The organism is Cupriavidus sp. 01L43 (genome assembly GCF_056399925.1).
In genome coordinates this window covers 169,728-226,222 of the sequence record NZ_JBFTSH010000005.1, presented here as the reverse complement: position 1 = coordinate 226,222, position 56,495 = coordinate 169,728, and the positions used below count along the sequence as shown (strand labels likewise).

Genomic DNA, 56,495 nt, shown 5'->3' with positions numbered 1-56,495 from the left:
AATGGCCCGGTATCCCGGTTGGCAATGAAGAAGGCGAAATCATCTCCAGGGCACTCGGCGACAAGAAGGCGATCCTGTTGTCACACCACGGCCTTCTGGTTGCTGGTGCGTCGGTGGAAGAAGCTTGCGTGCTGGGTGTGATGTTTGAACGCGCCGCGCGCCTGCAGCTCCTGGCAATGGCCGCAGGCGAGATTCAGCCGATTCCGCCAGAACTGGGTCGTGAAGCGCAACGCTGGGTGAGTACCCAGAAGCGGTTCGAAGCGACGTTCGCCTACTATTCCCGCCGCGCCCGTCGCGAACTGCCGGCGGATTGAAGCGGAGGCGCGGCCGTTCAACGTTTCGTCGGATCGTCGGCGGTTTCCGGGGCGGCTGGAGAAACGCCACCGTCACGCCGTCCGGACCCCGTGCGCAAACGGTGGCTGTGCTTTTGCATTCCATCGTTCAAGGGCAAAGACAGTCGTATATCGTGAGTAACGGCGCAGGCAAGAGGTGCATACTCTGCCGTACATCGTCAAACGAGGGACCGAACAATGGCGAAATACCTGATCTCCTTTCCTGCAAGGGCGATGGCAGTCCCCGCCGAGGATTTGGCCGCCGTGGGCGAAGCTGCGCGCGAGGTCATACGCGAGGCGAAGGCCGCAGGCGTGTACGTGTTCGGTGGTGGTATCAACGATAATGTCGCACCACTCATGGTCGCTTCAGACGGCGCGGTCACAAACGAAACCTATCCCCAGACAGAGGAGTTCGACGGCGGCTTCTGTGTCCTGGAGCTTCCATCGCGCGAAGCCGCCATCCAGTGGGCCGCTAAGATCGCCAAAGCTTGCCGCTGCTCGCAGGAACTCCGCGAGTTTGGGTATGACCCGGAGAGCTGACGGGCAAGGCCCGTACCCACGGGGTTCGCCAGGGCAGTCAACCTCCATCGATTCTTGATAGAACAGTAGAGTGATTGATGATTACAGGACACGTCTTTATTGCCACCAGCCTTGATGGCTTTATCGCCCGTCCCGATGGCGATATCGGTTGGCTTCTGGAGCGGGACGACCCCACGGAAGACCATGGCTACGCGAGCTTCATCGCCGACAAGGATGCGATCGTGATGGGCCGGGGGAGCTATGAAAAGGTCCTCACCATGGGGAATGGGCTTACGACAGACCGGTGCTGGTGCTATCCCGTCAGTTGGCCGGCACGCCGGTGCCGGAAGCGTTGCAGGGGAAGGTGCGCTTCTCGAACTGCACGCCCTCGGACGCGATGGCGCAACTCGCGAGCGAAGGCGTGCGCCGCGTCTATGTCGACGGCGGCCAGGTGGTCCAGTCGTTCCTGCGCGACAGTTTGATCGCTGACATGGTGGTGACTACGGTCCCGGTGCTGATCGGGACCGGCATACCGTTGTTCGGCGCCCTGCCGCAAGACGTAAGTCTGGCGCTCGAGTCAAGCCGGCACTTTCCATCCGGCCTGGTGCAGTCGACCTATCGCGTATTGCGCTGATTACCGGGAGCGGCCCGGCAGTCAAGCCGCCATCGCGCGGCGCTCCTCGTCGTCCAGCAGCGGGCCGTCGAGCGTCACGCGGGAATGGTCTGTGCGGAATTTCTGGATGACCGGCTTCAGTTCTTCCTTGACGTGCGCCTCGCTGTAGCCGTTGAACAGGTGCCCGATCAGGCCGCGGCGCAGGTCCGAGGTGCCCATGATGTAGTCCGCGATCGGGAACGTCAGGTTCATGTTGTACTTCATCATGATGCCCATGTTGTGATGGGCCGTATGGTGGCGCCGGATGGTGTTGACGAACGGCATGTTGCGCACGAACCAGTTGTCATGTACATGGCAGCAGTAGTGGAACGTCTCGTAGATCAGGTACTGCGCCACCATCGTGATGAAGACGAAGTAGCCGGCGTTGGCGTTGAAGATCAGGGACGCCAGATAGCCCAGCCCGCCGCCACCCACGCCGAGCGTCGCCAGTACGCGCCACGGGAAGAACACGATGCGGAACTCGCGCGTGGTATCGATCGTGGCTTCCTGGTCGGTGAAGTACTGGTGATGCTGACGCGTGTGGCGCTCGTAGATGGCGCGCAGCGCGAACACGTCGATCCGGCGGTGCATGACGTAGCGGTGCATGAACCATTCGACGAAATTCCCGGCCAGGAACACCGGCAGGATCAATGCCCATTCCCATGTGACGCCGTGCAGGTGCTGGATGGCCCAGTACAGCGCGGCGATGCCCACGCCGTAGATCACGGTGATGTGCAGCAACCCGTTGTAAAGCGGGCTGATGTCGGCCTTGTACTGCTCCCTGAACTGGCGTTGGCGTTCAGTCATCATGATTGCATCTCCGGTAAAGTCCGCCGCACTAACATATCAGTTGGATATAAAAAGGCGGCGATCCAAAAAATGCCCCTGTCGCACAGGGGCGCTGTCAGGGCGCGGCTCGCGGGCCGCGCGGCGAAATCGTTATTGAGAGACTTCCTCCAGTGCCCTGCCGCGTGTTTCGACGCCCAGCATCAGCACCATCGCGGCTGCCACGGCGAAGGACAGCGCTCCCAGCGTGAACACCCCGCCCTGCCCGGTCACCGGCAGCAGCACGCCAACCAGATAGGGGCCCGCCAGCGAACCGATTCGGCCGATCGACGAGGCGAAGCCCGAGCCGGTGGCGCGAGAGCGCGTGGGATAGAGTTCCGGGGTGTAGGCGTAGAGCACTGACCACATGCCGAACAGGAAGAACTGCATGCACAGCCCGGCGGCAATGAGCTGCTCCACCGGCACCTTGTGCACCGCCGCCTGGCCATAGGCATACGCGGCGACGGCGCTGCCGAGCAGCATCAGCGCGCAGGTTGGCTTGCGGCCCCATTTCTCGAGCAGCCATGCCGAGAACATGAACCCGGGAATGCCCGCCAGCGAGATGTAGACCGTGTAGAGCACGGACTTGGTCACCGCATAGCCGGCCTGCTGGAGCAACGCCCCGAGCCAGGTGGTCAGCCCGTAGTAGCCGAGCAGCGCGAAGAACCAGACCGACCAGAGCATGATCGTGCGGCGCGCGTAGGGGCCTGACCAGAGTTCCATGAAGCGCGCCTTCCGGTTTGTCGGCTGCGGGCTCCGGTAGGTCGCCGCGACCGGCGGCAAGGCGTGGCCCCAGGCACGTTCCACACGCTGTTCGATGCCTGCCATCACGGCGTCGGCTTCGCGCTTGCGGCCCACATCTTCGAGCCAGCGCGGCGATTCGGGCACCATCCGACGCACCACGAATACAAATACGGCCGGCACGGCCAGTGCGATGAAGATCCCGCGCCAGCCGATCATCGGCAGCAGGAAGTACGTCATCGCGCCGGCGGCGATGAAGCCGATCGGCCAGAACCCTTCCAGGATGGCAACGTACTTGCCCCGGCTCTTGGCCGGCACGATTTCGGACACCATCGACAGGCCGATCGGGAACTCCATGCCCATGCCGAAGCCAAGCAGGACGCGGTAGAGCATCAACGTCGTCACGTTGTCCGCCAGCCCGCACATCAGGCTGCCCACGCCCCAGAAGATCATGCTGACCTGGAACACGGGCTTGCGGCCGAAGCGATCCGCCAGCAGGCCGGCGATGGCCGCGCCCAGGAACATGCCCAGGAAGCTTGAGCTGGCGAGCATGCCGGCCTGCGCGGCGGTCAGGCCGAACTCGGCCTTGATCGAACCGAGCACGAACGTCATGAGGCCGAGGTCCATCGAATCGAAAAACCACGCGGTGGCGATGATGCCGAACAACGAGCGCTGGTAGCCCGTCATTGGCAATCGTTCCAGCCGCGCCGCTACGCCGGCCTCCAGCCTGAGGGCGCCTGCTGACATATCCATGGTTGTCTCCTGTGTAGGTGAATCGCGCTCTTTGCCGGCGCGCTTTCGTAATATATTAGTTGGACATCGCTGATGTTCAAGTTATGGTTTACGGCATGCCGTGCGAAGCGGCAACGTTCGGTCCATCGGAAATGTCGTGCTATGCCGCGCGGCGCGGTGCCATGTGCGGGGCTTCGGCAGAGAGATCGCCGTGCCAGGCATGCTGGACGATGGCGGCATAGCGCGCCGGCACGTCCGGCACGGGAAACGCCTTGGCGAGGCGCGTCACGCCAAGGGCGTCCTTCACCAGCGCCGCCAGGTCGTCTTGCGCGATGCCGCACTGCTGCAGGGTTGTGGGGATGCCCAGATCACGGACCAGATCGCGCACCAGGACGGGGAGGCGCGCCACGGCCGAATCGGGGTCGGTGTCTTCGATCCCAAACAGCCGGGCCACGGCAAGCATCTCGTCACTGCGCACGTCGCGCAGGGCGTCGAGCACGTAAGGCAGCATCACTGCATTGGTCGTGCCGTGCGAGCGATGCGTCAGCCCGGCGACGGCATAGGCAATGCCATGCACCGCGTTCAGGCCGGCACTGCCATATGACAACGCGGCATAGAGGCTCGCTTGGCTCATGCCTATGCGCGCTTCGGTGTCGTCGCCGCGCTGGTAGCTGCGCAACAGATACCGGCTGCACAGCCGGATCGATTCATGCGCGAACAACATCGTCAGGGCATTGCGGCCGCTGTAGCCGGGGTCAGCGTCCCCGCCCCGGTCGAAACGGGCGGAGTCGAGCGTCAGGTATGACTCGACCGCGTGCGTCAGCGCATCGATGCCCGCATCGGCCGTGACGCGCGGCGGGCAGGTGTAGGTGAACTCGGGATCGATCAATGCCACGGCGGGCCTCAGCCGGTTGTCCATGACGGCAACTTTGGTGGCGTTCTCCGGATCGACGAGGATCGCCCCGGGCGTGGCCTCGGAGCCCGTGCCGGCCGTGGTGGGCAGCGCAATCATCGGCAGGATGGGGGTGGCGCTGTCGATCGTGCCAATGAAATCCCGCACCGGGTTGCCGGCGGGGAGCGTCAGGCACAGCGCCTTGGCCAGATCGATATTGCTGCCGCCGCCGATGGCGATGACGTGATCGACAGGCACGCCGTCGAGCTGCGCGCGGAGGGCTGCCGTAGCGGTGTCGCAGAGCGTGGTCGTGGGATCCGGCAGCCCGCCGTCATAGACCAGCAGTTCCACGCCGTGCGCGCGTGCGGCAGCGACGAGTTCATCGACCCATGGCGTGGCAGAGGTGAAGAACGTATCCGTGACCAGCAGGCCACGGCGATAGCCGAGCCGCTGCAGCAGCGCCGGCAACTGCGCACGGCTGCCGGCGCCCATGATCAGGCGCGCTGGTGCGCAGAAATAGATCAGGTCCTCCACTCTCATGCTGTCTCCTGTGGGTATGTTCTGTGTCCCTGCGCTGCCGGCGGCATGGGCCATTGCTGGCGCAGATACGCGGCGATGTCGTCGGTCCGCTCGGTCAGCACGCTGTGGCCGGCGCCCTGCAGGACGTGCAACTCGGCGCGTGGGATTCCGTCGGCCAGCATCGCGCCGTGACTGAGCGGGCAGTCGGCGTCCTCGCTGCCATGGATAACAAGCGCCGGGCACGCGATGTGGGCCAACTCGCCACGCTGATCCGTCCGCCGGATGGCGTTCCAGGTCCACGCCACGGTGCGATGGTCGGCTGCCTCGCGCAGCCCGAGCCGTTGCTCGCGTGCCGCGATGGCTGCCAGCAGCGCATCCGGTGACGATGGGGTGAACCACGCCACTGCGTCGAGGTGCGGCGTGCCCGAGACCAGCAGCAGTTCGGTGGGCAACGGCCAGGCGGTCATCGTGCGCGCCTGTGCCAGATACGCCAGCGCCACCGAGACCCCCATGCTCCATCCAGCCAGCACGAACGGCCCGTCGACATGGGTGTCAATCGCCCGGCTCAACACGCGGGCGTAGGCGTCCAGCGAGCAGTCGCGCTCGCTGATGGGCGAACTTGCCCGCCCTCGCCCGGGCAGGTTCGGCAGGATGAACGTGCACTGGTCGGCCAACTGGTGTGCCAGCGGCAGCCAGGCGCCCCGCGTGCCCTGAATGCCATGTACGGCGACCACGGTAATCGGCCCCTTCCCCACGACAACGACATCCTCGTTCGCCACGCCGCCTCCGGTACACATCTAATATATTAGTAGGATAGTAGCAGAAAGCCGGCGGGAAGCAAGGGCGAAATCCACCGTGTACAGAAGATGCGTACGACTCATATACAATGGGTTTTCCGTGCATCCTGACCTCGGCCATGACCTCAAAACCCGCCACGCGCGCCCGTTCCGCGCCAGTACAAGAGCCTGAAGAGACCCCAGGCCAGCGCGGCAAGCTGACCGACATGGCGTACGAGCAGGTGGAAGAAGCGATCGTGACGATGAAGCTGGCGCCGGGCAGCTCGGTGTCGGAGTTGCAGCTCAGCGAGATGACGGGAATCGGCCGCACGCCGATCCGGGAGGCGATCCAGCGCCTGGCGCGCGAACACCTGATCATGGTGCTGCCGCAGCGCGGCCTGCTGATCGCGCCAATGGACGTGGCCAAGCAGCTTCGCCTGCTGGAGGCGCGCCGCGAAGTGGAACGACTGATCTGCCGCTGCGCCGCACGCCGCGCCACGGCCGAGCAGCGCGATCACTTCAAGCGCCTGGCGAAGGAATTCGAGCAGTCAACCCGTAGTGGCGACGACGTCGCCTTTGTGCGCGCGGACCGGGAGTTCAACGAACTATGTCTGGTTGCCGCCCGTAACGAGTTTGCCGAAGGGTCGATGCGGCTGATGCACGGTTTGTCGCGCCGCTTCTGGTATCTCCACTACAAGGAGGCGGCGGACCTGCCAACGATGTCGAAGCTGCACGCCACCGTGGCCTCGGCGATTGCGCGCGGCGATGTCGATGGCGCCGGCGAGGCGCTCGATGCGCTGCTGGACAACATCGAGGAATTTACGCGCGCGACGGTGCTGGGGGACCATCGATAGCGCCCCCCGTAGCGAAAGCCTGACTCAGAACGGTGCCGTCATCAGCCCGTAGAGCGTCCGCACGCCGTTGACATAATTCCCGAGACGAAGATTCTCGTTCGCGGCATGCTGGTTGTTATCGGCGTTGACGAGCGGGACGATCACGAACGGCACTTTCAGTACATTCACGATTTCCGCCGTCGGCACGGTGCCACCCATCATGCGGATGCGGACGGGCTCCGGGCTCGTGCCGAAGGTGCCGGTGATGCCTTGGTACGCCCATTTCGCGACCGGAGAGTCCATCGGCGAGCCCGCCGCATCCGCCCCTTCGCTCTGGTAGGAGAAGCTCGCCAGCTTGTCGTAGCGCGCGCGTTCCTCGTCGGTCGGCGTGCCCTTCACAAGGTGGTAGCCCTGCTTGACGATGTACTGCTCGATCAGCTTGCCGAGGTACGCGGCATCGGAGTCCGGCGTGGTACGCAGATCCAGTTCGGCCTCGGCCTTGTCCGGCACGATATTGGCGACCTTGTCACCGACTGCGGCGGCGGCCATGCCGCGCACATTCAGCGACGGGTATTGCAGCGCCTCCTGATAATTGGCGCCGACTTTCTCCGCTTGGGCGATGCCAATACGGGTCTTCAGCGCCTTCTCGTCGTCAGGCACGGCAGCCATGATCTTGCGCTCGGCATCGCCGAGACGGACCTTGGCGTAATAGCCCGGAATGGTGACGCGACCGCTCTCGTCCTTCATCGAACCCAGCAGGCTCGCGAGCCGAAGCGCCGGGTTCGGCGCGTAGTTGCCGTAGTGACCGCTGTGCAATGGCGCCTTCGGACCGAACACGGTGATCTTCGCCTTCGCCGCCCCGCGGTTGCCGAAGATCAGTGTGGGGCGATTGGTAGCGTGCATGGGCCCGTCGTGGATGATCATGCCGTCGCAGGCGAGCAGGTCGCGATGGGCCTGCATCACCTTGCCGATGGAGGGCGAACCCTTCTCCTCTTCGCTGTCCAGGATCACCTTGATATTGACAGCGGGCTGCGTGCCGGCCGCCTTCATCGCGTCGATGGCCGCCAGCAGCATCATGATCGGCCCCTTGTCGTCGGACGAGGACCGGCCGAAGACGCGCCACTCCGGGTCCACCGCCCCCGAGAACAGGTTGGCGACGTCGATCTCCTCCCAATCGCCATTGGCACCCTTCTTCTTCAGCACAGGATTCCACGGACTCTTCTGGGCCCATTGGGAAGGGATGACCGGCTGGCCGTCCAGGTGCATATAGAACAGGACGGTCTTGCGCGACGCCTGCTTGCCCGGATACTCGGCGAACAACATCGGCTTGCCGTCATTGTCCAGCGGCTGGGTCGTGAAGCCACGCTTGCGGAATGCCTGCTCGAGCCAGGCCACGTTGCGCCGGATATCTTCGGGCGCCACCGAATCATTGGGGATGTTCAGCAGATCCAGATACTCGCGGTAGCTCGCCTGCGCCTGCTGCTGCGCGGCTTCGGGTGCCAGGGTGGCCGCGTGTGCTGTGAGATTGGACAGGCTGGACAGGCTGATGGCAGCCGCGCAGAGAGTGAGGCGGAGGGTCAGGCAGGGGGCGAAGGCGTTTCTCATCTTGTCCTTTTGGATTTTTTTGAGGAGGGGTACCGTACTGCTTGGCTTGGATTCTACGCCGTAGCCCCCTAGGCCGCCGCCGTCATCTTGAAGATGCCCTGCGCGTTCCCGGCGTCAAACCCGAGGTCCACCTTGCGGCGGGCCTCGGCTTCGTCCTCGAAGCTGTCCCGCGTGATGAACTCATAGAACGAGCCCGGCACCTGGCGCCTCACCGTCTCGCCGTCGGCGCCCACGAACTCGCGCGTCACCGGGTCGGCGCGGAAGGCGGTTTGCTTGACGCGGCCGCTGCCGGAGACCTCGACCTTTTCCTTCATCGGGCGGCCCAGGGCCTTCTGGGCGTCCGCCAGGGCGAAGACGTCGGCCACGCGGTCGGTGGCGTGGTTGAAGGCGTTGCCTTCGGTGGAGATCCACGCCATTTCGGCCGATTCCTGGAGCAGGGTCTCGTAGTCTTCCAGACGCGGCGCCGGGTGCTGGCGGGCGAAGCAGCGGGCTAGCAGGGCGACCAGTTCGGCACCATCCGCCACGGCCAGCAGGCCGTCGCGTTCGAGTTGCCATAGCAGCGTCTGGGCGCGCGGGGTCAGCGGATCGATGGAGGCTTCGGTCACGCGGGTCACGGCGGCGCGGAAGGCGTCGCTGTAGCGCTCGCGCTCCGGGTGGAACTCGCTCAGGAAGAACTGGGCGATCTGCTCGGGGGCGTCGGCATGGGCGTACGAGCGGCCGGTCATGCCGATGCGGTCGAGCGGATAGGTGCCGTTCAGCACGTAGCCGAGTGGGCGCAGGATGCGCGTGAAGGCAGCCTCGCCCTCGGGCAGCGCGCCGCTCGCCCACTTCACCGTGCGCAGCGCGCCGTGGTCGAAGGTGACCTTGCCGCCGGCCCGGGCCACGTCGTCCGTGTAGGCGCGGCCGGTGGGCACGCGGTCCAGGATGTCGCCGAACAGCACGACGTTGAGCGCCTGGGCGATCTCGGCGCGCGTGGCGCGGCCCTCGATATCGGCCGGAAGGCCTTCGGGCATGGTGACCAGGGTCAGCAGGTGGGCGGCGCGGGCCGCGCCCAGGTTGGCATTGAGCAGCTTGGCGATGTTCGAATTCATGGGGACGTGGTCACGGTGGGGTTGCGCCGCAGCATAGCGGCAGCGCCGGGCGGGTCACAAGCGACGAATGCTCACAACGTTGTGCGCCGCGCGCACGATGTCCGCGTCGCTATACTCTCCCCCTGCCGCCCCACCCTGCCCCCGCCCGCCATGAGAAAGGACATCCCCAACCTGAACGCGCTGCTCGCGTTCGAGGCCGCCGCCCGGCTGGGCAGCTTCACCCGTGCCGCCGACGAACTCGCGCTCACCCAGAGCGCCGTCGGCCGGCAGGTGGCGCTGCTCGAGCAGCGGCTCGGCGTGGCGCTGTTCACCCGGGTGCGGCGCCGGCTGGAGCTGACCGAAACCGGGCGGGAGTACGCGGCGCGCGTGCGGCGCCATCTGGACCATATCGAACGGGACACCCAGGAGATCAGCGCCGGCCGCACCCAGGGCTACACGCTGGAATTGGCCGTGGTGCCGACCTTCGCCACCCAATGGCTGATTCCCCGCCTGCCCGACTTCGCCCGGCTGCACCCCGAGATCACGGTCAACCTGAGCGCCCGCTCGCAGCCCTTCTCGTTTCAGGATTGCGCCTACGACGCGGCGATCTACTTCGGCGACCAGTTCTGGCCGGGCACGCGCGGCGGGGTGATTTTCCGGGAAGGCGGCATGGTGCCGGTGTGCAGCCCCGCCTTCCGGGCCGCGCACGCGCTGGCCGATGCCGAGGGCTTCGCCCACTACCGCCATCTGCACCTGAGCACGCGCCCGCAGGCGTGGCGCGACTGGTACGCCGTGCAGGGCTGGGACTACAGCGTGGCGGCGGCGCGCGGGCCGCGCTATGAGCTGTTTACGATGATGACGGCCGCCGCGGCGGCCGGGCTGGGCATCGGGCTGGCGCCGCGCCTGCTGATCGAGCGCGAACTGGAGACCGGCCAGCTGGTGATTCCGGTGGAACGGGTGCTCGACGTGAGCCAGGGCTACTACTTCGCCTATCCGGAGGACGGCCCCCACGCGCCCGCGCTGGATGCCTTCCGCGACTGGGTGCTGGGCCTCTCGCCGGACGCGGCGCGCGAGCCCTGAACCGTCCTGACCGCCCGGACCCGGCTACGGCTAACCCAGTCGGCTGGCCAGCGCGGCCAGCGCGGTGTCGAAGCCGCGCAGCAGGGCCGTGGTCGGCTTGTCGGCAGGCTGGCGCCGGGCAAGGGCCCGGGCCACGCTGGCGGCGATGCCGGCGCGCTGGGCCCCTATATATATTAGGCAGCGCGCCCGGGCATCCGCCCCATTGGCGGCCAGCACGGCCAGTACGGGGGCCAGCGACAGCGTGCGCTGGCCGTCCGGCGGGATCGCGGCGAGGTCGCCGCGCGGACCCAGCAATTCCGGCAGCAACAGGCGAAACACCGCGTCGCCCCAGTCGCGCTTGTCCTCGGCCTCGGCGTCACGGCGGCGGGCCAGCGCGGCGCGATAGCCGGCATCCACCACCTCACGCGCCTGCACCAGCGGGCGGGACGCCCCCACAGTGATGCAATCAGCACCCAGATACTGCGCGCCACCGGGCTGCTTGGCGGCCAGTGCCACCTGTTGCAGGCCGTCGGGCACCCAGGCGTCGAGCGGGACCATCGCGCAGGTGGCGGGCCGGTCGGCGTGGATCGCGCAGCGGTTGTCGTCGGCCAGCGCCGGGCAGCGGCCAGCCGAGGGATAGTCGATGGCCTGCGTCATCAGGACCAGATATTCCCCGCCGGGCAGCGCATGGCCCTGCCGGCGGGCGATGGCGTGGAACTGCGCGACGTCTTCCTCCCCCACCTCCACCACCCGTCCCGCCACGGCATGGCGCGTGCCGGCCACCGGCGGGCGGATGCGCCGCAGCGCCAGCGCGCCGATAAAGCGGTCCGCGTGGCGGAACAGCTCCGGCAGGCTCATCAGCGGCGGCGAGTTGCAACACTTGCCGCAGGCCGTGCAGTCGAACGACAGCGTGGCGCCCTCTACCATGGCCGGCGCACGGAATCGTTGAATCGGGCCAGGATGAAGGTCTTGACCGCCGGGGCGTGGAGCGCGGCCACCGTGGCCCCGGCCCACCCCGCGCCGCAATCCGCAGCGCGCACGGCCAGCACATTGGCCCAGGGCACGCGGGCGTCTTCCATGCCGATGGCGTCGCGCGCCGGGGCGAGGTTGGCGCTGGCCGCCGTCGCATAGGGCATGGCCACCAGCGCGCTCGTGCGCAGCGCGCCGGGCAGCCGCGCGGCCGGCAGCGTGTGCCAGCGCAGCTTGCGCGGGTTATCGACGATGTCTTTCGGGCGCGGCGTGAGCCCCGCCGCCGAATCGAGCCGCACCAGCCCGTAGCGTTGCAGCAGCAGCAAGGCCCGCCCCTGCCCGGCGCGGTCCGCCGGCAGCGCCACCACGCCGCCCACCGGCACCTCGCGCAGCGCGGCGAGTTGCTGCGCGTACAGGCCCATCGGATAAGTCACCGTGTAGCCGGCGGCGCAGACCTGCGGGTTGGCGGCCACCACCTGGGCGTCCTGCGCCACGGAGCCGTCGATCTGGCCGGCGGCCAGCGCGGCGGCGGCCTTGCCGGCATCGGCAAACGCCACGGCTTCCAGCCGCACGCCTTGAGCGAGGCCGGCGGGCGCCGCAGCTTCGATCAGCGCGCGGTCGGTTTCCGTCGCCACGCCAAGGCGCACCACGCGCGGGGCATCGTCCGCCCGGGCGGTGACGGCGATCATCGCCAGCAATATGGAGAGGGCGAATCGCCCCAAGCGGTCAGCCATCGCGCAGCACCGTACGGAACCCGATGTGCGAGGTCGGCAGGTCACGCTCGGCGGGTTCCCGGGCCGAGGCGCGGTAGCGGACGCAGAAATCCGGCGCGCACAGGAACGAGCCGCCCTTGATCACGGCGGTGCGGGCGTCGCGCCGCTGGCGCGAGGTGGCCGCCGCCACCGCCGCCGTGTCGCCGTTGGCGTGCGACTGGCGCGGGCCGGTGTACGGGTCGGCGGTCCATTCCCAGGCATTGGCGATCATGTCGTGCAGCCCCCACGCGTTGGCCGCGTAGCAGCCGACCGGCGCCAGCCCGTCGAAACCATCCTGCGAGGTGTTGAGCACCGGGAACACGCCTTGCCAGTAGTTGGCGGTGGGCGTGCCGTCCGGGGTCTTCGGCGCGGTTTCCAGGCCGGCGCCGTCCTGCCCGGCCTTGGCGGCGAACTCCCATTCGTCCTCGGTGGGCAGGTCGCGGCCGAGCCATTGCGCGTAGGCGCGCGCATCGGCCTGCGTGACCAGCGTCACCGGCTGGTTGTCCTTGCCGGCGACGTCGGTGGCCGGCCCGCCCGGATGCCGCCAGTCCGCGCCGCGCACCATCGACCACCACGCGTACGGGCGCTGCTGGAGTTCGGCATCGCTCGGCTTGTGGAAGATCACGGCCTCGCCGGCACGCTCGGCGTCCGTGACGTAGCCGGTGGCCTGCACGAAGGCGGCGAACTGGGCGTTGGTGACTTCGGTGCGATCGATCCAGTAGGCGCCCACGCGCGCCGTGCCGGCGGGACGCTCGTCCGGATAGCCGAGCGTGGTGCCGGGTACGAAGCTGCCGCCGCGCACGTGGACCATGCCGGCGGTGCGGTCGCGGCGCCAGCCGTCCGGCAGGCCGGCGTAGGTCTGGCACTGGCGCGCGCTGCCGAGCGGCGAGGCAGTGGCGCCGGCGGTGGCCGGCACGGCGCGCACGCCGACCGTCACCGCCAGCCCTGCCGCAAAGGCCAGGCCGGCGACCGCCGCCAGCGGCCGGGATGCAATACGCATGGTCGCCGCCGCCTCAGTAGATCATGCCCGGCACCTTCGGCAATACCGCGCCGACCGCCTTCGCATAATCGTTCCACTTGGCCTTGAGGTCCGCCAGCACGTCCGGACGCTGGGCGGCGAGGTCGTTGGTCTCGCCACGGTCCGCGCGGATGTCGTAGAGCGTCCACTCGCCATGGGCCGGGCCGAACGGCGGCTCGATCCACGTGGCCTTCCAGTTGTCGCTATAGACGTAGGTGCGGCCGTACAGCTCCTCGGCGAAGGTGGTACGTGCCGGTGCCGTGGCCTTGCCCTGCAGCGTGGCCACCAGCGACAGCCCGCTGATCGGGTAGACATTGCGCCCGTCGTACACGACCTTGCCGGCGTTGCGGTTCACGCCCTTGGCGTCGTACAGCGGCGCGGCCGGCGTGCTGGGCGCGGCGATGCCGGCGAGTTCCAGGAAGGTGGGCGCCAGGTCCACCACGTGGGTGAAGGCGTTGAGCTGCGGCGACTGCGCCGCAGGCACCGCGCCCGGCAGCTTGACGATGGTCGGCACCGAATGCCCGCCCTCGGCCGGGAACGACTTCCAGAGCCGGAACGGCGTGGCGCTGACTTCCGCCCAGCGCTGGCCGTAGTCGAGATTGCTGCTGCCCGTGTAGGCGGTGGTGCCCAGCGTCGGGTAGACCGCCGCCGCCGCGTTCTTGGCGTCGTAGTTCTGGTCGTAGTTGCCGCTGAACTCGTAGTAGCTGGCTTCCGGGCCGTTGTCGGACTGGAACACGATCAGCGTGTTCTCGTACTCGCCGATGTCCTTCAGGTGGGCCACCAGCCGGCCGACGTTGTCGTCGAGGTTCTCGACCATCGCCGCGAAGATCTCCATGTAGCGGGCCTGGGCGCGCTTCTCGTCGGCGGTGAGGCTATCCCACTTCTTGTTGGCGTTCATCACGCGGGTGTCCACCCCGCCCTGCGCCGCGCTGTTCGTCGACGTCACGTAGTTGGCCTGCGCCGTGCCCCAGTTGGCGGTGCGCGGGGTGACGGCCACCGTCTCGTCCCGGCCCGGGTTCGGCGTGAAGTCCGCCGGAATCAGCCCGAGCGCCTTCTGGCGCGCCAGCCGCGCCGCACGGATCGGCTCGTAGCCAGCGTCGTAGACGCCCTTGTACCGGTCGATATAGGCCGCCGGGGCCTGCAGCGGCGAGTGCGGCGCCTGGTAGGTCAGGTAGGCGAAGAACGGCTTGCCGTCCGCATTCTTGCCGGTGCTGGAATCGATGTACTTGATGATCGTGGACGTGTAGAAGTCCGAGGAGAAGAAGTTGGTGGTGTTCGGCGTGACGTAGTGGTCGTCCTCCACATAGGCCGTGCTGCCGTTGCGGCCGTAGTGGTCGCCGCCGCCGCCCAGCAACGCGTAGCTCTTCTCGAAGCCCCACGAGACCGGCGTCTGCCCCGGCGAGCTGGCGCCCACCGCCGCGCCCTGGTTGGTGGCGTTGGGCAGGCCGCTGCCCAGGTGCCACTTGCCGGCCATATAGGTGTGGTAGCCGCCGTCCTTGAGCAGCTGGGCGATGGAGAGCGCGCGGTCGTTCAGGTAGCCCTCGTAGCCGGGCACCGGCTTGCCGTTTTCGTCGATGTAGTTGACATCGCTGGTGGCCATGGTGCCTTCGCCCACCAGGTGGTGGTCGGTGCCGGAGATGATCATCGAGCGCGTGACCGCGCAGACCGCCGCCGTGTGGTGGTTGGCCAGGATGCGGCCCTGCTTCACCAGCGCGTCGAGGTTGGGCGTGCGGATCTCGCTGCCGAAGGCGCCGAGGTCCGAATAGCCGAGGTCATCGGCCATGATGAAAATGATGTTCGGCTTCTTCTGGACCGTGGGCGGCGGCGTGGTGGCCACCGGGGTCTGGGCGGCGCTGTCGCCGTCGCTGCCGCAGCCAGCCGCCAGGGTGGCCAGGGCCAGCGCGGCCAGGCAGGCGGCCGATCGGCGGAACTGCGGGAACCGGCTGACGGGGGTTCGGGGAGCTGCTGTTCTTGTTGTCATGCGCGTCGCTCGTTTTTGACGGGAAGGAGCGCCATCCTAAGAAAGCGTTCCCCGCGCCCGAACGAATTGTTTCGCATAAGCTTCATCGGCCCGGCCGATATATGGATCTGCGTTCCAGATCAATGCCGCCGCGGCGCCGGCTATCCTGTATAACGAACGCGTGGGTATAAGCGGTCGATTGGACACCAGCGGCGCAACGCCGCCCCGTTCAACTGGAGATTGCTCACTGACGGAGTCGTTCGTCAGTGGCGCCATGCATCCAGCCGCACCCGCCCCTGACACGACTCCCGCAAGCGGCATGACCAGCGTCCCCGAACGCCGGCATGCACGTCTTCCACCTGAGTCATCGTTAGGGGATCTCAATGATCATCGACACCAGTTGCTATCCGACGAACCTGGTCGACCTGGCCTGGCGGCATGACGGCGACCCGTTCACGGGCGAACGCCTGATCCGCATGATGGACGGTCCGTTCACCATCAACGGCAAGCCGCGCCGCATCGACAAGGCCTTCATCCAGCCGCCCCAGGGCAACACCATCTACACGTACACCGACGGCGAGCGCAGCGGCGCGGAGTCCATCGACATGTACATGGGCTACACGCGCGAGATGGTGGAGAAGTACCCGGAGCGCTTCATCGGCTGCTACGTCTACAACCCGCGCTGCGGCGTGGAGAACGGCGTGAACGCGATGGAGCACTACGTGAAGCGGCTCGGCTTCAAGATGGTCCAGTTCCAGGCCAACATGCACGCCTACCGGCCCGACCGCGCGCTGGACTGGCTGCGCCCGGCGCTGCAGAAGTGCGCCGAGCTGGGCGTGCTGGTCAAGCTGCACACCGGCGACGGCCCGTACAGCATTCCCACCGAGTGGGTGCCGATGATGAAGGAGTTCCCGACCGTGAACTTCATCATGGCCCACTTCGGCGTGCAGACCGGCGGGGTGTACTGCTTCGAGCCGTTCCAGATGGCCATGGACATGCCGAACGTGTATTGCGAGTCCGGCTGGTGCCTGCAGTCGCGCATCGTCGAGTTCGCCAAGGTGCTGCCGAAGCACAAGATCCTGTTCGGCTCCGATACCCCGCCCAACGAGCCCGGCATGTGGCTGCGCCTGCTGGAGGTGCTCTGCTTCGAGCCGCCGCAGGGCCTGAACCTGGACGAGGACACGCTCGAGGACTACCTCGGCAACAACGTCGCCCGCATGATCGGCCTGGAACCCACGCCCGTGCCGCGCACGCTCGAGGAAGCCCGCGCCCGCCTGGCCGCCTGATTCCGCACCCGGAGCCACACATGATTATCGATACCCACCTGCACCCGACCAACCTCGTCGACGAAGCCTGGCGCCACACCGGCGAGCCCTTCACCGGCGAGCGCCTGCTCAAGATGATGGACGGCCCCTACATGATCAACGGCAAGCCGCGCCGCATCGACATGGGCTTTATCCAGCCGCCGCCGGGCAACACCGGCTACCGCGACGGCAACCGCCGCGGCCGCGAAGGCATCCGCGACTACATGGCCTACGTGGCCAGCCTGTGCCAGAAGTACCCGGACCGCTTCATCGGCAACTTCACCTTCAACCCGCGCTGGGGCCCGGAGGAAGGCGCGCAGGAGCTGGAGTTCCACATCAAGGAGTACGGCTTCAAGATGCTGAAGCTGCACGCCAACATGCACGGCTACCGGCCGGACCGCGCGCTGGACTGGCTGCGCCCGGCGATGAAGGTCTGCGCCAAGTACAACATCGTGGTGCTGATCCATACCGGCGATGGCCCGTACACGATTCCGACGATGTTCTACCCGGTGATCCGCGAGTTCCCGATGGTCAATTTCATCATCGGGCACTTCGGCATCCAGACCGGCGGCAACTACTCGTTCGAGGCGTTCTGGATGGCGATGGACACGCCGAACGTGTATTGCGAGTCCGGCTGGTGTTTCCAGTCGCGCATTGTCGAGTTCGCCCGGCAGCTGCCGCGCAACAAGATCGTGTTCGGCACGGATACGCCGCCCAACGAGCCAGGCATGTGGCTGCGCGAGCTGGAAATGCTGTGCGGGCCCGCCCCGCAGGGCATGGACCTGGACGAGGACGGGCTGGAGGGCTACATGGGCAACAACATCGCCCGGCTGGTCGGCATCGAGCCGACCGCGCCGCCCAAGACCCAGGAGGAAGCGCAGGCGCGGCTCAAGGACACTTACGCCAGCACGCGCTGACGTCGCCCTGAACCTCGCTCGATCCTGACATCCGTCTGGTCACGCGCGGGCCGCCCTCCCCGGCCCCGCCCGCGCGCGGCAACGGACTCCCGATGGTTGTACCAGCCTGTACCCAAGCGGAGCCATGCCATGACTGCCTCAACCGCATCCCCCACGCCATCGACCTCGCCGCCGGCGGGGTTCGATGACACATCCCAAGACTTCCACACCTTCCTGGCCGCGTACCGCGCGGCGTATCCCGACGACGTCCTGACCGTGCGCGAGCCCGTGGCCGCCGACCAGGACCCGACCGCGCTGGTCTGGGCACTGGCCGCGCAGAACCGCCATCCGGCCATCGTGTTCGAGAACGTGGCGGGCCTCGCCACGCCGCTGGTCACCAACCTGTTCGCCTCGCGCGAGCGCGTGGGGCGCATGCTCGGCGGAGTCTCGCCGGCCGGCATCCATGCCGAGTACCAGGCGCGCAGCCGCCGCATGCAGCCGCCACGCGTGCTGCCGAGCGGCGCGGTGACGGACATCGTGCAGGAGCAGGTCGATCTGTCGACGATTCCCGCGATCCGGCACTTCGCCACGGACCGGGGTCCGTACATCACCAATGCCATCCTGATTGCCGAAGACCCCGAGACCGGCATCGGCAACGCCAGCTATCACCGGTCGATGCTGCACGCGCCCACCGAGATCGCCACCAGCCTGCATTCGCGCGGGCACCTGTGGCGCATGCTCCAGCGCGCCACGGAGGCCGGCAGGCCGCTGCCGGTGGCGATGGTGATCGGCGCCCATCCGCTGTTCATGCTGGCCGGTGCGGCGCGCCTGCCCTATGGCGTGGACGAGCGCCACGTGGCCGGCGGGCTGTTCGGTGCGCCGCTTGAGGTGGTACGGACGCCGCGTTATGGCATCGCCGTGCCCGCGCATGCCGAGATCGTGCTGGAGGGGGTGATCGACCCGTCGGCGCGCGTCGAGGAAGGGCCGTTCGGCGAGTTCACCGGCTATTCGTCCGATCGCTCCACCAATAACCTGCTGCGCGTGGAGACGGTGATGCGCCGCCGCGATGCCTGGCTGGTCGATGTGGTCGGCGGCAATTCGGCCGAGCACCTGAACCTCGGACGCATTCCGCGCGAGTCAGAGATGGTGGAGAAACTGCGCGAGCGCTTTCCCGGTGTCACGGCGGTGCACTACCCGAGTTCCGGCACGCACTTCCACGCCTACGTGGCGCTGCGCCAGTCGCGGCCCGGCGAGGCGCGGCAGGTCATGCTCGGGCTGCTCGGCTGGGATCCGTACCTGAAGACCGTGGTCGCCGTGGACGAGGATGTGGACATCACGCGCGACGAGGAGGTGCTGTGGGCCATCGCCACGCACCTGCAGCCGCACCTGGACGTAGTGGTGGTGGACGGCCTGCCCGGCAGCGCGCTCGACCCCTCGGCGTCCGGCGTGGGCACCACCTCGCGCATGGGGCTGGACGCCACGCGCGGCCCGGCCTTCGACGGCATCCGCGCCCGCATCGACCCCGCCGCCATGGCCCGCGCCACGGCACTGCTGGCACGGCTCGATACGGGAAAACACTGACCCGCCGCCGTACCCCCCCACCAGCCCCTAGATAGCGCGCCGTAGGGGCAGATTGATCGGCTTTGCCGATCGATTCATCCGTGGCGCCTGTTTACCCACTGACCGGTGGCTGGCATGCTGCCCCGATAACGACAACGCAGGTGGCGGAAGACGTGGCACAGACCACGGGGGGCGGCTACAGCGACTCCCTTCCGACCCATCATGCGGCGACCGGCCTGGAAGACCAAGGAGACAGCATGACCCCCCACCACGCCCCCCACGGGAAACCGCCCGTGCATCCGGTCGATGAAGTCCTGCCCCCGCTGCGCCTGGCCGCGCTCGGGCTGCAACACGTGCTCGTGATGTACGCGGGCGCCATTGCCGTGCCGCTGATCATCGGCGGCGCGCTGAAGCTGCCCAAGGACCAGATTGCCTTCCTGATTGCCGCCGACCTGTTCTGCTGCGGGCTGGTGACGATGATCCAGAGCATCGGCATCTGGAAGATCGGCATCCGCCTGCCGGTGATGATGGGCGTCACTTTCACCGCCATCGCGCCGATCATCGCCACCGGCTCCAACCCCGCGCTCGGCCTGCCCGCCGTATTCGGCGCGGTGATGGTGGCGGGCGTGTTCACCTACGTGGCGGCGCCCTACGTCAGCCGGCTGATCCGCTGGTTCCCGCCCGTGGTCACCGGCACCGTGGTGCTTATCATCGGCATCTCGCTGATGCGGGTGGGCATCAACTGGGCAGCGGGCGGCAACCCGACGATTGCCAGCCCGACCGGCCCGGTGCCGAATCCGGCCTACGGCCTGCCCGCCAACCTCGGCATCGCGGCGGCGGTGCTGCTGACCGTACTGGTCATGATCGCCTTCTTCAAGGGCTTCCTGTGCAATATCGCGGTGCTGATTGGCATCACGGTGGGCTTTGTCATCGCGCTGTCGATGGGCAAGGTCAGCTTCGCGGGCGTGCACACGGCGCACTGGGTGGAGCTGATCACGCCGTTCCACTTCGGCTGGCCGACTTTCGACGCCATGACCTCGGTCACACTGTGCGTGGTGATGGTGGTGATCATGATCGAGGGCGTGGGGCAGTTCCTGGCGCTCGGGGAGATCGTGGAGCGGCCCGTCACGCCGGACGACCTGGCACGGGGGCTGCGCGCCGATGGCGTGGGCGCGCTGGTCGGGGCGGTGTTCAACACCTTCACCTATACCTCCTACGCCCAGAACGTGGGGCTGGTGCAGGTGACCGGCGTGCGTAGCCGCTGGGTGTGCGCCACGGCGGGCGGCATGCTGATCGTGCTGGGCTGCCTGCCGAAGCTGGCGTTCTTCGCGGCGTCGATCCCGCAGTACGTGCTGGGCGGGGCGGCGCTGGTGATGTTCGGCATGGTGGCGGCCACCGGCGTGCGCATCCTCGGCCATGTGGATTTTGTCGAGAACAAGAAGAACGCCTATATCGTGGCGGTCAGCATCGCCATGGGGATGATCCCGCTGGTGGCGGACAAGTTCTTCGTGCAGCTGCCGGAACTGGTGGCCAAGTTCTGCCAGAACGGCATCCTGCTCGGCACGCTCTGCGCGGTGCTGCTGAACCTGCTGTTCAACGCCCGGGGGGTCGCCGGGGCGCCGGAGATGATGGCGAAGAAGATCGCCTGATCGGACTTACGCGCCCTACTCGCCCAGTTCCTTCTTGTGCTTCATCAGCAGGTCGCGGAAGGACTGGGCGGGCGGCGAGAGCGAGCGGTCCGCATGCACCAGCAGGGAGATGTCGCGGTGGATGGCCGGGTCGCGCGGCGCCACCGTGACCAGCCCCAGCGCTGACGTCAGGCGCGTCACCGCCGTGCTCATCACGGCGATGCCCAGCCCCGCATCGACCATGCCGACCATCGTCAGCGGCAGGAAGACTTCGTGCACGCGGGACAGCGTGATCCCGCGCGCCGCCAGTGCCGCATCGAGGCAATCGCGGATCGGGTTGCCCCGGTGCGGGCCGATCACCGGCAGCTTCGCCACATCCTCCCAGGTCAGTTCCCGGCGCCGCGCCAGCGGGTGATGCGGCGGCATCACGATCACGAAGGCATCCGACGAGAGCCGGTGCGCGGTCAGGTCCGGCTGGCCTTCCGGAATCGTGCCGATACCGAAATCGACCTCGCCCGAGCTGACCATGCGCGGCACCTCGTGCTCGGACACATCGTGCAACTCCACCTTCACGCCCGGATGCCCGACGCAGAACTCGCGGATAAAGCGCGGCAGCATCAGCGCCGCCTGGATCGACGACGCCGCAATCGACACCCGCCCCCGGCCCAGCGAGCGCAGTTCGTTGGAGTTTTCCAGCACGCTGTCGATGTCGGCCACGGCCTTCTTGACCATCGGCAGCAGTTCGGCGCCGGCCTGGGTGATCTGCATGAGCCGCGTGTGGCGGTCGAACAGCTTGAGGCCGAGGTTGCCTTCCAGTTCGTGGATCAGCGCGCTGACTGACGACTGCGAGAGGTTGAGCTTCTCCGCCGCGCGCGTGAAATGCAGTTCCTCGGCAACGGCGATAAAGGCGCGCAGTTGCCGCAGCGAAACGTTCATGTTGCTGAGGTTGGCCATGTCTCCCCCGTGCTTTCTGTTGAAGCGTGGTGTGGTGGTCGATTCAGAGCGTAACACGATCAATAAATCCGGTTATGGGTATTTACCGATGATCGTGCGCCAACCATCATGGTTTCACCGACACGCCGCCCCACAGGAGCCACGATGAGAGCGTTTGAATATCTCGAACCCGCCACGCTTGCCGAAGCGTCCGCGCTGCTGCACCGCTGCGGCGGTCGCGCCAGCGTGCTGGCGGGCGGCACCGACCTGCTCGTGCAGATCAAGGAGTCGCACCGCCAGCCCGCGCAGGTCATCAACATCAAGAAGATCCCGGGGATGGACGTGCTGACGTTCGATGCCGTCGAGGGCCTGCGCATCGGTGCGCTGGTCACCACGCGGGAGGTCGAGACCTCGGACATCGCCCGGCGCCACTACGCCAGCCTGGCCCGCGCCGTGACCGACTTCGCCTCGATCCAGGTGCGCAACCGCGCCACGGTGGTGGGCAATGTCTGCCGCGCGTCGCCATCGGCCGATACGCTCGCGCCGCTGATTGCCGACCGTGCGCAGGTGCACCTCTACGGCCTGTCCGGCTCGCGCTCGATGCCGGTGGAATCCTTTGTCACCGGCGCCGGCAAGACCGCGCTGGCCGCCGACGAGCTGGTCTCGCGCCTGACCGTGCCGGCGCCCCGGCCCCACACCGGCAAGGCCTACCTCAAGCATGGTCGGCGCGTGCAGATGGAGCTGGCCACGGTGGGCGTGGCGGTGTCGATCACGGTGGAGCGCGGGCAGTGCCTCGACGTCGGCATCGTGCTGGCGGCGGTGGGCCCCACGCCGATCCGCGCCGTCCACGCCGAAGCCATGCTGCGCGACCGCCCCGTCTCGGCCGGGCTGGTCCTCCAGGCCGCGCACGCGGCCATGGAAGACGCCCGCCCGATCAGCGACGTGCGCGCCAGCGCCGATTACCGCCGCGAGATGGTGGGCGTACTGACGCGCCGTGCCATCGAACTGGCCCTTCAGGAAACGGAGACCCACTGATGCGCCAACTCATCGCACTCACCATCAACGGCGAGCCCCGCGAACTCGCGGTGGAGCCGCACAGCACGCTGCTCGACGCCCTGCGTTATGACGCCGGTCTCACCGGCACCAAGAAGGGCTGCGACGTGGGCGAATGCGGCTCCTGCACGGTCCTGATGGACGGCAAGCCGACCAACGCCTGCCTGGTGCTGGCGCCCGAGGCGCACGGCTGCACGCTGGTCACGATCGAGGGCATCCAGCCCCACCCCGACACCGTGCACCCGGTGCAGGACCAGTTCATGCGCTGCGGCGCGGCCCAGTGCGGCTTCTGCACACCGGGCTTCGTGGTCATGGCCAAGGCGCTGCTGGATGAGAACCCCCAGCCCACGCGCGAGGAAATCCGCTTCGCCATCGCCGGCAACATCTGCCGCTGCACCGGCTACACCAAGATCATCGAGGCCATCGAACAGACGGCCGAGGCCCTGCGCCACGCACCGGAGGCCACGCGATGACCCACGCCGTGATCGGACACAGCGTCAAGCGCACGGACCTGCTCGACAAGGTCACCGGCAACGCGAAGTACGTCGCCGATATGCCGCTCGCCGGCCTGCTCCACGCCAAAATGAAGCGCAGCAACATCGCCCATGCGCGCATCCGCCGCATCGACGCTTCGGCCGCGCTGGCGCTGCCCGGCGTGAAGGCCGTGCTGACGCACGAGAACGTGCCGCGCGTGCTGCATGCCGGCTCGCCGCACCCGCGCTCGGCCTCGGTCACCTGCGACCAGTACATCCTCGACGACAAGGTGCGCTACTGGGGCGAAGGCGTGGCCGTCGTGGCCGCCATCAGCGAGGAGATTGCTGCGCGCGCCGTCGAGCTGATCGAGGTCGAGTACGAGCCGCTGCCCGCTGTGTTCACCGTGGACGATGCCGCCGCGCCCGGCGCACCGCTGATCCACGACCGCGAGCCTGGCGGCAACCTTGTGCTGCCGCCGGTGCGGATCGAGCGGGGCGATGTGGACCGGGGCTTCGCCGAGGCCGACTTCATCCTCGAAGGCGTCTACGAGGGCGGCCGCCCCACCCCGGCCTACATGGAACCGAACGTGCTGACCTGCAAATGGGACGGCAACGGCAACCTGACCGTGTGGATCTCCACGCAGACCGCCTTCATGGTGCGCGGGATCATGGCCGAGGTGCTGGGCCTGCCGCTGCACAAGGTGCGCGTGCTGGTGGATCACATGGGCGGCGGCTTCGGCGCCAAGCAGGACCTGTTCCAGAGCGAGTTCCTGTGCGCGCTGCTGGCCCGCGAGACGCGCCGCCCGGTGCGCATGGAATACACGCGCGAGGAGACCTTCCTCGGCGGCCGGACGCGCCACCCGGCGCGGGTCTGGCTGCGCCAGGGCTTCCGCAACGACGGCACGATCACCGCGCGCGAGGCCAAGGTGATGTTCAACTCGGGCGCCTATGGCTCGCACGGGCCCGGCGTGACCAACGTCGGCACCGCGGCGATGGTCTCGCTCTACCGCTGCGAGAACGTGCGGCTGGAGGGGCGCTGCGTCTACACCAACAGCCCCATCGCCGGCGCGTTCCGGGGCTACGGCGTGGTGCAGACCTACTACGCGCTCGATATCCAGATGGACGAGGCCGCCGCCCACCTCGGCATCGACCCCGCCGAGCTGAAGCTGCGCAATGCGGTGCGCGACGGCGATATCGCACCGTCCAACCATCCGCTGATCGGCCACGGGCTGGAAGCCTGCATCCGCAAGGGCATCGAGGCCACCGGCTGGGCGCAGCGGCGCGCGGAGACGCGCCAGCAGCAGGGCGTGATCCGGCGCGGCTGGGGCGTGGGCTGCGAGATGCACGGCAGCAGCGCCTACCCCGGCATCAAGGAGCAGGGCAACGCCATCGTCAAGATGAACGAAGACGGCACCGTGGTGCTGCTGACCGGCGCCGCCGGGCTCGGCACGGGCGCGCACACCGCGCTGGCGCAGATCGTGGCGGAGGAGTTGTGCATCCCCTTCGATTGCGTGAGCGTGGTCCATGGCGATACGGACGTGGTGCCGTGGGACATCGGCGCCTTCGCCAGCCACACCACCTATATGGTCGGGCGCGCGGCGCAGATGGCCGCTGGCGAGATCAAGACGCAGTTGTTGGCCCGTGCTGCCGCACAGATGGAGACCACGCCGGAGCAGCTCGACATCGCCAACGGCGTGATTGCCGTACGCGACCGCCCCGGCCCCACGCTGACCGTGCGCGAGGCGGTCATGCCGCGCAAGGGCCTGCCCGCTGCGCAGTTCGTCGGCACCGCTACCTATCACCCGACGAAGTCGTACTCGTTCGCCGCGCATTTCGTGGAAGTGGAGGTCGATACCGAGACCGGCTTCATCACCGTGGCGCAGGTGGTGCCCGTTCACGACATCGGCAAGGTCATCCACCCAGTGGCGGCGGCGGGCCAGATCGAGGGCGGCATCCAGCAGGGCATCGGCCATACGCTGTACGAGGACTACCAGATCGACATGCAGACCGGGCGCTCGCTCAATGCCAACTTCGTGGACTACAAGATGCCGCTGGCGATGGACATGCCGCCAATCCACACGATCCTGCTGGAAGCCGCGCCGGACCCGGGCGGGCCGTTCGGTGCCAAGGGAGTGGGCGAGGACCCGATCGTCGCCATCGGCCCGGCCATCGCCAACGCGGTGTACGACGCCATCGGGGTGCGCTTCCGCCACTACCCGATCCGGCCCGAGCAGGTGCTGCAAGCCCTGGCTGCCAAAGCTGGGGAGGCCCGGCCATGAGCGCCCCGCGCCGGCTCGTCGTGGCCATCACCGGGGCCAGCGGCGCGGCCTACGGCGTGCGGCTGCTCCAGGCGCTTGGCACGGCGGAGGGCTGGGAGACGCATCTGGTCTGCTCGCCGTCCGGGCTGCTGACGATCCATCACGAACTCGGCATGCAGCGGCCCGAGGTGGAGCGGCTGGCGGATGTGGTGCACAACGTGCGCGATATCGGCGCGACCGTGGCGAGCGGCTCATTCCGCTGCGACGGCATGGTGGTGGCGCCCTGCTCGATGCGCACGCTGGCCGCCATCGCCACCGGTGTGGCGGACAACCTCGTCACCCGCGCGGCGGACGTGATGCTCAAGGAGCGCCGCCGGCTGGTGCTGCTGGCGCGCGAGACGCCGCTGCACCTCGTCCACCTGCGCAACATGACCACGGTGACCGAGATGGGCGCCATCGTCATGCCGCCCGTGCCGGCGTTCTACGCCCATCCGCAGAGCGTGGACGACATCGTCGGCCATACCGTGGGCCGTGTGCTGGACCTGTTCGGCGTGGAGCACGCCGGGCTGGTCTCGCGCTGGCGCGGCATGCGCGCCACTCTCGCCGCCGTGCATTCGGACTTTCCCACCCAGGAGACATCATGACCTTCCCGCAAGCCACGCCCGTGCCCGTGACCATCCTTACCGGCTTTCTCGGCGCCGGCAAGACCACGCTGCTCAACCACATCCTCACGCAGAAGCACGGCCACCGCATCGCGGTGATCGAGAACGAGTTCGGGGAGGTGGATGTCGATTCGGACCTGGTGATGACCTCCGACGAGGAGATCTACCAGATGACCAACGGCTGCATCTGCTGCGTGGTGGACGTGCGGACCGACCTCGTGCGGATTCTCCAGAAGCTGCTGGCCCAGCCGGAGCGCTTCGACCATATCCTCGTGGAAACCAGCGGGCTGGCCGACCCCACGCCGGTGGCGGCCACTTTCTTCATGGACAACGACGTGGCGAAGCAGGTGACGCTCGACGGCATCCTGACGCTGGTGGACGCGGTGCACATCGAGTCGCACCTGGATGACCCGCAGCTGTCCGGCTTCGACAACCAGGCGGTCGACCAGATCGTGGCGGCGGACCGCATCATCCTGAACAAGTCCGATCTGGTTAGCGCCGAACGGCTCGACGCGCTGGCGGCGCGGCTCCATCACCTGAACGAGGGCGCGCAGATCCTGCGCTCGAACCACGCCCAGGTGGATCTGTCGCGCATCCTCGGCATCGGCGGCTTCACGCCCGGCGTGGCCACGCTGCCGGCGGACGACCTGCACGCGGGGCACGACCATGACCACGATCACGATCATGTGTGCGACGAGACCTGCGAGCACGGCCACGCTGACGACGACGCCCACGCCCATCGCCATGATCCGTCGGTGACGTCCGTCTCGCTGCTGTTCGAAACCCCGTTCGACCGCCAGCGCCTGGAACACGCGCTCAAGGCCCTGCTGGCCGCGCAGGGCGACGATGTCTTCCGCATGAAGGGCATCGTCGCCGTGCAGGACGACGACCGCCGCCACGTGCTGCAAGCCGTGCACCGGCTGATGGACTTCCATCCGGCCGACCCGTGGGACGCGCGCCCACGCGAGAGCAAGTTCGTCTTCATCGGCCGCAACCTCGACCGCGCACGGCTCCAGACGCTGCTGCGCGTCTGTCAGCCCGCGCAGCTGGCGGCCTGATTGGTAGTTTGATATCGCTCTGGGACCCGTCTGCCGGACAGTCGGGTGTTTGCCGGTGCAGCGCGGCTTACGCCGCCTGCACCGTTTTTTTTGGGGGCATCGGGCGCCATCGTCGATGGGTGCCCTGCGGTAATATCCTGCGCTGCCTTTTCAGCCTGGCGACGAGCAATGCACGCGTGGTAAGCGTCGCTTTGCGCGCTCGATCGAAGGTGTTTTCTCAGGCAAGTGATCAACCATTCTCCTGTGCCGTTAAGCACAGGGTGACCTCGACTGCCCCCGCGCTTTTCTCCGCTTGTAACAGTTGGCAACAGCGAAGCGCTCCCTTGGCGTTTGACGCCTTGGGGCAGCGTCCCTATGCACGCACACCCATCGTGCGCTCGGCGAACCCCGATTTACATCAATCAAGCAATCCAAGTATGGAAGTGAAATCTCTACACCCTTTGCATGACCTTCCCGCCAAGGGAACGGTTCTGTTGACCGCTCTTGTGCTGACCGTAGCCGGATGTGGCGGCGATGGTGACCCTGCAGAATCGACTGCCGCGGCCCCCACCCGTCAGGTCGCGCAGGTGAATTCGGGCTTCGATATCCTCGCCAATCTGGATGCCTTGAAAATTACCACGGGCCCCTTTGCCGGCGCCTATCAGGTTGGCGTTGGCAGCAACTGGCTCAATTGGTATTTTGCGAATATCGGCCTGTTCGCCTTCATCAAGGACCGTCCCAATGAAGTTCGGACTTACATGGACTTGTATATCCGGAACGTCAGCCCTGCGAACTACACCATCAACGACGTCAAGTTTGGTGGCGATCTGAATTCCCCGATCCAGTGTCCCGCCGACTCCAACGATTCGTATGCGTCGACATTCCTGTCGCTGGCATCCGAGTACATGAGAGTCACTGGCGACACCGAATGGTTTCGGCGCAACCTGCCAGCTCTCAAGTCCATCGCGTATGCGAATCTGGCTGCCCCGCAAAAGCCGAACGGCCTGATCTCGGTCTTCCGGCAAGACTACGCGCCGCCGACCCATCCGACCTATTGCGCCAGCTTTACGCCGTCAAGCATCGCCTACACGGAAGACAATACGGAAAATTATCGGGGGCTGGTCGATTTTTCCAACGCACTCAAAGCGCTGGGCGATGCGGATGCAAGTTACTACAACCGGGTTGCCGCCTCGGTTGCCGCGGGAATTCAGGGCCGATCCGATGGCTCGATCTTTTATGTCGCGGATGCCGAGAACACGCCCAATCCAAATTTCTATCCCGGTACGGTCACGCAGGTGTTTCCGCAGCTCTATGAAGTCCCCTTGTCCGCCGATGCGGTGTCCACACAGCGCCGATATGACAATGGCTACGCCTACCTGAGTGCGCACGCGCCGACCTGGTCCACCCAGATCGATCCGAGCGCAGGCTATCCGTGGATGCTCTTGGGCTACGTCGCGGCGAAACGAGGCGACACGGCGCGCGCGCAGCAGCAGATGGCACTGCTGCGAGCCAATAGCGGAAAGGCGATCATCAACGAGATTGGCTTCTACAAGCGCATTCTCGATGCGGGCGTCAAAGAGACCGGCTAACTTCCTGCGCCGTCGAGGGCCGATGCAGCGCTAAAGGGGCGGGCTGATGCCCGCTTCCACAACGCACTACGCGCTACCGTTCGACCCTCTCCCAACTCATCGCCCACCCATACAACGCAATACATCCGAACACCAGCATCGTGGGACCGAACACAAACGACAGCAGCGGCATCAACAACAATGAACAGGACACCATCAGGTAAACGTGCAACGTCAGCTGCATCGGCACCGCGATGATAATGAACACCAGCGTGAGCAACGTCAGGAATATCTTCTTCGGCCAGGAGAAGTCGAAGATGTAATAGACAAGCGCATGTCCCCATGGCAACAGGAACAGCAAGCTGGCGCAGGTCTTCAGGCCGTTGTCCACATAGCGGCTGGCCGTATACGGAAAGCTATGCGGCGCCACCGCGAAGAACAGGAGCGCCGTGCCCTGGATGAACACCGCGAACAGCAGGAAGTATCGCAACGGCAGATACAGGTCCCGTATCCGAAAGGCCATCAGGCAGACCGCGAGCGTCGCGATCAGCGTCATGCCCCATGTCACCGTGTCCGGCGCCGGTGCAACGACAGTGGTGTAAGGCAGGTTGAAGTCGAACCATGCCACCCGGGTCAACTGTTCGAGGACGACACCATCGATGCCGAGCTTGTCGATCCAGAAGCGCAGCACGCCCGCCCACAGCCAGCTGATATCGTCGCGCAGCATCCACTCCGCCAGGTTGAACCCCGCCGGTACGAGCATGATTCCCGCGATGGTGGGAAGGGATAACGTCAGGTGGTCCAGAGAGCGATGCCTGGCCAGGCACAGGGTGGTCAGGCCAAGCGCGTCGCTCTGGTCGCGGGTGGCGGCAGTATGTCCGTGAGGGTGCGTCATGGCTAGAACTCCGCGAAGACCCCGATTTCCGCCTGCTTGCGCGTATAGGACGGGTTGTCGTAGTAGATGGCGCGCAGGTTGATGCCATAGCGCTTGGTGATCCATTTACGCCAGGTCAGCGAGACCTCATGGCTCTTGAAGTCGCTCAGCAGGGCCTGCTCGCCGGTCAGTTGGTAGGCTTCGCTGCCGCCGTCGTACTTCAATGTGATGAACTGATCCTTGTCGCGGCCGTAGGCAATGGCGACAATGCCGCGATTGGAGCGGACATTGCCCGGGTCGCTGCGGTTCAGCCGTGCGCCCAACTGGAGGATCCAGGGCGCGTCGAAGTAATAGGTCAGGCCAAGCAGCAGGGTCTTGTCGGTATAGACATCCTTGGCGCGGTAGTAGGTAAAGCCAACGCTCGCCACCAGGTTCTTCTTCTCGAGCAGTTTGCGGAACAGCAACCCATCGGCCCGGAACTCGGGCAGGAAGAAGCCGCCCGCGCTGGTGCCGGCGCTGATGAAGCCATACCAGTTCTCGTCGAAGGTGCGCGTGTAGCCCAGGCCGAAGAACGTGCCATGATCGCCAAAATGGCTCTGGTGGCTGATTTCGCCAGTGACGTAGTCCTTCGGGGTGAAATTGACCCCGCCTCGCACGTACTGGTCGTTCCAGTTGGCATTGTCGCCGGAGAGGTTGGCGTGGCCGAGGCCGCCTTCGATGAAACCGGTGAGCAGCGGCGCGAATGTTCTTGGCGGCGTGGCTTCCGCCTGGGCGCGGACATCGGTGGCGGCGAGCAGTGCCAGCATGCCCAGCAGGGGCAAGGCACGGGTGCCGTTGGTTCTGGTATCGGAGTGCTTTGCCATGCGTATCCTCTCGATCGTGAATCGATGTCGCACGGAAGGCCCTGCCAGGAGCCTCCGGCCCGCAAGCTGCCGATGCACCATACACCGCTTCGCCATGGGCGGTCGATGCGAACTGCCCGAAGCGCCGGTTATGGTCGCGGGTGATGCAAATCAGCGACACCGCATGCCAGCCGGAGGCGGTGCCACCACCTGTTCCGCAGTGAGGCGTGACGCGAATGCCAGGTACAGCGCCTCCTCCAGGACATTCCAGTGCGTGCCATGCCGGAACTGGATGGAGCGCATGCGCCAGCACGCAATCGCTTCCTTGTCTCCCATCTTGTCGGCCACCAGGGCCACCAGTCCCCACGGAAAGTCGGCCTCGGACATCTGCAGCCAGACCATGCGGTTCTCCTTCATCCACAACGCGTAGGCCGCCGCATGGGGCCGGCTGGCGGGCCGGATATCGGCCAGGATGGGGAAGATCTGCGCCACGGCGTCCGGGTAGAACTCCGACTCGGTGCGTGGCTGGGTGCTGACGAGGTAGCCCAGGTTGGGGCGCCAGAACACCCGCAGGATGTCCTTGTCGAGCTGTTCGGCCTTGCGCATCCAGCCGGCGGCGCCTGCGGCATCGCCGCGACGCCGGTGATAGTCGCCGACAGCCTTGAAGGCACTCGACACTTCCACGTTGTCCATCAGCAGGGCCACCGGAAGCTTGGCCGAGATCAGGTAGACGCCGGAAGCCGGGGCGCGCAGGGTGTCCAGGTGCCGGCTCGCCTTGTCGAAACTGGCCTGCCACGCCGGCGGCATGCCCTTGGGCGGCGCCGCGCGTACCAGCAATTCCATCCAGACCGCCATCAACGCGTCGTCGGCGTCAGCCTCCTGGCACGAGACGAAGCGCTGGCCTTTCACGCAGTAACGGTCGAAGCGTCCGTCCGCGTGCTGGCGCGGAAGCAGCCAGCCGATCCAGCGGATGGCCGCGGTTCGCGTGGTCATGCCGGCGTCCTGCGCCGCCAGCAGTGCCTTCGACGCAAAGTACGGATCGATCGAGTCCCCGTTGAAATAGGTCGTGATCGCCCCGTCGGGCCGCTGGTAGTCGGCCATCACCAGCTCGGCGGCGCGCGCCGGCGCGGTGAGGCTGGTAGCAATCAGGAGGAGCAGCGTGAGCAATGTCTTCATGGTGTGCCGGGGCATGGTGGAGTGGCCGCATGGCCATCCGACAAGACCCTTCCTCCCTCCGGGGCGCATGCCGCGCCATAAACCACTGTTCCGGCGCACACGCGAAGCACCGGCGCCACCAGGGTGGTGCATTTGTCCGCTGTGCCGATCGTACAGCGCGCGCCGACATCGATCTCGCGCTCGGCGGCCACGGGTCCGGCGATGACGCATTCGCGCGCCACCGAGATGGCGCCCGCGGCAATCAGGGCCCCGTCGATGCGCACCCGCGTACCCAGCCAGATGCCACCGCTTGCCTTGACGCTGCCAATGATGCGCGCCCCGGTGCCGATCCACAAGTCGCCATGCACGACAAGGTCGCCGCGATACAAGGTGCTGGCGGGAAATGTCAGATCATGCGTGACCAGCCAGCGGCCATCCCTGGCTTCGGGCGGCACGATGACGGCATGGGCCCAGTCTCCCCCGGCCGGTGCGGCGGCATCCATGTCGAAGGGCACGCCAGCGTGGCGTGGGCCGAACCAGATCACCGCGGCGCTGACCGAGGTGAACTCGCATTCGTCTTCCAGGCGGATGCCGTACAGCGCCGAAGCTGGCCCGAGCAAGCGCCCCTTCGCCTCCACGTGGATACTGCGCGCATGCGCCCAGCGCTGCAGCTCGCTGCCGCTGCGCATCAGGATCTCGCCTTCGGACAGCAGTACCTGCGTGCGATTGCGCCGGCCCGTGGAAATACTGCGGCGGCCGTAGATGGGCCGGGAAAACGTGTGGAGATCCGGAAGCACCAGCGATCCGCCGGTGACGATGGCGCGCTCGCACACGCCATCGAATGCCTCCGCCGCCTTCGGCATGAACTTGCCAGTGACATGGACTACGGGGCCCAGGTCGTCGAGTGGGTGTGCCACGGCGTGCAGGCCGTTGCCATCGCCATGCCGCGCGGCGAGCGCGCGGAATCCCGCCGCCACCGCCGCGACGTCCAGCGTATGTTCGCCATCGATGGCCAGCGGGTGGGTATCGCGGCGGCGCCGCCACTCGAGCACGGACGGCAACAGTGGCAGCGCAAAGACCAGCATGGTGAGCGTGCCGAGCAGCAGGGGCCACATGGTCAGCTCCTCTGCCGGTAGCGCGCCGTCTTGTCCCACCGCATTTCGCGGCGCAGCAGGTAGTCGAAGACCACCTGGCTGAAGATGGCGCGCGACACGGCCAGCATGCTGACCAGGAAGCCGAAGTAGTTCAGTGGCAGCAGGCGGATGCGTTCACGTGTGCCGTCCAGGTAGACGGCGGCCGCGATCTCGAAGAACGCCGCGAAATTTCCGAGCGTCCCATACGACATCAGCGCGAACAGGATCACGGCTTCACCGAACAGCGAAAGGCCGCCGGCATAGAACAGCAGGATCGCCATCAGCCAGCCGAGCAGCATCAGCGGCGCCATCATGTAGATGCCGAGCAACGCCACGCCGTCGATCTTTTCGAACAGACCGTGGTGCCGGCAGGTGGCCATCTTCAGCCCGTGTCGAAACAACGCCTGATTGTGGCCCTTGGTCCAGCGCATGATCTGTCGTATGCGCACCGGCCAGGTCTCTGGCACCTCCTCATAGCATTCCGACCAGTTCTGGTAGACCGTCTTCCAGTTGGCCAGCAGCAGCCGGTAGGTCACGTCCGTGTCTTCGGCCAGCACATCGTCGTGCCAGCCGCCCACGCTGCGCAGTGCCCGCATCCTGACGCCGCCGACGGTACCGCCATACTGCGGCACCAGGCTCAGGTTCATGCGCGCCTGCTGGTCCACCTGGTAGCCGCCAGAGCGTTCCAGGTCCAGCAACCGCGTCAGCAGGTTGCTGCCCAGGTTCAGCGGCACCACGCGGCCCATGGTTGCGCCAACCTCGGGATCGAAGAACGGGGCCACCAGTTGCTTGAGCAGATTTACCGGCGGCAGGTAGTCCGCATCGAACACGATGATGATGTCGCTGGCGACGGCCTCGCTGGCATCCTTCAGGGCAGCGGCCTTGCCGGGCTTGCCACTCGTGCGGTGGAACGGCGTGACACGGCCCGGGTATTGCCGGACGAAGTCGTCGATGATCTCGCGCGTGCGGTCGCTGGAGCGGTCATTGACGGGCATGATGGTGAGCCGGTCGACGGGATAGTCCGCGTGCAGCAGGCACTTCAGCGACCCGGCGATCACCGCCTCCTCGTTATGTGCCGCGACCAGCACGGTCAGGGTGGGCCAGTCCGCGATGTCGATGTCCAGGTACGGGTGGCGCTGCTCCCCGAACAGCCGGTTCAGCGTGAACAGGTAGTGACGAACGGCATAGAAGAGCACCAACCCCACGATCAGCATCAGCACGACCGTCATGGGCCGCGCGATCGCCCTGGTTTCCTCGCGCAGGGGCGGCTTCAGCGCCGCGACGTTGGAGCGGGGGCGGGGGCGCAGCGCTGGCTCAGGCGCGCCATCGCTTTCCAGCGTGTCCAGCATCGGCATCGCAACTTCCATCGCGCCGGCACCGGGTCCGGCAGCGGCGAGCGTCACGGTTCCTGGCGACGGCCTGGTGGCGGTTTTCGGAGGGACGGACCCGCGGGCGAACGATTCGCCCCTCACAGGTGCTTCCGTGGCCTTCGTCTCGGGCGCGGACATGCTGAAGACCAGCAGTGCGTTCATCGAGAGAAACAGGCGATACACCAGGCGCATGCTCAATGCCCTCCCGTGTCGTTTTCCGTGGGGCTTGCCATGCTGCCGCAGCCAACCCCGCGCATCAGTGCTTGCCGGCGACGAATGCCAGCGAGTTGCCCCCCGTAGCGGTGACGATCCAGTTGGCGGCATCCCACGTCACCGTGGCGAGTCCCTGCGTCACCACCGGCTGGCTATAGCCGGAGCGCGGCAGGACCCAGGCCATGTCGGTCAGGTCGGTCGGGTGGCTGGCCTGGAACGACCATGCGTTGCCGGTATCGGTGGCCTGCCAGGTGGTCTGCTCGCGACGCTGGCCGAACTGCGCCAGGGTATCCATCGTGTACCAGTTGAACTGCCCGCTGGCCTTCAGGTTGGCGGCTTTGTTGAACAGGGCATTGAGCACCGTCGGGTAATCGGCGGCGCCCCGCGGATGCATGTAGATCAGCCGGCCGGTGCGATTCTTCACCACGAAGTCGATCAGTTGCCGGTACCAGGTGGTGATGGTGGCAGCCGGAACGTTGAACTCATCGAACTCTTCGAACGTGGCATAGGGCCCGAACGGCATCACCGGGAAGGCACGGATGGTGTTGTTCGACAGCACGCCATTGCGATAACTCCGCGTCGGTGCCATGCCCGTATGGCCGAGGAAGTAATAACTGCTGTTGCCGTTGGCCTCCAGCCAATTGACGGACCACTGCGGTGTATTGCCTTCCGGCGCGGCGTATTCGACGGCCGGTATCGCGGTGGCACTCTCCACGCTTTGCTTGTTCATCACCAGGTACTGCTCGAAGGTGGCCTGGTTGGTCTCGCTGGCGTTGGCGCCCCAGAAATCATGAATCCAGCCCCCATGACTGCCAATCCGGTGCCCCTTGGACAGCAGGTACGCCACCAGCTGTTGGGCCGTGATGTTGCCGGACAGGTTGACGCCTTTGGCGTCACCGCCGGTGATCTGGTCCGGACCCGCTGTGATGGAAATGGAGAAGGGGCCGTTGTTGAAGGTACCCCGGCTCTTGAGAACGTTCGCGGGTGCAACCTGGTCACCCGCGCAGAAGTGCCAGTTCAGCACCAGGCCGCCACGTGCCTGAGGCTGGGCCGAGAGGCGCGCCATCTTCATCAGGTTGCTACCGAAGTAACGCAGGAAGCCGTGCATCAGCATGCCGTCCGTCTGGCCCTTCAGGTACGAAAGTGGCAAGTTGACGAACAGCACCCGCCCCGATCCGACATTGCGCAACCCCGCCACGAGACCGAAGTTCGGCGAGGTCACCAGGGCGGTGCCCGTATAGGTGCCCTGGGTGACGAAACTCGGATAGATCAGGAAGCCGTAGACATAGCCCGAGATGCCTTCCACGGGATCTGTGCCCGCCGCATCCCACACCATGGATTTTCCCGGCGGCACCTGCAGGGTCCTGAGCGTGGTCCCCAATGCGGTGATCGGTCCCACGCCAATCATGTTACCGAGCAGCTGGTCGTAGAGCACGTAGTCAACGCCGGCCAGGCTGCTGAGCCGGCTTTTGGGCGATGCATAGAACCCCGTGGTGGTCAGCGCGCCGAAGTCGTACACCAGCATCAGTTGCCCGCCCTGGTTCGCATACGTATCGAGCGCCGCGATCAGCGCATCGCTCGCATTCACATGGACCTGGTCTGGCAGGATCACGCCGGAGAACTGGGCGGGGGTAATCCCCTGCTGGAATTGCGTGTCGTTGATGATGGTGATCTTCAGTCCCTCTTCCTGTGCGGCGTCCAGCCACGCCGAGACGCGCGGATCGGGAAGGGTGAGGCCATCGGGCACCAGCAGTGCGATCTGGTTGGTGGCGGCATGCGTCATGGCCGGCAAGACAGCGGCCAACGCGAGCGCAAGGAGGATTAACGCGCTCGTGCGCCGCAGGAAAGATTGGAGTTGGTTGAACACGGTCATCTCCCAACGCGATGAATATCGGTTTGCCTCCCGGTACAAGCCAGGCGGCCGCGACGCGTACATACGCGTATGCGTGCGTGTGCCTGAACGGCCGTCAGTCCGGCTCGGCCGCCGGCGCCGGTGCAAGCGTGTACTGGCCCGAACGCACTTTTGGCCCGGCTTTGACCTTCTTCGGCTGTTTAGCCTTGATCTTGTCTTTTTGCGCCTTGTCCTTGCCCTTGCCCTTGCCGTCGGATTCGTAGGCGAAGTCGAGCTGGACGCCATGGTCGTAGCCTGCCAGCCCTCCGGGGTCCGCCGGACTCGCGGGCAGGTAGAGCGGCGCGCCAGCCGTCGCCGTCGTCGCTTCGCCGGTCAATGCGGCAAAGGTGGTGGCGGGTGCCGTGGCACCCGCGACAGCCACAGCTGTTGCTGCTGCTGCAATACGTGAGAGGTTCATTGCTTCGCTCCTCTTGACCAACTACCAGCCCGGCGGGCGGTTGCGCTGAACCGCCGATGTCGCCAGGACAGGTCCTGTACTACAGGCTGACGGCGTCGGCATCGGCCGACTCGTCGCCGCATTCCCCATATGCACCGGGGTGCTCGCCCTCCAGCGCCTGCACGATGCGTTCGCTGGCGCGGCCGTCGCCGAACGGGTTGTGGGCACGCGCCATGCGCGCGTACGCCTCCGCATCGTTCAGTAACTGTTCTGCCGCCACGATGAGCCTTGCCGGATCGGTACCCACCAGCCGCGCTGTGCCGGCGGCCACGGCTTCCGGCCGCTCGGTGGTTTCCCGCGTGACCAGTACCGGCTTGCCCAGCGCCGGCGCTTCCTCCTGGATGCCGCCCGAATCGGTGATGATCAGGTGGGCGCGCGACATCAGGAACACGAAGGGCAGGTAGTCCTGGGGCTCGATCAGGTGGATGTCCGGATGCCCGCTCAGGATCGCCTGCACCGGTTCTCGCACGCGCGGGTTGAGATGCACCGGGTAGACGATCTGGATATCCGGATTGCGGTCCGCCAACGCGCGCAGCGCGGTGAACAGGCGCTCGAATGGCGTACCGAAGTTCTCGCGACGATGCCCCGTTACCAGCACGAGCCTGCGCGACGCATCCAGGAAGGGATAGCGCGCGCTAAGTTGGGTACGCATCTGCACATCGGCATCCAGTCGGGCCTTGACCCGCAGCAGGGCGTCAATGCCGGTGTTGCCAGTCAGGCTGATGCCGCAGGGATCGACACCTTCGCGCAACAACGCTTCCCGGGCCTGCCGCGTCGGCGCGAAATGCCAGGACGCCATCACGTCGGTCACGCGCCGGTTCATCTCTTCAGGCCAGGGGGCGCCGAGATTGCCGGTGCGCAGTCCCGCTTCGACGTGTCCGACGGCCACATTGCGATAGAACGCCGCGAGCGTTGCGGCCAGGGTGGTCGTGGTGTCGCCATGCACAAGCATGGCATCCGGCAGGAACCGGTCCAGCACCGAGTGCACGCCGGAAAGCACACGCGTGGTGATGTCCGACAGGCTCTGACCATGGCTGATGACGTTCAGGTCGAAGTCCGGAACGATGTCGAAGAGCCGCAGTACCTGGTCGAGCATTTGCCGGTGCTGGCCCGTTACGCATACCCGGAGGTCGAAATTCGCGGATTCCCTGAGCCGATGGATGAGCGGTGCCATCTTGATGGCCTCGGGGCGGGTACCGAATACAGCCAGCACTGTCTTGGGCATGTCGGTCTCTCCTGCAAAAGGGGGTCATGCCGCCGGGGCGTTGGCGATGCTGCCGATCGCCTTTGTCCCCACACTTCCCGCGCGCAGGGCACTGCGGATTATTACCAGCCAAACATAACCATGGCGCACTTATGCCCCGTCAAGCTACATCACGACAGAGGGGAGCGATGCCTGTGCCACCCTCTCGTAGCCTGTTGAATCCGCAGAGAATTCGGACAAGTCAGCGAACGCATATATCGCCTCGGGTGTGAAAACGGTTGCAGGAGCGATACGGGGGGCGCACCGTGCATCGGGATCCCGATGCCGACGCGGTATCCGATGCTGCACCGGCACCCTCCTCAACGCCTGAGAAGTCTGTTGCACGGGGCGTGAATTCCATGGGGTGGTGAGATGTCGGCTTTCGGCGTCGTCCGGCAGATGTGTTGCGGGCTCCTCGACTGGAGGGTCGCAACACAATGTGGGCGGTGGAAAGCAGGGGCCACACGTGGAGCGAAATGGGCCTTGGGGACTACAGCAAAGGGATGATGAATGTCGAGCTGCCCTCACCCGGGAGCGCTGAGATCCCTCTTACGACTTAGCCCCCGGGAGCACCGACCGGGAGGGGGCATTGGTTACAAGAATGAACATCGTGCAGATCAGAGTTACCTATTTCCTGAAGTGGTCGCATCACCCGTGGCCCCGGGTGCAAGCCGCTTATCACCTGAGCGGCTAACGACATGACGAATCGGCAGTTCCGGCGCCACGCGTATCGACCTACGATGGTCGGTCTGCTTCATGCGCCCAAGCCCATCTTTTTCCGTTCCCGATCGTCATGCACTTTCCCGCTCTACCTGCGCCCCTGCGCGCCGCGCTTGCGGTACTCGCCGTGCTCCACGCCGCCACCGTGACCGCGTCTGCACAACAGCCCTTCCCGTCGAAGCCGATCAACTACGTGGTGCCCTATACACCCGGGGGCACCAATGACAACGTCGCACGGATCATTGCCAGGCGGCTGGCCGAGAAGGCTGGACAACCGGTGGTGATCGAATACAAGGCCGGCGCAGGCGGCACGCTCGGGGCCGGCTTCGTGGCGGCGTCTCCGGCGGACGGATACACACTGCTCAATACGTCGATTGGCAACCTGGCCATCGCTCCGCAGTTAATGACCGTAAAGTTCGACCCGTTTTACGACCTCGTGCCCGTTGCCTATATCGGCAACTCGCTGGCGACGGTGGCTATCAACCCAGCGCTGCCGATCCGAACACTGCCGGAGTTGATTGCCTACGCGCGCGCGAATCCCGGCAAGCTCACGTTCGCCAGTTCGGGCAATGGCACCCCGGGGCACCTGGCTGGCGAGTTGCTCAAGCGGCTCGCCAGCATCGATATCCGGCACGTGCCTTACAAGGGCAGTGCGCCGGCCGTGGCCGATGTGGTGGCGGGCCACGTGGACCTGGTTTTCGATCCGCTCAGCACGCAGTTCATCAAGCAGGGTAAGCTGCGCGCGCTCGCCTACTTCGGTGGTGCGCGTTCGCCAGACCTGCCCAACGTGCCCAGCATCCGCGATGCGGGTATCAAGGGCTGGGAAGACTCGCTGGCCGGTGCATTCTTCATCACCGCGCCGCGCAACGTGCCGCCCGAGGTGCTGGCCAGGCTGCGTCAGTGGATCGGCGAGATCCTGGCAGAGCCCGACACCGTTGCCGCGCTGGGCCGCGTCCAGGTGGATGTGCAGACGCTGACGGCGGAGCAGACGTCGCAGCGCATCCGCCAGGTACACGAGATTGCCGCGCGTGTGGTCAAGGACAGCACAGTGCAGGGAAACTGAGCAGAGACAATCATGAAACTTGGATTGTTCCTGCTCGCGGCCGGGCATCATGCGGCCGGTTGGCGATACCCAGGCGCCGAGTCTGGTACCGAGAACATCGACCTGGTCGTGCGTATGACACAGGCGGCCGAGCGCGCGAAGTTCGACATGGTGTTCTTCGGCGACCGGCTGCTGACTTCCGCCGACGCCCATCCTTCGATGATCACGCGCCCCGATCCGCTGGCCATGCTCGCTGCGCTGTCGATGGTGACCACACATGTCGGGCTGGCTGCCACCGCGTCGACGACATACAGCGAACCGTTCAACCTGGCGCGAACGCTGGCGACCATAGACAAGTTGTCGCGCGGCCGCGCCGCGTGGAACATCGTGACCACATTCGCGGACGGCTCGGTGAACTTCAGCCGCAGCCGTCACCCCGATCACGCCGAACGCTATGCCATTGCCGAAGAGTTCGTCTCGGTGATAAAGGGGCTTTGGCGCTCGTGGGATCCGGACCCGTACGTTCAGGACAAGGCTGGTGGCATCTATATCGACGTGGACAAGATGCACCCGCTGAACCACGAAGGCCGTCACTTCTCGGTCGCCGGCCCACTCAACGTCACGAACAGTGAACAGGGACAGCCCGTGCTGATCCAGGCAGGTTCGTCGGGCCCGGGCCAGGCATTGGCCGCGCGTCATGCGGAAGTGGTTTTCACCGCGCAACAGGACCTCGAATCGGCGACCGAGTTTGCAAACGGCCTGCGCCGGCAGGTGGCTGAAGCGGGACGCGATCCGCGTCATTGCCTGATCATGCCCGGCCTGATGCCGATCATCGGCGCGACCGAGGCAGAGGCACACGACAAGCTCGCGCAACTGCAGTCCTTCACCGACCAGTCGAATGCGTTGGCCATCCTGGCCGAGCAACTCGCCGTCGACGTGTCGGGCTTCGCGCTCGACGCGCCGCTGCCGCCATTGCCCGCGCAGGTCGTCGTGCATAGCCGCAGCGCGTTGCTCATCAGGCTGGCGCGTGACCGCGGGCTAACGCTGCGCCAGCTCTATCATCTGGTGGCCAGTGCGCGCGGCCACCAGATCGTGGTTGGCACCGCCGCACAGGTGGCCGACCACATGATCGAATGGGTGCGTGCCGGCGCCGCCGATGGCTTCAACATCATGCCCGCCTATTTCCCCGGTGGATTTGAAGACTTCACGCGCGAGGTGGTGCCGATCCTGCAAGCTCGCGGAGCGTTCCGACGCGACTATGAGGGCCGCACGTTGCGGGACCATCTTCAATTGCCACTTCCGCAGGGTCGTTGACGCCACGTTGAGCGTGCAAGTCGGGCGCGCATATCCAAGTACGAAAAGATTTGTTCGTATTGGATGTATCCCTCCATAAGCTGATTGGTCCGCGACATTGCTTGACTGCATGCCGACATCGTGTCGGCAGGCGTGTCCGGACTCATACTGGCTTTCATCATGCTGCGCCGCAGACTGCTCGACACATTGAAATCCGCACTGGTGGCCTTTGCCTGCTCCGCCTGCGCAACCGCCGCCATCGCCGCCATCGCCGACACGCCGGCCGACAGCTTTCCGGCCAGGACCGTCCGCATCATCGTACCGGTGTCGGCTGGCGGCAGCGCCGACAAGCTGGCCCGTACATTGGCGCAGAAGCTCAGCGAGCGGTGGCACCAGAGCGTGGTGGTCGAAAACGTGTCCGGCGCCAGCGGCACAATTGGTGCGGCCCAGGTGGCCCGCGCCACGCCGGACGGCTACACGTTGCTGCTGGGCGGCGAAGGCGTAACGCTAAATGCTTCGCTGTTCAAGCGGCTGCCCTACGACACGCGGCACGCATTCCGTGGCGTGACCAAGGCTGTCGTCAGCCCGCAGATCCTGGTCGTCCGTCCCGACCTGGGCGTAAGAACCTTCGGCGAGTACCTCGCGCTGACGCGGCGCAAGCCCGGCGAACTCGCGCTGGGATTGCCCGGCAATGGTGGGATCGCCCACGTCGCGCATGAAATGCTGTCGCGCCAGCTCGGCATCGAGGTCAACTACATCCCATACCCCGGCGGCGGCCCTGCCACGCTTGATCTGCTCGGTGGCCATATCGACGCCACGCTGATCACGCTGGCCGCCGTCACCGACTACGTGCGCAACGGACGCCTGACCGCGCTCGCCGTCACCACGCCCTACCGTTCGAAGGCGCTCCCGCAAGTGCCCACGATGGCCGAATCCGGTGCACCGGGCTTCGCGGTGGAAAGCTGGCAGGGCCTGCTCGCCCCGGCCGGCACGCCAACCGAGGTTGTCGAGCGCATCAACCGCGATGCCACGGCCGTGCTGACCCAGCCGTCCACCAGGCAGCAGCTTGAAGAGGCCGGCTTTGTTGTGGTGGCCTCTTCGGCGCGGGCGCTCGACGACACGCTATCGAAGGATTTGCCCCGATACGCGGCGGTCATCGTATCTGCCGGGATCACGCTGAACTAGCTGCTGCGCACCGCCGCCGCACCCCTTCATGGGAATCTCCCTTGCTGTGCAGCGGTGCCTTTTCCAGGCGCCGGCTGACCAGCTTCCACTACCCAAGCCTCATGACAACCGACCACACCCTGCGCGCCATCGCCGCACTCGCGTTCACCCTCCTCGCCACCCAGCCGGCACACGCTGATGCCACGCTCGACAAGATCAAGCAACGCGGCAAAGTTGCCATCGGCGTGCTGGTCAACGGGGGCCCTTTCGGATCGATCGATCCTGCGACCCAGCAACTGACCGGCTGGAATCCCGAACTTGCCCGCGACCTCGCCCGGCGGCTAGGCGTGGAAGCTGAACTCGTACAGGTCAATCCGTCGAACCGCGTGCAGTTCCTGCAGGCAGGCAAGGTAGACCTGCTGATCGCCTCGATGGAGTACAACGCCGATCGCGGTGAGCTGCTGTCCTATGCGCCCACGCCGTTCTATCGCGTGGGCGGCACCGCCGCGGCGCTCAAGACCAGCGGCATCCATCAATGGGATGACCTTCGCGGCAAGACCGTCTGCGCATCGCAGGGCAGCAGCTTCGTGAAGCCGCTGCAGGAGCAATACGGCGCCCAGGTGCGCGGTTTCAAAACCGCATCCGAATCGCTGCTGGCCTTGCGTGGCGGCCAATGCGTGGCGGCGGTCCATGACGCCACGCTGATCCATCCGCTGCTGCGTACCAATGCCGAGTGGGCCGGCTACGCAGCGCCGATTCCGACCGAGATCCTGCCCGCGCCATCGGTGGTCTGGGCGCGCAAGGGGGAGGCGGATACCGTCGCCGCAGTAGACAAGGTCGTGCAGGAATGGCACCGCACGGGCTGGCTGATCGGCACGGAGAAGCGGCTTGGCATTACGCCGCCGCAGCCACTGCTGCCCGAGTTGCAAGCCAGGTACAAGGGTTGAGGGGGCGCCCGATGGACAAGCGTCTCGTATCGGGCGCCCTGCTGCTGGCTGGGGTCGCGCTGGCGCATACCGCATGGGCTGACGCCACGCTCGACAGGATTCGGCAGCGCGGCAAGCTGTCGGTGGGCATCGATGGCGCCAGCCCGCCATTCGGCCTCCTCGACACTGCGACCGGCAAGACCGGCGGCTACCAGACGGAACTGGCGGCAGACCTGGCCCGGCGCCTTGGCGTGCAACTTGAGACCGTACCGGTAACCGCATCCACGCGCGTGCAGTTCCTGCAGGCCGGCAAGGTCGACCTGCTCGTGGCCAACATCCAGTGGACGCAGGAACGCAGCGAGATTCTGAGCTTCGCGCCCACGCCCTACGACCTGGTCGGCGGCGGCGCGATGGTGTCCAGGCAAAGCGGCATCAAACGCTGGGAGGATCTGCGCGGGAAGGTGGCCTGCGTATCTCAGGGCAGCAACTTCGCGAAGCCGCTGGCCGAACAGTACGGCGCCATCGTCAAGGGCCTGCGCGGCATTCCGGAATCCCTGCTGGCGCTCAAGGGGGGCTCGTGCGCGGCGTCAGTGCATATCCAGCCAGCGCTGTACCAGACGCTGACCGGCCCCAACAAGGCAGAGTGGACCGCCTTCGCGCTGGCCACCGAAGATCAGTTGATCCCTTCCCCAACCGTCGTGTGGACGCGGCGCGGCGAACAGGACACCGTGGCGTTTGTCGACAAGGCCATCCGCGACTGGCATCGCACCGGCTTCCTGCTCAGCCAGGCCCGCAAGTTCGGCGTGCCGGACGGTGCCTATATCAGGGCCGCCCACGACCATGCCCGCCAGGGCAAGTTCGACGTGGCGCCGCAGGATTTCACGGTCTTCACGGAAAGCCGGAAACCATGACCACGCCGTCCATTACGTCGTCCCAGCGTGCCCGTCGCGTCCGGCTGTCGCCGATTGCGGCCGCCGGGCAGCGCCATGTGCTGGAAGCGGCATTGCGGCGCATCGCGCAGGCCGTGGGCAGGCTGCGCCCCGCGCCAGCGGAGGCGCGCCCATGATTGACGCCCGGATCGTCTCCGTCATCGCCGCCCTCAAACCGTTGGGCCTGAACTATGCGTTCGTGCTGGACACCACGGAGCGCACCGCGTTTCTCCACGGATTGGTCGTCACGCTGCAACTCTGCGCACTGACGATTCCGTGCAGCCTGGTAGCTGGCGCGGTCCTGGCCGCGCTACTCACGTCCGGCAAGGCGGCCCTGGCCACGCCAGCGCGTGCGTTCGTCGAACTGACGCGTAACACGCCCACGCTGGTACAGCTCTATTGCGGCTTCCTCGTGCTGAACATGCTGATTACCCAGCATCTGCACAACTTGGGCAGCAGCAATCCGCTGACGCCGTTCTTCTGGGTCGTCGCCGTCGTCTCGCTGCACAAGGCCGTGTTTCACGCCGAGGCGCTCCGCGCCGGCATCGAAGCCGTGCCGGGGGCCACACTGGAAGCCGCGCGCTCGCTGGGGTTCTCCCGCCGGCAACTGCTGCTGCAGGTCGAATTGCCGCTGGCCGTCCGATTCGCGCTGCCCGCGCTGGTCAACAACCTCGTCGACCTGGTCAAGATGACAGCCGTCGCGTCGGCCATCGCCGTCGGCGACGTCACGTACGAGTCCATCATGATCTGGACCCAGCGCGACAATGTGCTGGAGCTGCTGCTGTTGATCCTGGCATGCTTCGGATTGCTGACCTGGCTGGTCAGCCGAACAGGACGCTGGCTGGAACTACGCTTGAGGATGCCCGGCTATGGCCAGTAATCCGCTCGCCCTGCGCTGGCGCGTGGCGCCCAACCCCGTCAGGAGCGCCCTCCTCAGCCCCTGGGCGCTCGCCGCCGTGTGCGTGCTGGCCGTGGTCGGATTCTGGACCGCCACCGGTAGCACCCCGGCTGTATTCCGCAATCTCTGGACCTGGTCACCCGCGCTGCTGCGCGGCATGGGGGCCAATATCGAGATCAGCATCCTTGCGATGGCGCTCGGCACGCTGGCCGGCCTGGTCATCGGGGCGCTGTCACTGTCCACCTATCCTTGGGTACGCCACATGGCGCGTCTGTGGGTACAGGCGTTCCGCAACGCGCCCATCCTGGTACTCGTGTACTTCACCACCTACGTGTTTCCGTTCGAGCTTCACATCGCCCATTGGACCGTGCCGTTCCCGGACTGGATCAAGGTCGTGCTGGGTCTCGCACTCCCCGCCAGTGCCAATGTGGCCGAGATTTTCCGCGGCGCGATCCAGTCGATTCCAAGTGCTCAGTGGGAGGCCGCCCAGTCGCTGGCGTTCCGTCGCAGCCAGATTTTCCGGCTCATCGTACTGCCGCAGTGCCTGCGACGCATGCTACCGCCGTGGATGAACCTGTACGCGAGCATCACCATGAGCACGTCGTTGGCCTCCCTGGTTGGCGTGCACGACGTGGTCGATACCGCCCAAGTGGCCAGCAATACCGTGGCCCGCACCGATTTCACGGTGCTGGTCTACTTCACGCTGCTGGGCCTTTTCTTTGCTTACTGCTATCCGATCGCGCGCGCCACGCGTGCGCTGGAGCGTCGTCATGACCGCCACTGACTCCTTCCTGCGCAGCCGGCAGTCGCCGGCGCCGGCCGCACCGCTTGTCGCGCTGCACGATGTCCACCTGACCTTCGGCGACAACAGCGTGCTCAAGGGTATCGACGTCGAGGTACGACGCGGCGAGGCCGTGACCATCATCGGGCCGTCCGGTTCGGGAAAGAGCACGATCCTGCGCTGCATCACTGGCCTGCTGCGGCCGCAGCAGGGGCAGATTCGCGTTGGCGATACCGCGGTGGAGACCCTGTGCACCGAAGACGAGCTGATTGCGCTGCGCAAGCGCGTGGGCTTTGTCTTCCAGCAGTACAACCTGTTTCCGCACCTGACCGTGCTGGAGAATCTGGTGATCGCGCCCACTCGCGTGAATGGCCGCACCCGCCGCGAGGCCGAGCAGGAAGCCCATGCGCTGCTGGGCAAGGTGCGGCTGTCGGACACGGCACACGCCTATCCGGGCGAGCTGTCGGGCGGTCAGCAGCAACGGGTGGCGATTGCCCGGGCGCTAGCCATGCGCCCGGAGCTGATGCTCTTCGACGAGGTGACGTCTGCGCTTGATCCCGAAACCGTTGGCGAAGTGCTGACCGTTATCCGTGAACTGGTGGAAGACGGCATGACCTGCGTGCTGGTGACGCACGAAATGCGCTTCGCGGCCGAAATCAGCGACCACATCTATTTCACCGAGGCGGGTCGCATCGTCGAGCACGGTCCGCCCGAACAGATCTTCGGCGCTCCCCGCCACGAACGCACGCGCGCATTCCTGCGCCGGGCGCTGGGCGCCATCCCGCGCCTGCCCGCCGAATTCAATGCCGCGTTCGCCCCGGCATCCGCAACCATCCAAGGCTGACAAGGACGATCGATGAGCCAGAATTCCGCGGACGGCATCCACACGCGGCTACTGCATGCCGGCGCACCGCGCCTGCGCAACGGCGTCGGCCCCGTCAACGTCCCTGTGGTGCGTACCAGCACGGTGCGCTTCGAGGATATCGAGACGCTGGCCGACCGTCAGCACCGCCGCTCACACGGCGAGCGCATTGCCACCTACGGTCGCCACGGACTCGACACGCATGAGGCGCTGGAAGACGCGCTGTGCACGCTCGAAGGCGGGCATCGTGCATTCCTCACGCCGTCCGGATTGTCGGCGATTACGCTGGTGCTGCTGGCGCTGCTCGGTCCGGGCGATCATGCGCTGGTTTCCGACACGGTCTACGCACCACTGCGCCGGGTTGACCAGACACTGCTGCAGCGGCTGGGCGTGCAGATTCAGTACTTCTCGCCCGCACACGACAACCTTGATGCATTGATCCGCACCAATACGCGGCTCGTGTACGTGGAGTCGCCGGGTTCCTTGCTGTTCGATGTCCTGGATCTGCCTGCCCTGACCGCCATTGCCCGCGCGAGGGGCGTTCCCGTGGCCATCGACAACACGTGGAGCGGCGGCTGGTTCCTGCAGCCGCTGCGGCTGGGGGCCAATATCTCGATCCAGGCTGCAACCAAGTACATCGCTGGCCATTCCGACGTGATGCAAGGGGCAGTCGTGGTCGACGGCCAGGCAGTGGCGGACCGCATCGCCAACGCGCACGAAGCGCTGGGCCTGACGATTGGTGCCGATGACGCCTACCTGGCATTGCGCGGACTGCGCACGCTGCCCGTACGGCTCGCGCAGCACCAGCGTAACGCCACCGAGGTAGCGCAATGGCTACAGCGGCAGCCGCAGGTCGCCCGGACCTTCTATCCTGCGCTGCCCGAAGACCCCGGCCACGCGCTCTGGAGGCGCGATTTCACCGGCGCCAGTGGGCTGGTGTCGTTTGCTCTGCTGGGGACAGACCATGCCGCCGCCGGCCGTCTGGTCAATGCCTTCCGGCTGTTTTCGATCGGCGCTTCGTGGGGCGGCTACGAGAGCCTGGCACTGGTGGCGCCGGCCGAACGGCTCAACGCATCCCGAACTTGGCAGGAACATGGCAACAACGCCCCGGTCATCCGTCTGCATGTCGGCCTGGAAGATCCGCGCGACCTGATCGCGGATCTTCAGCAAGCTTTCCAACACACCATCGCCTGAGGAAAGCATGCGCGACATCGACCCATTCGCCCGAGACACGCGGCGGCGGCCAAGGCGGCCCTGCCAGGTGTATGCGCACGCCGTCTGGCGTGGCAGTTCGATTCAACTCGCCGTCTCGGCCGCCTCGATCAGGCGGATGCCGATGTCGCCCTCGCGCCCCAGTTGTTCCACGAGATTGACCTCCCAGTCGAGATACGCCTGGAAGCCGGCATTCCGTTGCGCGACATCGGAATGCTGATACGGGCTGAACCAGTAGTCGTCGTCGCCGGTCAGCACCCGCTCGCCACCCGTTCCCACGGGTAGCCCTGCAGCCACCCACGCCTGCGTGCCGCCGCTTAGGTAGCGGGTATCACGGCCAGTACGCGCCACCAGTTCCGCGGCCACCGCGCGCGCGAGCACACCATCCGACGAAGTGATCAGGATGACGTGATCTGCCGGAATGTCGGCAATCAGCGCTTCCAGCCGGTCTGGCACAGCGAAATACGCGCCCTCTGCATGGCGCTTCTCGTAGGCGGATCGTCGCTCCACATCGAACAACCTTGCCGTGCCGGACGCCAGCCGTTGCGACGCCTGCTGCGCCGACACCGGCGCGGCAGGCGGTTGCGATATCAGCACGCGCACCGGCTCCGGGCCGGTCACGAGACCCGCATGGGCCTGAGGAGCGTAGACGAAGACCTCGTAGCCGCCTAGCTGCGCCAGCCACGCGGCCGTTGTCAGCGCGCGCACGCCGTCGAAGTCCGCCAGAACAATGCGCGCACGGCGCGTGGCCAGGTACTCGTCGGTCGCCTGCACCAGTTGCCCGCCTGGGACCCAGCGCCAGCCGGGCAGATGGCCCCCCTCATACTCGCTGCGCGTGCGCACATCGAATCGGTACAGCGTACGCGTCTGCGACGCTGCCTCCAGTCGTTCCAGGCCGGCGGCGTCGATCCTCTGTACACCCGCGCGCGCGGCCACATGCTCGGCGCGAGCACGGGCGCCATCGAGCGTTGTAGCGGATGGCTCCGGCAGCGGCGTCACGCGCCCCTTCGCCAGCATCCGGCCAGACAGCAACCAGGCCATCGTACCGTCCTTGAGCGACGCCACCGGGTTGGGAATGCCCGCATCGATCAGCGTTTGCGCGCCCACAATGCTGCGCGTGCGGCCCGCGCAATTGACCACTACAAGCGTGCCGGGGTTCGGCGCAAGTTCGCCAATTCGGTAGACCAGCTCCGCACCAGGCAGGCTATGCGCGAACGGGAGGCTGAAATCGGTAAACTCCTCGGTGGTGCGGCTGTCGACCACGACGATGTCGTCGCCTTCTTCGATACGGCTGTGCAGCTCGTCGACGTCGATCCAGGGCGTATGCTTCTCGTGCTCGATGACCTCGCCGAACGCCTTGCTGGGAACGTTGCTGCCCGTGAACAGCTCATTCCCGGTCGCAGCCCAGGCGGCGACGCCACCTTCGAGCACGGACACATTGCCCCAGCCCAGGCGTACCAGCTTTGCGGCCGCCTGGTGTGCGACCGCGTCGGCATTGCCGCCGCCGTCGAGCAGTACGATGCGCGTGTCGCGTCTTGGCACCAGGCGATCGATCAGCAGTTCCAGGCGCCACAATGGTGCGGACGCCGCCAGCAGCGGATGGCCCTTCGTATGGACGCCAGTCTCGCGAACATCGAGCAGCGCGATCTCCTGCCCATCGGCCAGCGCCTCCTTCAGCGCTGCGGCCCCGACCACGGGTGCGGCCAGCCGGCGCGGCGGGCCAAAGTGGCGGTACGTGCCGCCGGCCTTGCTTTCGAACACCACGCGGCCTGCCAGACGATCCAGCGCCAGCCCGTAGAAGTGCAAATGCAGCCCTTTCTCCTCACCGATCAGTTCGATTGTGTGTACGTCGTCCGGCAGCAACGTCACGGAGGTGCCAACCACGACATCGAATTCGTCGATCTCGTGCAGTGTGTCGCGCGCCGGGTCATCGGTCCCCTCACGCGCGTAGAAGTTGTTCCGTTCGCGGCCACTGATGCCGGCAATGATCGCCCATGTGGTGTGATCGTGCGGCGGTTGCGCCTTGCCTGGCAGCCCGGCTGACACATACAACGCGAACCTGCCGTCGATATCCTCGGCCAGGCGGTAGACCTGTGCCGGGTTGCTGGCGGACACCGGAAAATGCTCACCTGGAAACAGTTCGCGTTCCTGGCCGAGTGCCTCCAACGCCCGCGCAACCGGTTCGAGCCCAGCCTTGTCGGTCACAGCAGTGCTTCCGAGCAGGCGGCGCGCTTCGGCGATGAATCCGGCTACGGCCCGGTGACGGCGGCTGGCGATGTCGGTTCCTGCTGCAGCAGGGAAAGATGTCTGAGATGCGGTCATGTCGAAGGGCCAAAGGGTCGGATGGGGACAAGCTACCGACTCTAGGGCCTGCCGCGTGCGCAAGGAACGAACAAACACGCACAAGGTTATGCGTGATTGGCAATAGGCCGCGGCGTGATGAGCATCGGCCAGAAGACCCATGTGGCCCGTGCCACGATGTCAGCCTGAGCATCCCACAAGCCTGAACTGCCCAGTCATAGCGGCCCCTTCATATGCTTCTGTAAATCTGTTCGTTTGCTTCCCCACAGCCCGGCCCTAAGCTACGCCCATGTATTGCAAGGCGGACATGAATGCCGCCAGACGACCGCCAAGGAGCAACGAACAATGAGCGTGCAGGCTGGAATTGCAGAGGAGACGCAGGACGCCAGCCTGGGCCTGGCCGCCTACGCGGCACTGCGCCGCGACATCCTGTCCTGCAAGCTGGTGCCAGGCACGCTGGTCACCGAAGGCGAGCTGATGACGAGCTACGGCTTCGGCAAGAACAGTTGTCGCATTGCGCTCACGCGGCTAGCCCACGACCGCCTGATCTTTGCCCGGCCACGTCGCGGCTACCAGGTGGCGCCCATCACGCTCAAGGATGTGGAGGAAGTCTTCGCCCTACGTGTACAGCTGGAACCGATGGCGGCCCGGCTCGCCATCGGCCGCGTCGATACGGGGCTGCTGCACGGGCTCGAGGCGGCTTGCCGCGATGAGTACGCGATTCCGGCACCACGCCGCATCGACAAGTTCATGGACGCGAACAAGCAATTCCACCTTGCCATCGTCCAGGCTACTGGCAACGAGCGGCTGACGCGCACGCTGTCGTCGCTGATGGACGAGATGTCGCGGCTCGTCGCGCTCGGCTTCAATGTCCAGCGCGTGCGTCCGGAGATCCGCCATGACCACAGTTCGCTGATCAAGGCGTTCGAGGATCACGACGAGAAGGCCGCCGAAACGATTGCGCGCCGTCACATCGAGGCATTCCGCACTCAGACCATGGAAAAGGTCTACGCCAGCTTGTCGCAGGCCGGCACTTCCCTGCCCCTGCGTGTTGTGGGAAATTTCGCATGAATCCGCCCATTCTGTCTGCGCTGGGGATCGTTAAGCGCTTCGGCGCCATCACGATTCTGGACCGTATCGACGTGGCCGTGCGCCGCGGGGAGGTACTTGCACTGGTGGGTCCGTCTGGCTGTGGCAAGAGCACGCTGCTGAACATCCTGTCTGGGCTTTTGACCCCAGACGCCGGCCAGCTCGCGGTGGACGGCGTGCCCGCGACGCAGGTTTCTGACTGGCGCCGTATCGGCTACATGTTCCAGGAAGATCGGCTGCTGCCGTGGCGCAGCGTGCGCGACAACGTCGCGTTCGGCCTCGAAGCCAGCAGCCTCTCGCGGGCCGGCCGTCGCCGTCGGGCAGACGAGATGCTCGAACTCGTCGGCCTGCACGCCCGGGGCGATGCCTGGCCGCACGAGCTGTCGGGTGGCATGCGCAGCCGCGTAGCGCTGGCCCGCAGCCTGGCCGTGCAGCCCGAAGTCCTGCTGATGGATGAGCCGTTCTCCAAGCTCGATCCTCAGACCCGCAGCCAAATGCATGAGGAACTGCTGCGCATCCAGGCGTGCAACCGCATGACCGTCGTCTTCGTCACGCACGATATGGAAGAAGCCGTGGTGCTGGCCGATCGCGTGATCCGGCTTGCAGCGCGGCCCGGCCGCGTAGCCGACGTGGTCAACCTGGAAGAACTGCTCCGGCCACGTGTCCCCACCGAGCCGGTCGTGGCAGAACAGGTGCGCGTACTGCGCGCCGCGGCATGAGGAACGGCATCGTGACAGCGGCCGCTTCCCGTCATCTCGCCACGCTGGTGCTGCAACGCCTGCTACTGGTGGCCCTGCTGCTGGGGCTCTGGTGGTGGGGCGCTACGCGCGTGCCGTCGTTCGTGCTGCCCGGCCCCGAGAAAGTCGGCTTGGCCCTGATTTCGCTGTGGCACAGCGACACCTTCGCCGCCGACGTGGCCGCCACGTGCCGACGCGTTCTGTCCGGTTTCGTGCTGGCCACCTTCGTTGGCAGCGGCCTGGGACTGACGCTGGGCGCAAGCCGCGTCCTGGCCCGCTTCTTTGAACCGGTACTGACGGTCTTCAACACCGTGTCGTCGGCCATCTGGGCCATCTTCGCCATCATCTGGTTCGGCATTTCCGATGCTACGACGGTTTTTGTCGTGTTCATGACGGCCATGCCACTGATCCTGACCAATGTCTGGGAAGGCACCAAGACCGTCGATCTCCACTATGTCGACCTGGCACGCAGCTTCCGCATGTCTCGGCTCCAGGTGCTGCGCAAGATCTACGTGCCGACAATCCTGCCGCATTTCTTCGCCGGCGCGCGACTGGCGTTCGGGTTCGGCTGGCGCGTATCGCTTGTGGCCGAGACGATCGGTTCGTCCAGCGGCATCGGCTATCGGCTGCGGCAAGCCGCCGACCTCGTGCAGACGGACCAGGTATTCGCGTGGACCGTCCTGCTCGTCGGCCTGATGCTGCTGCTCGAAGGCGGCTTGCTGAAGCCCGCGGAACGCTGGTTGTTCCGCTGGAAGGCAGCGGCGCGGCAATCGTCTATCCCCTCCGTTTCCTTCCAAGCCTGAGACTTCATCGTGCGCAAACTACTGTCAGCGGCCGCCGCCGCGTTCTCCGCCTATTCCGCATTCATCGCGCTCTCCTACGCGGCGATCACCCCTGCCACGGCCAGTGCCGCCGAGCCGGCGCACACCGTCAAGATCGGCTATTGGACCAGCGGCGTCAGCCTCGGCTATGGGTCGGTTCTCGAAACCAAGGATTTTCTGGCCAAGCGTGGCGTGCGCGCCGAGTTCGTTCACTTTCCCGACGTCAACGCGCCGCTGCGGGCGCTGGCTTCCGGATCGATCGACCTTGCGTTCGGCGCACCCGTAGCCGGGGTGTTCGGTACCGCCGCATCGGGCGTGCCCATCCGCATCTTTGCCGCGACGCAGCCCGCCGATGTGCAGTTCGTCGTGCCAAAGGATTCACCCATTCAGTCGATCCGTGAGCTAAAGGGAAAGAAGGTGGGCATGTCGCCCGCCGGCTCCTCGGTCGCGGTGATTGCCGGGGCCGTGCTCGCCGGGAACTATCAGATCAGGAGCGGCGACTTCGCGCCGGTCGGTGGCAACGAATCGCGCCTTGCGCAGTTCCTGGTCCAGAAGCAGGTGGATGCGGCGGCGCTGCGCTCGGTCACCGTGGAGCAACTCGGCGACGAACTGCCGGTACGCAAGCTCGGCACGTTCGCCACCGAATGGAAGACGCTGACACAGTCCGATGCCGTGCCCTACATCGGCGTGGGCGCTGCGCGCGCCGATCTGGTCGACAACCATCCGGAAGTGGTGGCACGCGTGATTGCTGCCTTGCGCGACACGCTGGCCTGGGGCAACGCAAATCGCGACGAAGTCGTTCAGATCCTGCAGAGGAAGGCCAACCTTCCGGCGGACGATGCCAAGGTCTATGTCAGCCACTGGAACGATATGAACCGCGTGACCTTCGAGCCCGCGGACATCGCCACGCTGCGCCGCCAGCACGCCGTGTTCGTCGAATCCGGCCTCGTCAAGGGCGAACTGAAGGACGATCTGTTTGCCCTCAAGCCCTATGCGCAGGCCAAGGCGCTCAAGTAAGCCCGCCTGACTGATTCCACCTTTTCCATTCCGCTTTCCCATCCCCCAAAGGAATCCATCGTGACTCAATCCATGCAAGCGCTGGTGCTCGACGCACACGGCACCGTCGAAGAACGGCTGCGCGTCGTCGCCGACAAATCCGTACCCAAGGCCGACGAAGGCCACGTCGTGATCAGCGTAGGGGCGTCGTCCTTCAACTATCACGACGTCTTCACCGTCCACGGCATGCCCGGCATCAAGGTGCCGTTTCCTGTGGTGATCGGCCTGGATCTTGCCGGCACGATCACCGAACTGGGCGCCGGCGTGACCGGGTGGAAAGTCGGAGACCGCGTGCTGGTGAACCCGCTCAAGCCTGGCGTGGGCCTGATGGGCGAGATGACCGATGGCGGCATGGCACAGTTCGCGCGCGTGGATGCACGTCAGTTGATCGCCCTTCCCGACAACGTCACGTTCGCGCAGGCCGCCGCACTGCCGGTGGCCTACGGCACGGCACATCGGATGCTTGTTACCCACCAGACCGTCAAGGCCGGCGACAAGGTGCTGGTACTAGGCGCCAGCGGAGGCGTGGGAACGGCCACGGTACTGCTGGCAAAGATGCTGGGCGCTGAAGTCATCGCTGCGGCGGGATCCGACGACAAGGGTGCGCGACTCAAGGCACTGGGCGCTGACCACATCATCAACTATCGCGAGGTCGATTTCGGCAAGTGGGTCATCGAGCGCTTCGGCAAGCCGCAGCGGCGTACCTTCGATGGCGGTGTCGATGTCATCGTCAATTTCACCGGAGGCGATACGTGGCTGCCCTCGATCAAGAGCCTCAAGCGCGGCGGCACGCTGCTCGTCTGCGGGGCCACAGCCGGCCATGACCCGAAGGAAGACCTGCGCTACGTCTGGAGCTTCGAGCTGAACATCAAGGGGTCGAACAGCTTCTACGACGACAACCTCAAGGCCCTGCTGGCACTGGTTGCCGACGGCAAGCTCGATCCGGTGATCGACAGCGTGCTCCCGCTGGACCAGGCCGCCAAAGGGCTGGCACTGATCCGCGACCGCGCCGTGCTGGGCAAGGTCGTGGTGACGCCGTAAGGCATCGACGCAAGCCGCTTTCGCACACGCCTCCCCACCGATATCGATACGAGAACATGACACAGACCACCACCCTCCCCTCCGCCGCAGAGGTACAGGCACGATTGCTCCGCGGCCCTTATCACCAATGGCTCGGCCTGCAGGTCCAATCCGTCTCCGAAGGCGAGATCACGTTGACCGCGAAGTTCCGCGACGAATGGATCGTCAACCCTGACGGCGGCTACATTCATGGCGGCATCCTGGCCGCGCTGGTCGACCTTGGCGCTGACTGGGCGCTGGTTTCGCACACCGGCAAGGGGGTGCCGACGGTGGACCTGCGCGTGGACTACCATCGCCCGGCGCGCGGCGATCTGAAGGTTGTGGGCACGGTCATCAAGACCGGGCGCCTGGTGAGCGCAGCCGAGGCCAATGTCTACGACGCCGAAGGCCGTCTGGTGGCCAGCGGCCGGGGCGTTTACGCCACGCCTGCGCAGGCTTGACGCATCATGGCAGCTGAAGCGCACGCGGCACAGGGCCGCAATCTCGGGAGCGTGATTGCCCGCGACGCCGATCCCGCCACGCTGGCCATCGTCGGCGTCGGCGCGAACGGGGAGGCAACCCAACATACGTATGGGGCCATCGATGCCGCCGCGGACGCCATTGCGCGCGGCCTGCTCCGGCGGGGCCTGGTGCAGGGCGACCGCGTCGCGCTGCTTGGCGTGAATTCAGTCGACTACGTCGTGTCACTACTCGGCATCATGCGCGCCGGGTTGATCGCGGTGCCGGCGAATTTCAAGCTGCCACAGGCACTGGTCGACTATATCGTCGACGACAGTGGCGCAAAGCTTGTGCTGTGCGACAAGGCGAAACACGCGCAGGTGCCCGCCGGCGCGCCCGTCATCGCGTTCGGCTCATCCGAATACGCGGCCCTGAGTGCGCCGAGCGGCGATACATCGCCTTTCACGCCGTACGCGCCCGCCGACGAAGACCTGGCGCTGCTGCTCTATACCTCCGGCTCCACGGGGCGGCCCAAGGGTGTGCGCCTGAGCCACGCCAGCCACCTCTGGGTGGTGCGGGCACGCCAGGCCAGCACACCGCTGACCAACGAGCGCGTGCTGATTGCCGCGCCGCTGTACCACATGAATGCGCTGGCGCTGATCCTGCTGGCGTTGGCCTGCCACGCGCCATTGGTGCTGCTGGACCAGTTCCAGGCCGCTGCCTATATCGATGCGATCGGACGCCACCAATGCACCTGGCTGACCGCTGTGCCGCCGATGATCGCGATGATGCTGCGCGAGCATGAATTGCTGGCCCGCACCGATCTGAGCAGCGTGCGGGCAGTACGCATGGGATCTGCGCCGGTCAGTCCCGCGCTGAAGGCACAGATTCATCAGTTGCTGCCCAATGCGCGCGTCATCAACGCCTATGGCACCACCGAGGGCGGCCCCGTGGTCTTCGGCCCACATCCCGATGGGCTGCCTACGCCAGCGCAATCAGTCGGCTATCCGCATCCCGCCGTGGCGATGCGGCTCATCGACGAGCGGGGTCAGGCGGCCGATGAAGGCGTGCTGGAGTTGCGTAGCCCCGGGCTGATGCTTGGCTACCACCAGCGTGCGGAATTGCGGCCCTTCACCGATGACGGCTATTACATCACCGGCGACGTGTTCCGCCGCGATGCCGATGGCTTCTACACCTTCGTGGGCCGGCGCGACGACATGTTCGTCAGCGGCGGCGAGAACCTTTACCCAGGCGAGATCGAGAAGGCGCTGGAGAGGCACGAAGCTGTGCAGCAGGCCAGCGTAGTCCCGGTTCCCGATGAGATCAAGGGCACCAAGCCGGT

Annotated in this window: 51 protein-coding genes and 1 pseudogene (2 of these 52 cut by a window edge); 32 read left to right on the top strand and 20 right to left on the bottom strand. The window is 66.2% G+C overall.

Features of this window, described 5'->3' with window-relative positions; genetic code table 11:
• The 3 genes and pseudogenes from AC1DP9_RS11645 to AC1DP9_RS11635 all read left to right on the top strand — a co-directional run.
• On the top strand, nt 1-314 hold the end of the coding sequence (locus tag AC1DP9_RS11645; protein ID WP_477107413.1) for an aldolase. 463 nt of this gene lie to the left of the window's left edge; the window shows 314 of its 777 coding nt (coding positions 464-777); its start codon lies off the left edge, out of view; it ends in the stop codon at nt 312-314.
• A gap of 216 nt (nt 315-530) precedes the next feature.
• Complete coding sequence (locus AC1DP9_RS11640) at nt 531-872, top strand: YciI family protein (RefSeq protein WP_092293942.1); 342 nt, start codon at nt 531-533, stop codon at nt 870-872.
• Between the two features lie 77 nt (nt 873-949).
• A pseudogene (locus AC1DP9_RS11635) lies at nt 950-1,485 on the top strand (dihydrofolate reductase family protein).
• Nucleotides 1,486-1,506: 21 nt separating this feature from the next.
• Here the strand turns inward: AC1DP9_RS11635 and AC1DP9_RS11630 are convergent.
• The 4 genes from AC1DP9_RS11630 to AC1DP9_RS11615 form a co-directional block, all read right to left on the bottom strand.
• Nucleotides 1,507-2,313 carry a fatty acid hydroxylase family protein gene (locus tag AC1DP9_RS11630; protein ID WP_477107412.1) on the bottom strand — a complete coding sequence of 269 codons (807 nt, stop codon included), beginning with the start codon at nt 2,311-2,313 and terminating at the stop codon, nt 1,507-1,509.
• 129 nt (nt 2,314-2,442) lie between these two features.
• Nucleotides 2,443-3,822 carry an MFS transporter gene (locus AC1DP9_RS11625; RefSeq protein WP_441591253.1) on the bottom strand — a complete coding sequence of 460 codons (1,380 nt, stop codon included), beginning with the start codon at nt 3,820-3,822 and terminating at the stop codon, nt 2,443-2,445.
• Between the two features lie 139 nt (nt 3,823-3,961).
• Nucleotides 3,962-5,233 (bottom strand): iron-containing alcohol dehydrogenase, encoded by a 1,272-nt coding sequence (locus tag AC1DP9_RS11620; RefSeq protein WP_477107411.1) that lies wholly within the window; start codon nt 5,231-5,233, stop codon nt 3,962-3,964.
• Nucleotides 5,230-6,009, bottom strand: coding sequence for an alpha/beta fold hydrolase (locus AC1DP9_RS11615; RefSeq protein WP_477107410.1), 780 nt, complete (start codon nt 6,007-6,009; stop codon nt 5,230-5,232). Before AC1DP9_RS11615 ends, AC1DP9_RS11620 begins: the two co-directional genes overlap by 4 nt.
• A gap of 119 nt (nt 6,010-6,128) precedes the next feature.
• Here AC1DP9_RS11615 and AC1DP9_RS11610 point away from each other — a divergent pair, with 119 nt between their 5' ends.
• On the top strand, nt 6,129-6,842 hold the full coding sequence (locus tag AC1DP9_RS11610; protein WP_092294381.1) for a GntR family transcriptional regulator: 714 nt from the start codon (nt 6,129-6,131) through the stop codon (nt 6,840-6,842).
• 24 nt (nt 6,843-6,866) lie between these two features.
• On the opposite strand, the gene AC1DP9_RS11605 is transcribed toward AC1DP9_RS11610, so the two are convergent.
• Both AC1DP9_RS11605 and AC1DP9_RS11600 read right to left on the bottom strand, forming a co-directional pair.
• Nucleotides 6,867-8,426, bottom strand: a complete 1,560-nt coding sequence (locus tag AC1DP9_RS11605) for a M20/M25/M40 family metallo-hydrolase (RefSeq protein WP_477107409.1) — start codon at nt 8,424-8,426, stop codon at nt 6,867-6,869.
• A 68-nt stretch (nt 8,427-8,494) separates the two neighbouring features.
• Nucleotides 8,495-9,517 (bottom strand): 2-oxoadipate dioxygenase/decarboxylase family protein, encoded by a 1,023-nt coding sequence (locus AC1DP9_RS11600; protein WP_477107408.1) that lies wholly within the window; start codon nt 9,515-9,517, stop codon nt 8,495-8,497.
• Nucleotides 9,518-9,667: 150 nt separating this feature from the next.
• Between AC1DP9_RS11600 and AC1DP9_RS11595 the strand changes: the two genes are divergently transcribed.
• Nucleotides 9,668-10,576 (top strand): LysR substrate-binding domain-containing protein, encoded by a 909-nt coding sequence (locus AC1DP9_RS11595; protein ID WP_477107407.1) that lies wholly within the window; start codon nt 9,668-9,670, stop codon nt 10,574-10,576.
• A gap of 30 nt (nt 10,577-10,606) precedes the next feature.
• Here AC1DP9_RS11595 and AC1DP9_RS11590 read toward each other — a convergent pair whose 3' ends face one another.
• From AC1DP9_RS11590 to AC1DP9_RS11575, 4 genes are read right to left on the bottom strand one after another with little or no spacing between them, the layout of a single operon-like run.
• Nucleotides 10,607-11,482, bottom strand: coding sequence for a YkgJ family cysteine cluster protein (locus tag AC1DP9_RS11590; protein WP_092293959.1), 876 nt, complete (start codon nt 11,480-11,482; stop codon nt 10,607-10,609).
• The gene (locus tag AC1DP9_RS11585) at nt 11,476-12,258 is read right to left on the bottom strand and encodes a MetQ/NlpA family ABC transporter substrate-binding protein (protein ID WP_441591247.1); all 783 of its coding nucleotides are present in this window, start codon (nt 12,256-12,258) and stop codon (nt 11,476-11,478) included. The genes AC1DP9_RS11590 and AC1DP9_RS11585 overlap by 7 nt, the downstream gene beginning before the upstream one ends.
• The gene (locus AC1DP9_RS11580) at nt 12,251-13,276 is read right to left on the bottom strand and encodes a formylglycine-generating enzyme family protein (protein WP_477107406.1); all 1,026 of its coding nucleotides are present in this window, start codon (nt 13,274-13,276) and stop codon (nt 12,251-12,253) included. The genes AC1DP9_RS11585 and AC1DP9_RS11580 overlap by 8 nt, the downstream gene beginning before the upstream one ends.
• A gap of 13 nt (nt 13,277-13,289) precedes the next feature.
• Entirely contained in the window at nt 13,290-15,275 is a 1,986-nt protein-coding gene (locus AC1DP9_RS11575; protein WP_477107405.1) for an arylsulfatase, read from the bottom strand.
• A 362-nt stretch (nt 15,276-15,637) separates the two neighbouring features.
• On the opposite strand from AC1DP9_RS11575, the gene AC1DP9_RS11570 reads away from it, so the two are divergent.
• The 4 genes from AC1DP9_RS11570 (at nt 15,638) to AC1DP9_RS11555 (ending at nt 20,663) form a co-directional block, all read left to right on the top strand.
• Entirely contained in the window at nt 15,638-16,540 is a 903-nt protein-coding gene (locus AC1DP9_RS11570; protein WP_092293967.1) for an amidohydrolase family protein, read from the top strand.
• A 20-nt stretch (nt 16,541-16,560) separates the two neighbouring features.
• A complete protein-coding gene (locus AC1DP9_RS11565; RefSeq protein ID WP_092293969.1) occupies nt 16,561-17,475 on the top strand; it encodes an amidohydrolase family protein in 915 nt (304 codons plus the stop codon).
• 129 nt (nt 17,476-17,604) lie between these two features.
• Nucleotides 17,605-19,035, top strand: coding sequence for a UbiD family decarboxylase (locus AC1DP9_RS11560; RefSeq protein ID WP_477107404.1), 1,431 nt, complete (start codon nt 17,605-17,607; stop codon nt 19,033-19,035).
• Between the two features lie 236 nt (nt 19,036-19,271).
• Entirely contained in the window at nt 19,272-20,663 is a 1,392-nt protein-coding gene (locus AC1DP9_RS11555) for a nucleobase:cation symporter-2 family protein (RefSeq protein WP_477107403.1), read from the top strand.
• A 15-nt stretch (nt 20,664-20,678) separates the two neighbouring features.
• Here the strand turns inward: AC1DP9_RS11555 and AC1DP9_RS11550 are convergent, their stop codons facing one another.
• On the bottom strand, nt 20,679-21,596 hold the full coding sequence (locus tag AC1DP9_RS11550) for a LysR family transcriptional regulator (RefSeq protein ID WP_092293974.1): 918 nt from the start codon (nt 21,594-21,596) through the stop codon (nt 20,679-20,681).
• A 144-nt stretch (nt 21,597-21,740) separates the two neighbouring features.
• Between AC1DP9_RS11550 and AC1DP9_RS11545 the strand changes: the two genes are divergently transcribed.
• The 6 genes from AC1DP9_RS11545 to AC1DP9_RS11520 all read left to right on the top strand — a co-directional run bounded on the left by AC1DP9_RS11545 (nt 21,741) and on the right by AC1DP9_RS11520 (nt 28,647).
• The gene (locus AC1DP9_RS11545; RefSeq protein ID WP_477107402.1) at nt 21,741-22,610 is read left to right on the top strand and encodes an FAD binding domain-containing protein; all 870 of its coding nucleotides are present in this window, start codon (nt 21,741-21,743) and stop codon (nt 22,608-22,610) included.
• The gene (locus AC1DP9_RS11540; protein WP_477107401.1) at nt 22,610-23,101 is read left to right on the top strand and encodes a (2Fe-2S)-binding protein; all 492 of its coding nucleotides are present in this window, start codon (nt 22,610-22,612) and stop codon (nt 23,099-23,101) included. Before AC1DP9_RS11545 ends, AC1DP9_RS11540 begins: the two co-directional genes overlap by 1 nt.
• Entirely contained in the window at nt 23,098-25,380 is a 2,283-nt protein-coding gene (locus AC1DP9_RS11535; RefSeq protein WP_477107400.1) for a xanthine dehydrogenase family protein molybdopterin-binding subunit, read from the top strand. Before AC1DP9_RS11540 ends, AC1DP9_RS11535 begins: the two co-directional genes overlap by 4 nt.
• Entirely contained in the window at nt 25,377-26,003 is a 627-nt protein-coding gene (locus tag AC1DP9_RS11530) for a UbiX family flavin prenyltransferase (protein WP_092293982.1), read from the top strand. The genes AC1DP9_RS11535 and AC1DP9_RS11530 overlap by 4 nt, the downstream gene beginning before the upstream one ends.
• Nucleotides 26,000-27,079 (top strand): CobW family GTP-binding protein, encoded by a 1,080-nt coding sequence (locus AC1DP9_RS11525; protein ID WP_477107399.1) that lies wholly within the window; start codon nt 26,000-26,002, stop codon nt 27,077-27,079. The genes AC1DP9_RS11530 and AC1DP9_RS11525 overlap by 4 nt, the downstream gene beginning before the upstream one ends.
• Nucleotides 27,080-27,402: 323 nt before the next feature.
• Nucleotides 27,403-28,647 carry a glucosidase family protein gene (locus AC1DP9_RS11520; RefSeq protein WP_477107398.1) on the top strand — a complete coding sequence of 415 codons (1,245 nt, stop codon included), beginning with the start codon at nt 27,403-27,405 and terminating at the stop codon, nt 28,645-28,647.
• A 73-nt stretch (nt 28,648-28,720) separates the two neighbouring features.
• On the opposite strand, the gene AC1DP9_RS11515 is transcribed toward AC1DP9_RS11520, so the two are convergent.
• From AC1DP9_RS11515 to wecB, 8 genes are all read right to left on the bottom strand, one after another.
• Nucleotides 28,721-29,521 carry a hypothetical protein gene (locus tag AC1DP9_RS11515; RefSeq protein WP_092293988.1) on the bottom strand — a complete coding sequence of 267 codons (801 nt, stop codon included), beginning with the start codon at nt 29,519-29,521 and terminating at the stop codon, nt 28,721-28,723.
• A gap of 2 nt (nt 29,522-29,523) precedes the next feature.
• Nucleotides 29,524-30,363 (bottom strand): YaiO family outer membrane beta-barrel protein, encoded by an 840-nt coding sequence (locus AC1DP9_RS11510; protein ID WP_477107397.1) that lies wholly within the window; start codon nt 30,361-30,363, stop codon nt 29,524-29,526.
• 150 nt (nt 30,364-30,513) lie between these two features.
• Nucleotides 30,514-31,518, bottom strand: a complete 1,005-nt coding sequence (locus AC1DP9_RS11505; protein WP_255370786.1) for a prenyltransferase/squalene oxidase repeat-containing protein — start codon at nt 31,516-31,518, stop codon at nt 30,514-30,516.
• Complete coding sequence (locus tag AC1DP9_RS11500; protein WP_477107396.1) at nt 31,515-32,612, bottom strand: bactofilin family protein; 1,098 nt, start codon at nt 32,610-32,612, stop codon at nt 31,515-31,517. The genes AC1DP9_RS11505 and AC1DP9_RS11500 overlap by 4 nt, the downstream gene beginning before the upstream one ends.
• 2 nt (nt 32,613-32,614) lie before the next feature.
• Entirely contained in the window at nt 32,615-34,192 is a 1,578-nt protein-coding gene (locus AC1DP9_RS11495) for a glycosyltransferase family 2 protein (protein ID WP_092293994.1), read from the bottom strand.
• Nucleotides 34,193-34,256: 64 nt separating this feature from the next.
• On the bottom strand, nt 34,257-35,996 hold the full coding sequence (locus tag AC1DP9_RS11490) for a polysaccharide deacetylase family protein (protein WP_477107496.1): 1,740 nt from the start codon (nt 35,994-35,996) through the stop codon (nt 34,257-34,259).
• 184 nt (nt 35,997-36,180) lie between these two features.
• On the bottom strand, nt 36,181-36,522 hold the full coding sequence (locus AC1DP9_RS11485; RefSeq protein ID WP_477107395.1) for a hypothetical protein: 342 nt from the start codon (nt 36,520-36,522) through the stop codon (nt 36,181-36,183).
• A gap of 79 nt (nt 36,523-36,601) precedes the next feature.
• Nucleotides 36,602-37,786, bottom strand: a complete 1,185-nt coding sequence (gene wecB, locus AC1DP9_RS11480) for a non-hydrolyzing UDP-N-acetylglucosamine 2-epimerase (protein WP_477107394.1) — start codon at nt 37,784-37,786, stop codon at nt 36,602-36,604.
• Between the two features lie 811 nt (nt 37,787-38,597).
• Here wecB and AC1DP9_RS11475 point away from each other — a divergent pair.
• The 10 genes from AC1DP9_RS11475 (at nt 38,598) to metC (ending at nt 47,613) form a co-directional block, all read left to right on the top strand.
• A complete protein-coding gene (locus tag AC1DP9_RS11475) occupies nt 38,598-39,587 on the top strand; it encodes a Bug family tripartite tricarboxylate transporter substrate binding protein (protein ID WP_477107393.1) in 990 nt (329 codons plus the stop codon).
• Between the two features lie 12 nt (nt 39,588-39,599).
• The gene (locus tag AC1DP9_RS11470; RefSeq protein WP_441591237.1) at nt 39,600-40,880 is read left to right on the top strand and encodes an LLM class flavin-dependent oxidoreductase; all 1,281 of its coding nucleotides are present in this window, start codon (nt 39,600-39,602) and stop codon (nt 40,878-40,880) included.
• Nucleotides 40,881-41,039: 159 nt separating this feature from the next.
• On the top strand, nt 41,040-42,044 hold the full coding sequence (locus tag AC1DP9_RS11465; protein ID WP_441644911.1) for a tripartite tricarboxylate transporter substrate binding protein: 1,005 nt from the start codon (nt 41,040-41,042) through the stop codon (nt 42,042-42,044).
• Nucleotides 42,045-42,145: 101 nt separating this feature from the next.
• Nucleotides 42,146-42,970 (top strand): transporter substrate-binding domain-containing protein, encoded by an 825-nt coding sequence (locus tag AC1DP9_RS11460; protein ID WP_477107392.1) that lies wholly within the window; start codon nt 42,146-42,148, stop codon nt 42,968-42,970.
• A gap of 11 nt (nt 42,971-42,981) precedes the next feature.
• Nucleotides 42,982-43,860 carry a transporter substrate-binding domain-containing protein gene (locus AC1DP9_RS11455; RefSeq protein WP_477107391.1) on the top strand — a complete coding sequence of 293 codons (879 nt, stop codon included), beginning with the start codon at nt 42,982-42,984 and terminating at the stop codon, nt 43,858-43,860.
• A complete protein-coding gene (locus AC1DP9_RS11450; RefSeq protein WP_477107390.1) occupies nt 43,857-44,015 on the top strand; it encodes a hypothetical protein in 159 nt (52 codons plus the stop codon). The genes AC1DP9_RS11455 and AC1DP9_RS11450 overlap by 4 nt, the downstream gene beginning before the upstream one ends.
• Nucleotides 44,012-44,758 carry an amino acid ABC transporter permease gene (locus AC1DP9_RS11445; protein ID WP_477107389.1) on the top strand — a complete coding sequence of 249 codons (747 nt, stop codon included), beginning with the start codon at nt 44,012-44,014 and terminating at the stop codon, nt 44,756-44,758. The genes AC1DP9_RS11450 and AC1DP9_RS11445 overlap by 4 nt, the downstream gene beginning before the upstream one ends.
• On the top strand, nt 44,748-45,560 hold the full coding sequence (locus AC1DP9_RS11440; RefSeq protein ID WP_441591235.1) for an amino acid ABC transporter permease: 813 nt from the start codon (nt 44,748-44,750) through the stop codon (nt 45,558-45,560). Before AC1DP9_RS11445 ends, AC1DP9_RS11440 begins: the two co-directional genes overlap by 11 nt.
• Nucleotides 45,547-46,401 carry an amino acid ABC transporter ATP-binding protein gene (locus AC1DP9_RS11435; RefSeq protein WP_477107388.1) on the top strand — a complete coding sequence of 285 codons (855 nt, stop codon included), beginning with the start codon at nt 45,547-45,549 and terminating at the stop codon, nt 46,399-46,401. Before AC1DP9_RS11440 ends, AC1DP9_RS11435 begins: the two co-directional genes overlap by 14 nt.
• 12 nt (nt 46,402-46,413) lie before the next feature.
• Complete coding sequence (gene metC / locus AC1DP9_RS11430; RefSeq protein ID WP_477107387.1) at nt 46,414-47,613, top strand: cystathionine beta-lyase; 1,200 nt, start codon at nt 46,414-46,416, stop codon at nt 47,611-47,613.
• 102 nt (nt 47,614-47,715) lie between these two features.
• Here metC and AC1DP9_RS11425 read toward each other — a convergent pair whose 3' ends face one another.
• The gene (locus AC1DP9_RS11425) at nt 47,716-49,953 is read right to left on the bottom strand and encodes a rhodanese-like domain-containing protein (protein ID WP_477107386.1); all 2,238 of its coding nucleotides are present in this window, start codon (nt 49,951-49,953) and stop codon (nt 47,716-47,718) included.
• Between the two features lie 324 nt (nt 49,954-50,277).
• Between AC1DP9_RS11425 and AC1DP9_RS11420 the strand changes: the two genes are divergently transcribed.
• From AC1DP9_RS11420 to AC1DP9_RS11390, 7 genes are all read left to right on the top strand, one after another.
• Nucleotides 50,278-51,003 (top strand): GntR family transcriptional regulator, encoded by a 726-nt coding sequence (locus AC1DP9_RS11420; protein ID WP_092294021.1) that lies wholly within the window; start codon nt 50,278-50,280, stop codon nt 51,001-51,003.
• Nucleotides 51,000-51,740, top strand: coding sequence for an ABC transporter ATP-binding protein (locus AC1DP9_RS11415; RefSeq protein WP_092294023.1), 741 nt, complete (start codon nt 51,000-51,002; stop codon nt 51,738-51,740). The genes AC1DP9_RS11420 and AC1DP9_RS11415 overlap by 4 nt, the downstream gene beginning before the upstream one ends.
• An 11-nt stretch (nt 51,741-51,751) precedes the next feature.
• Entirely contained in the window at nt 51,752-52,561 is an 810-nt protein-coding gene (locus AC1DP9_RS11410) for an ABC transporter permease (protein WP_255370787.1), read from the top strand.
• 9 nt (nt 52,562-52,570) lie between these two features.
• On the top strand, nt 52,571-53,596 hold the full coding sequence (locus tag AC1DP9_RS11405; RefSeq protein ID WP_477107385.1) for an ABC transporter substrate-binding protein: 1,026 nt from the start codon (nt 52,571-52,573) through the stop codon (nt 53,594-53,596).
• Between the two features lie 72 nt (nt 53,597-53,668).
• Nucleotides 53,669-54,676, top strand: a complete 1,008-nt coding sequence (locus tag AC1DP9_RS11400) for a zinc-binding dehydrogenase (protein WP_477107495.1) — start codon at nt 53,669-53,671, stop codon at nt 54,674-54,676.
• A 56-nt stretch (nt 54,677-54,732) separates the two neighbouring features.
• Nucleotides 54,733-55,155, top strand: a complete 423-nt coding sequence (locus AC1DP9_RS11395) for a PaaI family thioesterase (protein ID WP_477107384.1) — start codon at nt 54,733-54,735, stop codon at nt 55,153-55,155.
• Between the two features lie 6 nt (nt 55,156-55,161).
• Nucleotides 55,162-56,495: the 5' portion of a class I adenylate-forming enzyme family protein gene (locus AC1DP9_RS11390; protein WP_477107383.1), read on the top strand. The gene runs 193 nt beyond the window's last position; only the first 1,334 of its 1,527 coding nucleotides appear in the window; its start codon is at nt 55,162-55,164; the stop codon falls past the right edge of the window.

Excerpts from the sequence above, each read along its gene's own strand:
- AC1DP9_RS11640 (WP_092293942.1), top strand. The coding sequence starts at position 531 with ATGGCGAAATACCTGATCTCCTTTCCTGCAAGGGCGATGGCAGTCCCC.
- AC1DP9_RS11630 (WP_477107412.1), bottom strand. The coding sequence starts at position 2,313 with ATGATGACTGAACGCCAACGCCAGTTCAGGGAGCAGTACAAGGCCGAC.
- AC1DP9_RS11625 (WP_441591253.1), bottom strand. The coding sequence starts at position 3,822 with ATGGATATGTCAGCAGGCGCCCTCAGGCTGGAGGCCGGCGTAGCGGCG.
- AC1DP9_RS11620 (WP_477107411.1), bottom strand. The coding sequence starts at position 5,233 with ATGAGAGTGGAGGACCTGATCTATTTCTGCGCACCAGCGCGCCTGATC.
- AC1DP9_RS11615 (WP_477107410.1), bottom strand. The coding sequence starts at position 6,009 with ATGTGTACCGGAGGCGGCGTGGCGAACGAGGATGTCGTTGTCGTGGGG.
- AC1DP9_RS11610 (WP_092294381.1), top strand. The coding sequence starts at position 6,129 with ATGACCTCAAAACCCGCCACGCGCGCCCGTTCCGCGCCAGTACAAGAG.
- AC1DP9_RS11605 (WP_477107409.1), bottom strand. The coding sequence starts at position 8,426 with ATGAGAAACGCCTTCGCCCCCTGCCTGACCCTCCGCCTCACTCTCTGC.
- AC1DP9_RS11600 (WP_477107408.1), bottom strand. The coding sequence starts at position 9,517 with ATGAATTCGAACATCGCCAAGCTGCTCAATGCCAACCTGGGCGCGGCC.
- AC1DP9_RS11595 (WP_477107407.1), top strand. The coding sequence starts at position 9,668 with ATGAGAAAGGACATCCCCAACCTGAACGCGCTGCTCGCGTTCGAGGCC.
- AC1DP9_RS11590 (WP_092293959.1), bottom strand. The coding sequence starts at position 11,482 with ATGGTAGAGGGCGCCACGCTGTCGTTCGACTGCACGGCCTGCGGCAAG.
- AC1DP9_RS11585 (WP_441591247.1), bottom strand. The coding sequence starts at position 12,258 with ATGGCTGACCGCTTGGGGCGATTCGCCCTCTCCATATTGCTGGCGATG.
- AC1DP9_RS11580 (WP_477107406.1), bottom strand. The coding sequence starts at position 13,276 with ATGCGTATTGCATCCCGGCCGCTGGCGGCGGTCGCCGGCCTGGCCTTT.
- AC1DP9_RS11575 (WP_477107405.1), bottom strand. The coding sequence starts at position 15,275 with ATGACAACAAGAACAGCAGCTCCCCGAACCCCCGTCAGCCGGTTCCCG.
- AC1DP9_RS11570 (WP_092293967.1), top strand. The coding sequence starts at position 15,638 with ATGATCATCGACACCAGTTGCTATCCGACGAACCTGGTCGACCTGGCC.
- AC1DP9_RS11565 (WP_092293969.1), top strand. The coding sequence starts at position 16,561 with ATGATTATCGATACCCACCTGCACCCGACCAACCTCGTCGACGAAGCC.
- AC1DP9_RS11560 (WP_477107404.1), top strand. The coding sequence starts at position 17,605 with ATGACTGCCTCAACCGCATCCCCCACGCCATCGACCTCGCCGCCGGCG.
- AC1DP9_RS11555 (WP_477107403.1), top strand. The coding sequence starts at position 19,272 with ATGACCCCCCACCACGCCCCCCACGGGAAACCGCCCGTGCATCCGGTC.
- AC1DP9_RS11550 (WP_092293974.1), bottom strand. The coding sequence starts at position 21,596 with ATGGCCAACCTCAGCAACATGAACGTTTCGCTGCGGCAACTGCGCGCC.
- AC1DP9_RS11545 (WP_477107402.1), top strand. The coding sequence starts at position 21,741 with ATGAGAGCGTTTGAATATCTCGAACCCGCCACGCTTGCCGAAGCGTCC.
- AC1DP9_RS11540 (WP_477107401.1), top strand. The coding sequence starts at position 22,610 with ATGCGCCAACTCATCGCACTCACCATCAACGGCGAGCCCCGCGAACTC.
- AC1DP9_RS11535 (WP_477107400.1), top strand. The coding sequence starts at position 23,098 with ATGACCCACGCCGTGATCGGACACAGCGTCAAGCGCACGGACCTGCTC.
- AC1DP9_RS11530 (WP_092293982.1), top strand. The coding sequence starts at position 25,377 with ATGAGCGCCCCGCGCCGGCTCGTCGTGGCCATCACCGGGGCCAGCGGC.
- AC1DP9_RS11525 (WP_477107399.1), top strand. The coding sequence starts at position 26,000 with ATGACCTTCCCGCAAGCCACGCCCGTGCCCGTGACCATCCTTACCGGC.
- AC1DP9_RS11515 (WP_092293988.1), bottom strand. The coding sequence starts at position 29,521 with ATGACGCACCCTCACGGACATACTGCCGCCACCCGCGACCAGAGCGAC.
- AC1DP9_RS11510 (WP_477107397.1), bottom strand. The coding sequence starts at position 30,363 with ATGGCAAAGCACTCCGATACCAGAACCAACGGCACCCGTGCCTTGCCC.
- AC1DP9_RS11505 (WP_255370786.1), bottom strand. The coding sequence starts at position 31,518 with ATGAAGACATTGCTCACGCTGCTCCTCCTGATTGCTACCAGCCTCACC.
- AC1DP9_RS11500 (WP_477107396.1), bottom strand. The coding sequence starts at position 32,612 with ATGTGGCCCCTGCTGCTCGGCACGCTCACCATGCTGGTCTTTGCGCTG.
- AC1DP9_RS11495 (WP_092293994.1), bottom strand. The coding sequence starts at position 34,192 with ATGCGCCTGGTGTATCGCCTGTTTCTCTCGATGAACGCACTGCTGGTC.
- AC1DP9_RS11490 (WP_477107496.1), bottom strand. The coding sequence starts at position 35,996 with ATGACGCATGCCGCCACCAACCAGATCGCACTGCTGGTGCCCGATGGC.
- AC1DP9_RS11485 (WP_477107395.1), bottom strand. The coding sequence starts at position 36,522 with ATGAACCTCTCACGTATTGCAGCAGCAGCAACAGCTGTGGCTGTCGCG.
- wecB (WP_477107394.1), bottom strand. The coding sequence starts at position 37,786 with ATGCCCAAGACAGTGCTGGCTGTATTCGGTACCCGCCCCGAGGCCATC.
- AC1DP9_RS11475 (WP_477107393.1), top strand. The coding sequence starts at position 38,598 with ATGCACTTTCCCGCTCTACCTGCGCCCCTGCGCGCCGCGCTTGCGGTA.
- AC1DP9_RS11470 (WP_441591237.1), top strand. The coding sequence starts at position 39,600 with ATGAAACTTGGATTGTTCCTGCTCGCGGCCGGGCATCATGCGGCCGGT.
- AC1DP9_RS11465 (WP_441644911.1), top strand. The coding sequence starts at position 41,040 with ATGCTGCGCCGCAGACTGCTCGACACATTGAAATCCGCACTGGTGGCC.
- AC1DP9_RS11460 (WP_477107392.1), top strand. The coding sequence starts at position 42,146 with ATGACAACCGACCACACCCTGCGCGCCATCGCCGCACTCGCGTTCACC.
- AC1DP9_RS11455 (WP_477107391.1), top strand. The coding sequence starts at position 42,982 with ATGGACAAGCGTCTCGTATCGGGCGCCCTGCTGCTGGCTGGGGTCGCG.
- AC1DP9_RS11450 (WP_477107390.1), top strand. The coding sequence starts at position 43,857 with ATGACCACGCCGTCCATTACGTCGTCCCAGCGTGCCCGTCGCGTCCGG.
- AC1DP9_RS11445 (WP_477107389.1), top strand. The coding sequence starts at position 44,012 with ATGATTGACGCCCGGATCGTCTCCGTCATCGCCGCCCTCAAACCGTTG.
- AC1DP9_RS11440 (WP_441591235.1), top strand. The coding sequence starts at position 44,748 with ATGGCCAGTAATCCGCTCGCCCTGCGCTGGCGCGTGGCGCCCAACCCC.
- AC1DP9_RS11435 (WP_477107388.1), top strand. The coding sequence starts at position 45,547 with ATGACCGCCACTGACTCCTTCCTGCGCAGCCGGCAGTCGCCGGCGCCG.
- metC (WP_477107387.1), top strand. The coding sequence starts at position 46,414 with ATGAGCCAGAATTCCGCGGACGGCATCCACACGCGGCTACTGCATGCC.
- AC1DP9_RS11425 (WP_477107386.1), bottom strand. The coding sequence starts at position 49,953 with ATGACCGCATCTCAGACATCTTTCCCTGCTGCAGCAGGAACCGACATC.
- AC1DP9_RS11420 (WP_092294021.1), top strand. The coding sequence starts at position 50,278 with ATGAGCGTGCAGGCTGGAATTGCAGAGGAGACGCAGGACGCCAGCCTG.
- AC1DP9_RS11415 (WP_092294023.1), top strand. The coding sequence starts at position 51,000 with ATGAATCCGCCCATTCTGTCTGCGCTGGGGATCGTTAAGCGCTTCGGC.
- AC1DP9_RS11400 (WP_477107495.1), top strand. The coding sequence starts at position 53,669 with ATGCAAGCGCTGGTGCTCGACGCACACGGCACCGTCGAAGAACGGCTG.
- AC1DP9_RS11395 (WP_477107384.1), top strand. The coding sequence starts at position 54,733 with ATGACACAGACCACCACCCTCCCCTCCGCCGCAGAGGTACAGGCACGA.